Annotated in this window: 59 protein-coding genes (2 of these 59 only partly in view); 17 read left to right on the top strand and 42 right to left on the bottom strand. The window is 33.6% G+C overall.

Annotated features, from left to right (window positions below; all coding sequences use genetic code 11):
* The 21 genes in view from AC1EU5_RS09555 to flxA are tightly spaced (at most 51 nt apart) and all read right to left on the bottom strand, a layout consistent with a single transcriptional unit that may run on beyond the window.
* Window positions 1–790, bottom strand: partial view of a beta-ketoacyl synthase N-terminal-like domain-containing protein gene (locus AC1EU5_RS09555; protein ID WP_480192157.1) — the 5' portion only. Its footprint begins 275 nt before the window's first position; the window shows 790 of its 1065 coding nt (coding positions 1–790); it begins with the start codon at window positions 788–790; its stop codon lies off the left edge, out of view.
* Between the two features lies 1 nt (window position 791).
* Entirely contained in the window at window positions 792–1988 is a 1197-nt protein-coding gene (locus tag AC1EU5_RS09550; RefSeq protein ID WP_480192156.1) for a beta-ketoacyl-[acyl-carrier-protein] synthase family protein, read from the bottom strand.
* The gene (locus tag AC1EU5_RS09545; protein WP_480192155.1) at window positions 1989–2246 is read right to left on the bottom strand and encodes a phosphopantetheine-binding protein; all 258 of its coding nucleotides are present in this window, start codon (window positions 2244–2246) and stop codon (window positions 1989–1991) included.
* Window positions 2247–2810 (bottom strand): 3-oxoacyl-ACP synthase, encoded by a 564-nt coding sequence (locus tag AC1EU5_RS09540; protein ID WP_480192154.1) that lies wholly within the window; start codon window positions 2808–2810, stop codon window positions 2247–2249. It lies immediately after the preceding gene.
* 51 nt (window positions 2811–2861) lie between these two features.
* Window positions 2862–3926: a methyltransferase gene (locus AC1EU5_RS09535; protein ID WP_480192153.1), complete on the bottom strand. Its 1065-nt coding sequence runs from the start codon at window positions 3924–3926 to the stop codon at window positions 2862–2864.
* 6 nt (window positions 3927–3932) lie between these two features.
* Window positions 3933–5078 (bottom strand): beta-ketoacyl synthase N-terminal-like domain-containing protein, encoded by a 1146-nt coding sequence (locus tag AC1EU5_RS09530; protein WP_480192152.1) that lies wholly within the window; start codon window positions 5076–5078, stop codon window positions 3933–3935.
* Between the two features lie 8 nt (window positions 5079–5086).
* Window positions 5087–5506: an acyl-CoA thioesterase gene (locus AC1EU5_RS09525; protein ID WP_480192151.1), complete on the bottom strand. Its 420-nt coding sequence runs from the start codon at window positions 5504–5506 to the stop codon at window positions 5087–5089.
* A gap of 1 nt (window position 5507) precedes the next feature.
* Window positions 5508–6794: an ABC transporter permease gene (locus tag AC1EU5_RS09520; protein WP_480192150.1), complete on the bottom strand. Its 1287-nt coding sequence runs from the start codon at window positions 6792–6794 to the stop codon at window positions 5508–5510.
* A complete protein-coding gene (locus tag AC1EU5_RS09515; RefSeq protein WP_480192149.1) occupies window positions 6787–7542 on the bottom strand; it encodes an ABC transporter ATP-binding protein in 756 nt (251 codons plus the stop codon). The genes AC1EU5_RS09520 and AC1EU5_RS09515 overlap by 8 nt, the downstream gene beginning before the upstream one ends.
* 3 nt (window positions 7543–7545) lie before the next feature.
* The gene (gene darH / locus AC1EU5_RS09510; protein WP_480192148.1) at window positions 7546–8541 is read right to left on the bottom strand and encodes a BtrH-related acyltransferase DarH; all 996 of its coding nucleotides are present in this window, start codon (window positions 8539–8541) and stop codon (window positions 7546–7548) included.
* Window positions 8538–8942 (bottom strand): flexirubin biosynthesis protein DarG, encoded by a 405-nt coding sequence (gene DarG / locus AC1EU5_RS09505; protein ID WP_480192147.1) that lies wholly within the window; start codon window positions 8940–8942, stop codon window positions 8538–8540. Before DarG ends, darH begins: the two co-directional genes overlap by 4 nt.
* A gap of 4 nt (window positions 8943–8946) precedes the next feature.
* Window positions 8947–9402, bottom strand: a complete 456-nt coding sequence (locus AC1EU5_RS09500) for a hotdog family protein (protein ID WP_480192146.1) — start codon at window positions 9400–9402, stop codon at window positions 8947–8949.
* The gene (locus AC1EU5_RS09495; RefSeq protein ID WP_480192145.1) at window positions 9403–9834 is read right to left on the bottom strand and encodes a hotdog family protein; all 432 of its coding nucleotides are present in this window, start codon (window positions 9832–9834) and stop codon (window positions 9403–9405) included.
* 14 nt (window positions 9835–9848) lie between these two features.
* Window positions 9849–10979, bottom strand: a complete 1131-nt coding sequence (gene darB / locus AC1EU5_RS09490) for a dialkylresorcinol biosynthesis protein DarB (protein ID WP_480192144.1) — start codon at window positions 10977–10979, stop codon at window positions 9849–9851.
* A gap of 9 nt (window positions 10980–10988) precedes the next feature.
* Window positions 10989–11912 carry an NADPH-dependent FMN reductase family protein gene (locus tag AC1EU5_RS09485; protein WP_480192143.1) on the bottom strand — a complete coding sequence of 308 codons (924 nt, stop codon included), beginning with the start codon at window positions 11910–11912 and terminating at the stop codon, window positions 10989–10991.
* Window positions 11913–12797, bottom strand: a complete 885-nt coding sequence (locus tag AC1EU5_RS09480; RefSeq protein WP_480192142.1) for an LpxL/LpxP family acyltransferase — start codon at window positions 12795–12797, stop codon at window positions 11913–11915. It lies immediately after the preceding gene.
* Window positions 12798–12812: 15 nt separating this feature from the next.
* Window positions 12813–13055 (bottom strand): acyl carrier protein, encoded by a 243-nt coding sequence (locus AC1EU5_RS09475; RefSeq protein ID WP_480192141.1) that lies wholly within the window; start codon window positions 13053–13055, stop codon window positions 12813–12815.
* A gap of 8 nt (window positions 13056–13063) precedes the next feature.
* On the bottom strand, window positions 13064–14281 hold the full coding sequence (locus tag AC1EU5_RS09470) for a beta-ketoacyl-[acyl-carrier-protein] synthase family protein (protein ID WP_480192140.1): 1218 nt from the start codon (window positions 14279–14281) through the stop codon (window positions 13064–13066).
* A gap of 15 nt (window positions 14282–14296) precedes the next feature.
* Complete coding sequence (flxB, locus tag AC1EU5_RS09465) at window positions 14297–15028, bottom strand: flexirubin biosynthesis SDR family reductase FlxB (protein ID WP_480192139.1); 732 nt, start codon at window positions 15026–15028, stop codon at window positions 14297–14299.
* 3 nt (window positions 15029–15031) lie between these two features.
* The gene (locus AC1EU5_RS09460) at window positions 15032–16165 is read right to left on the bottom strand and encodes a WG repeat-containing protein (protein WP_480192138.1); all 1134 of its coding nucleotides are present in this window, start codon (window positions 16163–16165) and stop codon (window positions 15032–15034) included.
* Between the two features lie 4 nt (window positions 16166–16169).
* Entirely contained in the window at window positions 16170–17702 is a 1533-nt protein-coding gene (gene flxA, locus AC1EU5_RS09455) for a flexirubin biosynthesis tyrosine ammonia-lyase FlxA (protein WP_480192137.1), read from the bottom strand.
* A gap of 102 nt (window positions 17703–17804) precedes the next feature.
* Here flxA and AC1EU5_RS09450 point away from each other — a divergent pair, with 102 nt between their 5' ends.
* Complete coding sequence (locus AC1EU5_RS09450) at window positions 17805–19049, top strand: NAD(P)/FAD-dependent oxidoreductase (protein ID WP_480192136.1); 1245 nt, start codon at window positions 17805–17807, stop codon at window positions 19047–19049.
* A 17-nt stretch (window positions 19050–19066) separates the two neighbouring features.
* Here AC1EU5_RS09450 and AC1EU5_RS09445 read toward each other — a convergent pair whose 3' ends face one another.
* Window positions 19067–19675: a hypothetical protein gene (locus tag AC1EU5_RS09445; RefSeq protein ID WP_480192135.1), complete on the bottom strand. Its 609-nt coding sequence runs from the start codon at window positions 19673–19675 to the stop codon at window positions 19067–19069.
* A gap of 84 nt (window positions 19676–19759) precedes the next feature.
* The gene (locus tag AC1EU5_RS09440) at window positions 19760–20353 is read right to left on the bottom strand and encodes a hypothetical protein (protein WP_480192134.1); all 594 of its coding nucleotides are present in this window, start codon (window positions 20351–20353) and stop codon (window positions 19760–19762) included.
* A 114-nt stretch (window positions 20354–20467) separates the two neighbouring features.
* Between AC1EU5_RS09440 and kynU the strand changes: the two genes are divergently transcribed.
* From kynU to AC1EU5_RS09395, 9 genes are all read left to right on the top strand, one after another.
* Window positions 20468–21751 carry a kynureninase gene (kynU, locus tag AC1EU5_RS09435; RefSeq protein WP_480192133.1) on the top strand — a complete coding sequence of 428 codons (1284 nt, stop codon included), beginning with the start codon at window positions 20468–20470 and terminating at the stop codon, window positions 21749–21751.
* Window positions 21744–23141 carry an FAD-dependent oxidoreductase gene (locus AC1EU5_RS09430; protein ID WP_480192132.1) on the top strand — a complete coding sequence of 466 codons (1398 nt, stop codon included), beginning with the start codon at window positions 21744–21746 and terminating at the stop codon, window positions 23139–23141. Before kynU ends, AC1EU5_RS09430 begins: the two co-directional genes overlap by 8 nt.
* A gap of 117 nt (window positions 23142–23258) precedes the next feature.
* Window positions 23259–23660 (top strand): RidA family protein, encoded by a 402-nt coding sequence (locus tag AC1EU5_RS09425; RefSeq protein ID WP_480192131.1) that lies wholly within the window; start codon window positions 23259–23261, stop codon window positions 23658–23660.
* Window positions 23661–23926: 266 nt separating this feature from the next.
* Entirely contained in the window at window positions 23927–25369 is a 1443-nt protein-coding gene (locus AC1EU5_RS09420; RefSeq protein WP_480192130.1) for an aldehyde dehydrogenase, read from the top strand.
* 3 nt (window positions 25370–25372) lie between these two features.
* The gene (locus AC1EU5_RS09415; RefSeq protein WP_480192129.1) at window positions 25373–25891 is read left to right on the top strand and encodes a PsbP-related protein; all 519 of its coding nucleotides are present in this window, start codon (window positions 25373–25375) and stop codon (window positions 25889–25891) included.
* Entirely contained in the window at window positions 25888–26673 is a 786-nt protein-coding gene (locus AC1EU5_RS09410) for an SDR family oxidoreductase (protein WP_480192128.1), read from the top strand. Before AC1EU5_RS09415 ends, AC1EU5_RS09410 begins: the two co-directional genes overlap by 4 nt.
* 165 nt (window positions 26674–26838) lie before the next feature.
* Window positions 26839–27378, top strand: coding sequence for a 3-hydroxyanthranilate 3,4-dioxygenase (locus AC1EU5_RS09405; RefSeq protein ID WP_480192127.1), 540 nt, complete (start codon window positions 26839–26841; stop codon window positions 27376–27378).
* The gene (locus AC1EU5_RS09400) at window positions 27371–27775 is read left to right on the top strand and encodes a PaaI family thioesterase (RefSeq protein WP_480192126.1); all 405 of its coding nucleotides are present in this window, start codon (window positions 27371–27373) and stop codon (window positions 27773–27775) included. The genes AC1EU5_RS09405 and AC1EU5_RS09400 overlap by 8 nt, the downstream gene beginning before the upstream one ends.
* Before the next feature lie 90 nt (window positions 27776–27865).
* Window positions 27866–28951 (top strand): amidohydrolase family protein, encoded by a 1086-nt coding sequence (locus AC1EU5_RS09395; protein ID WP_480192125.1) that lies wholly within the window; start codon window positions 27866–27868, stop codon window positions 28949–28951.
* 29 nt (window positions 28952–28980) lie between these two features.
* On the opposite strand, the gene AC1EU5_RS09390 is transcribed toward AC1EU5_RS09395, so the two are convergent.
* From AC1EU5_RS09390 to AC1EU5_RS09345, 10 genes are all read right to left on the bottom strand, one after another.
* Window positions 28981–29763: a tetratricopeptide repeat protein gene (locus AC1EU5_RS09390; protein WP_480192124.1), complete on the bottom strand. Its 783-nt coding sequence runs from the start codon at window positions 29761–29763 to the stop codon at window positions 28981–28983.
* 104 nt (window positions 29764–29867) lie between these two features.
* Complete coding sequence (hppD, locus tag AC1EU5_RS09385; protein WP_480192123.1) at window positions 29868–31028, bottom strand: 4-hydroxyphenylpyruvate dioxygenase; 1161 nt, start codon at window positions 31026–31028, stop codon at window positions 29868–29870.
* Between the two features lie 130 nt (window positions 31029–31158).
* Window positions 31159–32325 (bottom strand): homogentisate 1,2-dioxygenase, encoded by a 1167-nt coding sequence (locus AC1EU5_RS09380; protein WP_480192122.1) that lies wholly within the window; start codon window positions 32323–32325, stop codon window positions 31159–31161.
* Window positions 32326–32489: 164 nt separating this feature from the next.
* On the bottom strand, window positions 32490–32819 hold the full coding sequence (locus AC1EU5_RS09375; protein WP_480192121.1) for a 2Fe-2S iron-sulfur cluster-binding family protein: 330 nt from the start codon (window positions 32817–32819) through the stop codon (window positions 32490–32492).
* Window positions 32812–33720: a sterol desaturase family protein gene (locus AC1EU5_RS09370; RefSeq protein WP_480192120.1), complete on the bottom strand. Its 909-nt coding sequence runs from the start codon at window positions 33718–33720 to the stop codon at window positions 32812–32814. Before AC1EU5_RS09370 ends, AC1EU5_RS09375 begins: the two co-directional genes overlap by 8 nt.
* Before the next feature lie 74 nt (window positions 33721–33794).
* On the bottom strand, window positions 33795–34850 hold the full coding sequence (locus AC1EU5_RS09365) for an NAD(P)/FAD-dependent oxidoreductase (protein WP_480192119.1): 1056 nt from the start codon (window positions 34848–34850) through the stop codon (window positions 33795–33797).
* Between the two features lie 62 nt (window positions 34851–34912).
* Window positions 34913–35149, bottom strand: coding sequence for a NifU family protein (locus tag AC1EU5_RS09360; RefSeq protein ID WP_480192118.1), 237 nt, complete (start codon window positions 35147–35149; stop codon window positions 34913–34915).
* A 3-nt stretch (window positions 35150–35152) separates the two neighbouring features.
* Complete coding sequence (locus tag AC1EU5_RS09355; RefSeq protein WP_480192117.1) at window positions 35153–36289, bottom strand: Mrp/NBP35 family ATP-binding protein; 1137 nt, start codon at window positions 36287–36289, stop codon at window positions 35153–35155.
* A 157-nt stretch (window positions 36290–36446) separates the two neighbouring features.
* Entirely contained in the window at window positions 36447–38039 is a 1593-nt protein-coding gene (locus AC1EU5_RS09350; protein ID WP_480192116.1) for an Ig-like domain-containing protein, read from the bottom strand.
* A 34-nt stretch (window positions 38040–38073) separates the two neighbouring features.
* Window positions 38074–38766, bottom strand: a complete 693-nt coding sequence (locus AC1EU5_RS09345; protein ID WP_480192115.1) for a ComF family protein — start codon at window positions 38764–38766, stop codon at window positions 38074–38076.
* A 195-nt stretch (window positions 38767–38961) separates the two neighbouring features.
* On the opposite strand from AC1EU5_RS09345, the gene AC1EU5_RS09340 reads away from it, so the two are divergent.
* Both AC1EU5_RS09340 and AC1EU5_RS09335 read left to right on the top strand, forming a co-directional pair.
* Window positions 38962–39867 carry a hypothetical protein gene (locus AC1EU5_RS09340; protein ID WP_480192114.1) on the top strand — a complete coding sequence of 302 codons (906 nt, stop codon included), beginning with the start codon at window positions 38962–38964 and terminating at the stop codon, window positions 39865–39867.
* A gap of 91 nt (window positions 39868–39958) precedes the next feature.
* A complete protein-coding gene (locus AC1EU5_RS09335) occupies window positions 39959–41500 on the top strand; it encodes a glycine--tRNA ligase (protein ID WP_480192113.1) in 1542 nt (513 codons plus the stop codon).
* 22 nt (window positions 41501–41522) lie between these two features.
* On the opposite strand, the gene AC1EU5_RS09330 is transcribed toward AC1EU5_RS09335, so the two are convergent.
* From AC1EU5_RS09330 to AC1EU5_RS09295, 8 genes are all read right to left on the bottom strand, one after another.
* Window positions 41523–42011 carry an energy transducer TonB gene (locus AC1EU5_RS09330; protein WP_480192112.1) on the bottom strand — a complete coding sequence of 163 codons (489 nt, stop codon included), beginning with the start codon at window positions 42009–42011 and terminating at the stop codon, window positions 41523–41525.
* Between the two features lie 94 nt (window positions 42012–42105).
* On the bottom strand, window positions 42106–42792 hold the full coding sequence (locus AC1EU5_RS09325; protein ID WP_480192111.1) for a basic helix-loop-helix domain-containing protein: 687 nt from the start codon (window positions 42790–42792) through the stop codon (window positions 42106–42108).
* Window positions 42793–42960: 168 nt separating this feature from the next.
* Window positions 42961–43314 (bottom strand): nuclear transport factor 2 family protein, encoded by a 354-nt coding sequence (locus AC1EU5_RS09320; protein WP_480192110.1) that lies wholly within the window; start codon window positions 43312–43314, stop codon window positions 42961–42963.
* Between the two features lie 276 nt (window positions 43315–43590).
* Window positions 43591–45342 (bottom strand): T9SS type A sorting domain-containing protein, encoded by a 1752-nt coding sequence (locus AC1EU5_RS09315; RefSeq protein ID WP_480192109.1) that lies wholly within the window; start codon window positions 45340–45342, stop codon window positions 43591–43593.
* Between the two features lie 339 nt (window positions 45343–45681).
* Complete coding sequence (locus AC1EU5_RS09310; RefSeq protein WP_480192108.1) at window positions 45682–46248, bottom strand: DUF3575 domain-containing protein; 567 nt, start codon at window positions 46246–46248, stop codon at window positions 45682–45684.
* Window positions 46249–46332: 84 nt separating this feature from the next.
* Window positions 46333–49728: a hypothetical protein gene (locus AC1EU5_RS09305; RefSeq protein WP_480192107.1), complete on the bottom strand. Its 3396-nt coding sequence runs from the start codon at window positions 49726–49728 to the stop codon at window positions 46333–46335.
* Window positions 49729–49799: 71 nt separating this feature from the next.
* Window positions 49800–50288, bottom strand: a complete 489-nt coding sequence (locus AC1EU5_RS09300; protein ID WP_480192106.1) for a methylated-DNA--[protein]-cysteine S-methyltransferase — start codon at window positions 50286–50288, stop codon at window positions 49800–49802.
* A complete protein-coding gene (locus AC1EU5_RS09295; protein WP_480192105.1) occupies window positions 50272–51039 on the bottom strand; it encodes a TatD family hydrolase in 768 nt (255 codons plus the stop codon). The genes AC1EU5_RS09300 and AC1EU5_RS09295 overlap by 17 nt, the downstream gene beginning before the upstream one ends.
* Before the next feature lie 76 nt (window positions 51040–51115).
* On the opposite strand from AC1EU5_RS09295, the gene arsC reads away from it, so the two are divergent.
* The gene (arsC, locus tag AC1EU5_RS09290) at window positions 51116–51454 is read left to right on the top strand and encodes an arsenate reductase (glutaredoxin) (protein ID WP_480192104.1); all 339 of its coding nucleotides are present in this window, start codon (window positions 51116–51118) and stop codon (window positions 51452–51454) included.
* 90 nt (window positions 51455–51544) lie between these two features.
* The gene (locus tag AC1EU5_RS09285; protein WP_480192103.1) at window positions 51545–53908 is read left to right on the top strand and encodes a TonB-dependent receptor; all 2364 of its coding nucleotides are present in this window, start codon (window positions 51545–51547) and stop codon (window positions 53906–53908) included.
* A 49-nt stretch (window positions 53909–53957) separates the two neighbouring features.
* On the opposite strand, the gene AC1EU5_RS09280 is transcribed toward AC1EU5_RS09285, so the two are convergent.
* On the bottom strand, window positions 53958–54122 hold the full coding sequence (locus AC1EU5_RS09280; RefSeq protein WP_480192102.1) for a hypothetical protein: 165 nt from the start codon (window positions 54120–54122) through the stop codon (window positions 53958–53960).
* A gap of 212 nt (window positions 54123–54334) precedes the next feature.
* Between AC1EU5_RS09280 and AC1EU5_RS09275 the strand changes: the two genes are divergently transcribed.
* From AC1EU5_RS09275 to AC1EU5_RS09265, 3 genes are all read left to right on the top strand, one after another.
* Window positions 54335–54742, top strand: a complete 408-nt coding sequence (locus AC1EU5_RS09275) for a hypothetical protein (RefSeq protein ID WP_480192101.1) — start codon at window positions 54335–54337, stop codon at window positions 54740–54742.
* Between the two features lie 7 nt (window positions 54743–54749).
* Window positions 54750–55649, top strand: a complete 900-nt coding sequence (locus AC1EU5_RS09270) for a hypothetical protein (protein WP_480192100.1) — start codon at window positions 54750–54752, stop codon at window positions 55647–55649.
* Window positions 55650–55799: 150 nt separating this feature from the next.
* Window positions 55800–57671: the 5' portion of a TonB-dependent receptor gene (locus tag AC1EU5_RS09265; protein ID WP_480192099.1), read on the top strand. Its footprint extends 591 nt past the window's final position; the window shows 1872 of its 2463 coding nt (coding positions 1–1872); it begins with the start codon at window positions 55800–55802; its stop codon lies beyond the right edge, outside the window.

Here is a 57671-nt window from a genome sequence, read left to right as displayed (position 1 = left end):
CTAAAACGATTCCATCAATTTCTTGTGGAGATAAATCTTGTTTTTCTAAAAAATTGATAATTGCAGGCTCTAAGCTATGCTGATCTAAACTATTAAAAGTGATTATATCAACCAATTCAGCATAAGTGCTTTCTTGTTTTTTATCAGATACCACAAAAAAAGAAGCTCCCTCTCCAAAAATACTTCCTTTAGTGTTTGAATTATATAAATCAGAAGTATTTGTCTCCTCCCGCTTTATATGATCAATTAGCTTGTGAATCTTAATTGTATGGTCAGCCAGTTCATCTACGCCTCCAACTAAAATATTATTGGCTTCGCCTTCCTGCAACATCATTTGTGCATCCAATAAACTAGACTCAAAGGAATTTGCAGCATGTACATAGCTAAAGTTGTACGATTTGCATTTTAAACCCAAGGCAATTTGAGCCCCTACCGTATTGTGTGTAGATTGGATAAATGAAGTGGGGGTTAAAAACTCTTCATCATTATCAATAATGGCGCTCAAAAATTTCTCTGAATCAATTAAACAGCCCATGCCTGTTCCGGTAATAATAGCATCAGGGTCTTCTATTTTAGCTTCTTTTAATGCAATAGTCGAAGCAACAATTCCCATTTTTACTCCTTTGGCCATCCTTCTGGCGGAAGCACCTTGCATATACTCTTTATAACTTGGCTTTATAATTTCAATAACATTGGCATTATACTGCTGAACATCTTCCAAGAACTTAGAATTGTCAACGGTTTGTTGAGCAGAAACACATCCAACACTATTAATAAAGCAAGAAGCCATATTAGTTTTTTGAAAAGATTAATGTTGAACAATTACCTCCAAAACCAAAAGAGTTAGACAATATATGGTTGAGGTCTTTTTCTGTTGGTCTAGTTACCGGAACGATATTCGTCTCGGGTATGGCAACATTAAAATTAAGGTTTGGGAAAATCATATTATGTTGCAAAGCTAAAATTGAATATACTGCTTCAATAGCCCCAGCAGCGGCTAAAGTATGCCCTGTATATGCTTTAGTAGAACTGAGCGGTGGTATTTTTTCACCAAAAACTCTTAAAATTGCTTTACTCTCAGATAAGTCGTTATTTGGAGTTGCTGTTCCATGGGCGTTGATATAGTCAATATCATCAATTTCTAATCCACTAATTTTTAGTGCCTTTTGCATTGCCAAAGTCGCTCCATCTCCGTTTTCTGAGGAAGCCGTTTGATGATATGCGTCATTTGCATTGCCATAGCCTGAAAGATAGGCATAGACTTTTTTACCCGATTTTTTTACAGCATCTTCAGATTCTAATACTAAAAAAGCTGCTGCTTCTCCTAAATTTAACCCTTTTCTATCTCTGTCAAAGGGAGTACAATCAGTATCTGATAAGATCATCAAGGTTTTAAAACCATTAATAGTGAACTTTGATAAGCAATCAGACCCACCTACGACTACCCTATCTAATTTTCCTGACTTTATGAGCCTAGCACCTAGCATAATTGCGTTGGCTGACGAAGAGCAGGCTGTACTAATGGTAGTAACATAATCAGTAATACCTAACTGTTCAGCAATCTTTTGTGTAGAATCACCAGCATGATGACCATCAATATATTTACGAGGTACTTCTTCTTCAAGATACTCATAGTAATATTTCTCGGTCATATCCATACCTCCAACACTTGTAGCAGAAATAAGACCTGTAGGCAAACTTTTTATATCTGTTATTTGTGCATCTTCAATTGCCTGCTTTGCAGCAACTACAGCTAATAAAGCTGTTCTAGAATAATTATTAGTTTCAGGTAAGCCCAACTGCTCAATAAGCTCTTCATTATTTGATACTATTTCTCCAACCTTTATAATATCTTTATGTCTAGTCTTTATTTTGGATATCCTTGAAATACCAGGCTTGCTATTTACCAATGCATGAAAATTTTCTTCAACTGTATTTCCAATCGAAGAAATTATACCCATACCTGTAATAGCAACACCTTTAGCCATTTATTTTGTTCTGTTTTCAGAAATATAAGTAGCCATTACCTCTACTGACTCAAATATCTTTTTTCCCTCTTTAGGATCGGTAAGTTTGATACCATAATCTTTATCTAACATCACGATTAGCTCTAAGGCATCTATGGAGTCTAATCCTAATCCGTCACCAAAAAGCGCATCATTGTCACCAATTTCATCTATTTCAACATCTTCTAAATTTAACTGGTCAATGATCTTTTCTTTCAATTCTTGCTTTAACGCTTCCATTTAAACTGTTTTATATGATTTTTGAATTTGTTCTATTGAATGTTTTGAGTTTCCTTTTGAAGAGACCAAATATAAGAAAGCCTCGTAATTATTTTCGTCATAATCAACCCAACCGCAAAGTACGTCATTTGCTTTGTTATTATCAACTAAGACATGGGCATAATTATATAGCAATTCTGCATTAAATGTTTCGGAAACGAAAAATGCATTTTCACTTTTTAATTGATGACGAATACTGATCTCTCCTACAGAAATATTAGGCAAGGTATAGACAAATATGGCCGGACTGGGATAATAATTGTCTTTATTCTGAATAGATTCCTGGTGTTTTCTATCGGTATCTAAGCTTGAAGCTTTATTTGATAATACAATAGCAGTATTACTGTTTATTTCTTTTTCTTTAAAGATTAATTCTGCTCCTAAAAATGCTAGCTTGCACAAATTATCCATCTTAAAGAATTTAGAATACCTTTCTGAATGCTCCTTGTACACTCTTTTAGAAAACTCACTAAATTTTAGATCAGCTTCTTCTTCTAATAATTTTTCTCCGTTAAGGAAAACCATATTGTTTTTAATACTACAAAATGAATGTATATATAAAGTTTTATCCACCAATTAATTATCTTTTTTGCATATAAAAATTGTATGGTATTCGCCAACACTTATATCTTCTTTTATAGTTAGGCCAGCTTTAACGGCTAACTCAACTATTTCTGAACTTTTGTACATTTTACTTTTCCCATTGGCTAATGCTGTAAAATAAAGAGAAGTAGCCTCTAAAATAAATTTTGCATTATCAAATTTTTGCCTGTCCGTATAGGTTTCCATGATGATCAACTCTGTTTTATCGTCCATTGAAGTTACACAAGTTGATAATATTTTTAGAATTTCATTTTTAGAAAAGCAATCTAAAAATTGACTCATCCATATGATATCTGATCCTAAAGGAATTTTTGGGCTATTTTTTAACCAGTCAATTTCATAACCAGATATTCTATGTTGATATTTTGTTTCTTTAACATTGGCAAGAGCTTTACGCAATTGACCTGGTAAATCAATTATTTTTATTGAAACATTAGCATTATGTTCGCAGGCTCTAATTGCAAATTTTCCTGTATTTCCCCCAATATCAAATATTACTTTTGGCTCATTTCTAAAGATTAATTCTAATGCATAATTAAAAGCACCATCAGAGTAATGGTGATCAAATTCAAACCAAGATTTTTGTATTTCTGGTCTCAAATGGGATAAGCCTTCATAGATTGTGGGCCAGTTTCCTATTTCTTTTAGGCCTTCTGGCTTACCAGATTCTATAGCCTCTTTTAAATGAAATAAACCTTTATAACATACATCATGAGTGAAATTCGTATTTACTCGTACAGTTTCATTATTTGCCAAAAAATATCCTGTTTTGGTTAATGTATACTTGTCATCTTCGTTTTTGCTGACTACATTGCTACTCTCGGCAATCTCTAATAAAACACTTATACCATAATTACTTATAGCTAATTCTTCAGAAATTTCTTCTATCATTATCCCACCCTTTTTCCTCTTTTCAAAGATAAGATCAAAAACGCCCAATTTTCTTAAAGCTAAGGTGGCTTGAAAAACAAAAGGTGCAAAAGCAATTTTTTGTGCTTCTTGAATAGCATCTATTGCTCTTAATGATTTATCTGACATAGCTTTTTATTCATATTTTTTAAAAATCACTGCTGTATTGCATCCTCCGAAACCAGAAGCAGTTTTTAAAAAGGTGTTTAATCTTGATTTCTGCTTTTGCTGAATCACATTTATAGGTTGGCTGACTCCCAAAGAATTGAATCCTTTTGAGACATATAATTCATTATTGAATAATGACTGCATACCTATAATTGTTTCTACCAAACCTGATGCACCTAGAGTATGGCCATAAAAGGCTTTCAAGCTATTTACTGGAGTCTTTTCAAGCCCTACTCTATTTAACGCAATGGCTTCCATTTCGTCATTATATAGTGTAGCTGTGCCATGCGCTGATATATAATCTATCTCATCAGCCCGTATTTCTGCTTCTTCTAATGCACTAGAAATGCTATTTACAAGTCCCTCGCCAGTACGCGATGGACCGGAAATATGATTCGCGTCATTTGAAGAACCGTCTCCTACTATTTGTAAGGCATCCTGAGACAGATATTCCTCATTTTTGGTCACCAAAATAGAGGCTGCTGCTTCCCCTATAGTAATTCCATCTCTATCCTGAGAAAATGGTTTACAAGGATTTTCACTAATAGCTTGAAATGAGCTAAAACCAGATAAAATAAATTCGGATACCAGATCACCGCTTACAATAAAAATGTCATCGTAACTACCTGTTTGGATCAATCTTTTGGCAATAGCAACAGCTAGAATTCCAGATACACAAGCATTAGATACTACAATCGGCTCTGTTTTAAAACCAAAGAATTGTTGAATTTGTTTGCCTAATTCATGTAAATAAACTCTATTCTTAGGAAACTTAGAAGTGGCATCTAAAACATCTACATTACCTTTTGTTGTTGAAATAATGAAGCCTGTTCTACTGGTAGCTTCCAATCCAGATTTGTTAACAATATCTTTTAAGGAAAGGATCATCAATTTTTCCAAAAATGTAAAATCTTTGGTATTACCAATTGTACTAAAACGATCATTTAAAAGCCGTTTATCAACTATTGATGAATAAAATGGTTTTGGTAAAATTGCACGGTTTTCATGAAGTTGAATACCAGAAATATCGTTAGCAATATTTTCTGCATTTGATTGCGTGTCAAATCCTAGTGGAGAAGTGATATTATTATATGAAACAAAAACACGTTCCAAAAGTCAGCTTATTTTAACAGTCCAACTCTGCGTTTCCAGGCCTCAAAAAACTCTGGGAACGTAATTGACAGCTCACCATGATCATTTACAAAAGCCTGAATGGTTTCACCAATACACACTATCTTACCATCTGGATTATAGATAGCATACTTAAAGATCATTTTGGCAGCTGGTGAATCAACAAAAGTAGTTTTAATTTTGGCTATTTCGCCGTATTTTAATGGCAGCTTATGCTCGCAAGAAGACTTTACAATTGGAGTGGCATATCCATTTGCTTTTACATCTAAATATGAAATTCCGTGCGCTCTTCCAAAAGCCTCTCTTCCATCTTCAAAATAGGTAATATAGTTTCCGTGCCATACGATCCCTAGAGGATCTGTCTCATTAAAACGCACACGGATTTCTGATTCAAAACTTAATTCATTCATATTAAATGGCCCTTTTCTTTTTATCGTAAAAAATTGAAATTGTCATTGTTACCACAAAGAACAACAATAATAGTGATAACTCCGGTAGAATGTCTAGAAAATTACCTTGCCGCAAAAAGACATCATAAAAGGCATTCAAGCCCCAATTCATAGGAGAAATATTTGATAATAACTGCATAAATTTTGGCATAATAAATACTGGCACCCAAACACCTCCAATTGCGGCTAAAATAACTACAGCAGTTGCCCCAAATGGTGCCGCTTGCTCATGGGTTGAAGCTATTGTACCAATAAGTATACTAAGACCGATAGCTGCCAATCCTGAGAATAGAGCTACGATGAGCGCTAATAAAAATCCGTTCCCTACTTCAAGAGCCGGTAAGCCCAATTTTGGCAAAACAAAAACGCCCACGGTCAGCATCAATAAAAATTGAATTAAGCAAACCAATAAATATGTAATGGTTTTTCCTCCCATTATTGTTGTGTAAGAAACAGGATTTGTTCTTAAACGTACAAAAGTACCCTGAATTTTTTCTTTTACAATGTTTATAGATAATGGAATTGCAATGAAAAAAATAGCAAACAAGCTCCAAGCCGGAACATTATGTTGTGTAGAATTGGGAATTATTTCCTTAGTTTCTTCATTAGGATTAATTTCCTTAAATGTTAGAAAGCCTTTATCCTCAAAAGTGGTATCATCTAAAGCACCTTCCTCATCTAATTCGTTTTTAAAAGCTGAATAAATAGATTTTGATTCAATAGTTGCAACCATTTTTTCAATGCTATTCATTACGGCTGACTTGAAAGCCTTTTGAGAGGCCGGATCAAAATACAATTTGACTTGTTTATTTGGTATCTCCTCTTTTATTTTCAAACTATCCTCTTCAACTCCCAGCTCACTGAGTATATTGGTAACATTTTGAGTTATCTTTCTCTGTAAATCAACAGTTGTATTTTCAGGAATGATCACAGCTAATTGATAATCCCCTTTACCAACAGCAAACTTGGCTTCCTCTTCCAACAATGGTTCATTGTCTATAAAAGTAACAACTTCAAAAACCTCACTTTTTTCGAAATTATTTAGAATTGTTTGTGAAATTTCACCTTTATCATTATCTACTAAAAGGATAGGTATTTTAGCGCTTTTAATTGTTTTAAAAGAGCTATCCTGAACTAATGTAATCGTAATGATGAGCACCAAAGGCATTAAAAATAATATCGCCAAGCCACCTAAGTCTCTTGACAATAACAATAATTCCTTATATGTTGACATCCATAATTTACGCATGATCTCTTAAGGCTGATCCTGTTAATGATATGAAAACATCCTCCAGGTGATGCGCATTTTCTGTTTCATTGATTAAATCTGTAGGTGTGCCTTTTGCTATGATTGTACCATTGTCAATAATAGCAACCCGAGTACAGAATTGCTCTGCTTCCGTAAGATGGTGAGATGTATAGATGATAGTCGTTCCATCAGAATTTAATTGCTTTAAATGATCTATGATCACGTTTTTAGATTGCACATCAACACCAACCGTTGGTTCATCTAAAAATAAAACTTTAGGCTGATGCAAAATTCCTGAAATGAGATTCACTCTACGCTTCATACCCCCAGAAAAAGTTTGAACTTTTTTATGCGCAAATTTTGAAAGCCCTAAATGTTCTAAATTTTGATGAATAGCTTCTTTAAGATCATTTTTATTACTATCATACATACTTCCAAAAAAAAGCAAATTTTCATATGCCGTTAATGTAGGATACAGCGCATATTCTTGAGGAACGACACCAATATTTTCCTTGATTTTCTTACCATTAGAATTAAAAGACTCTTTATCAATTAAAAAAGAACCTGCAGTTGGTTTTAACAGACCACATAAAATAGAAATTAAGGTTGTTTTACCCGCTCCGTTGGGGCCTAGTAATCCAAAAACTTCGCCTTCAGAAATATTTAAGCTTAAATCTTTTAGCGCATAATCACTAGAGCCCTTATATACTTTAGATATACTTTCTATTTCAATAATAAGGTGAGCCATATTTTAAATTGCCTTCTTTAATTCTTTAAAGAAAACCTCTTCCCTATTTGCTAAATCTACAAGCTGATCTGCTACTTTATTATAAGCGTCAACTTCTGGGCTTCTGTTTTTATAAATACGTGACGCATCTACAGCAAAATCTCTCCAAGAATCACCAATAGCGGTAATTTCTTGTGAAAGATCATTCAAATTAGTATTGTTCATTACCTGTGATGCTTCCTGAAGAAAAGCACCGTATATAAATCGGAATCCTCCTCCACCTGTGCCAATTTCTTCCTGCATTCTTACAATTTGTCCAAGATAATGATTTGCCTTTTTCGTTCCATGTTTTTTAGGCCATTTGCGGATCATTTTAGAAACGGAGCGCATACCATTTACTCCTACAATAGGAACCGGAGCTAACATATCTCTACATGTATTTTTTACACCTTTTTTTATAGCCTTTTCAAGGTTTAAATCTTCCGGATAAGAAATAGGATAATACATATGCCCTTTTGGAGCAAAAGCACCTTTGGCGAATCGTACACGTTGTAGTTCTTTTTCAGATAAGGTGGTAACCTGTTCCATAACAGGATCGCTTATCAAATAAGTATCATCTTCTTTTCCATAAACTACCATATTATGTGCATTAAAATGAAAACGATACTCATCAGGAAAATAGGTTAGATGATATACACCTACCTGTAAACCTACTGGGTTGTTCCTTTTTAATTCACTGTCAAGAGCCGATTGCGCTTTCTTTTCATTTCTAAACTTATATCGCTTTATCTTAATACCAGTTCGCTTTGCAAAACGCTTAAATATGAAGCCTGGCATTGGTCTAAAACTAATAGCAGGTGCATGGTTTACTTTTAAAAAAGGTATATAAACAAAGAATAAACCTGAGCCAATGCCAAAGACCATAGGTTCACTAATATTATGTCCATTGTGTTTCATTAAGTTAGAAACAACTCCATTCTCACAATGTGCAGATTGATAATGGGAAAAATCTATCTTCATAAACCTTTTACATTTTTTAGCTGATCAACAGTAATGTCAAAAATAGCTGCATATTTGTTTAATGTCTTTGGGCTCATTTTTTTAAAAACTGACGGCTTAAAATGACGCTTGACTCTCCATTTCCACATACCTACATAACTTGCCAAAATAGGCAAATCCATTTTATGCAACTCCATATAATATTCTATTGGACTAGAAATTCCCTCTATAACTCTTACTCTTGCGGCTTCAACACGCTCATTTATATCTTCTATTGCTTTACTTAATGCAATAGTTTTGGGTTCCCATCCTGTACTTAGTTCAGTTGTATAATTACCTTTTTCATCAACAGCATAACATAATTCTTTAATATTTTTGCTACCAAGCTTACTCTCATCCTGAGGTACTTCTTTCTTTCTCATGACCCTAAATTTCTTGAATAAACAAATTCATAACTCCTTCGGCTATAATATTCTCACCTACCAAAACCTTACACTTTATAGTACTTATGCTATAACTTTCAGCATTGAATTTGGAAATCAGATGAGCCTTTGTGTAAAGAGTTTCACTAACAAAAGGTAATCTTTTGATAGTCATGCTCTTAATAGTACTAATAAACCCAATTATTTTTTTTCTACTACCTTCAAGGTTTAATTCATCAAAGTGTTCTTTACCTAAAATTGTTGAGCAGGTTTGCGCGGCATTCTCTATGATACCACTCTCTTTTAATTTACCATCTTTTACAAAAACACAGTCAGGTTGAATATCAAAAATTGTACTTACGTGTTCACCATCAATAGAAAGTAAACTATCTACCATTAACATGGGAGCTCTATGAGGTAGAAATTTTTTTAAATCTATATGATGTTTAACGCTTTTCAATCAGTCGGCAATAACGGTTTTTATTTGACCTTTGGCTATTTCTTGTGCATTTTTACTTACAACAACTACGTCCACCAATGTAACACCCGTTATTTCATGTAAAATAGACACTGAAGTTTCTATAGAATCTCCTGTTTTAGGTAAAGATATAATTTCAAAATTTTTTACAGCGCCAATATAACCAGTAGGTGCTGGTTTATTTAATAAACGATACTGACAACCCGTATGCAGTGCAACAGTTTGAGCCATATGCTCAATTAAACCTGGCTCAGTAAAAGACCCCTTATTTTCAAAAATGTTTTCAGTAGAAATAGTCAAACCAGCCTTAACAAAATCTTCTTTATAGTCTAATAAGGTATCTATCATTACAAATGGGCTCTTATGTGGAATGAGCTCAATAATAGAAATATCAAACAATATGCTTTTATCCATATTCGTTGACATTTTTAAACGGTAACTAATGCATAAGCATATGAAAAACGAGCACTTTCAGGCACGGAAAGCAATATTTTATCTCCCTTTTTAAGCTTACCTGAATTTACTAATTCTTCTAACATGATATAAATTGAAGCAGAACCAACGTTACCCACTTTATCTAGGTTCATAAACCAATTTTCCCAAGGAATTTCAACACCTTGATTTACCATCTCATTGTATAACTTTTCTTTAAAGTAGTATGATGAAATATGAGGTAAATAATAATCTATATCGGTTGGTTTTAGACCATGTTTAGTGATAGCCTTTTTTAAACTATCAACACCTTTTACCAAAATATGATCATCCAGTATCTTTACATCTTGCTTTATTGCAAATAATGAATTCTTACCCCATTCATCGGCCGGATACTCACTCCAAGGTTTTAACTCGCCATCTTCTTTTTTATCAGCCCCTGCATACATACATGCTTCAAGCTCAAAAGCATACGAAAAGCCTTCCATCCACTCTATTTTTAAAGGATGTTCACCTTTGGGCTCATTTTCTAGTAAGAAAGCACCAGCTCCGTCTGATAGCATCCATCGTAAAAATTCTTTATTAAAAGCAATGATAGGTTGTTCTTCTAATTCTTTAAGCTTGCTAACTTCTTCTTCAAATGTATGCGACTTCATCCATGTTGATACACGTTCAGATCCCGTACAAACTGCATTTTTTACTTGTCCGGAACGTAATGCCATATAACCATATTTTAAAGCATTCATACCTGAACAACAAGCGCCTGAAGGTGAATTTATCTCAAGATTTCCATTCTTTAATGCTCCATGAACCATAGCTGCATGAGAAGGCAATACTTGATCGGGTGTAGAAGTACCACAAGAAAGTAGTTCTATTTTTTCTTTGGTAAAGGAAGTATCACATAAATTTTCAACAGCTTCCTTCACCAGTTCAGCATTGGTATGTGTTACCCTACCATTTCCGTTTAAAGCGTAATATCTATTCTTTATTTGATTATTTCGTAAAACAATTCTACGAGCTTTAGACGTTTTACCATCTACAAGTCCCAATTTCTCTTCCATCTGATCATTAGACACCGGCTCGTTAGGCAAGAACTTAGCAATTCTCGTTATATATACATCATTCATCTGGTCGTACTACTTTTGGCTTACAGATTTGTAATATTCTTTCTGTCTTTCAATTTTCCTAATGGAAAATGGATAAGTCAACAAAAATACGATAAAAACTATTGGGGCGATAACCCAAATAGCAAATAGTAGATAATTTTTAAAAACTTTAATCCATTTTAAACGTTTAGGATCTCCCGCTTTTCCTTTTTTGATGATAAAATTAGCCCATTTACTAAATAAAATATTTGCTCTTTTATCTGCTAAAACCAAAAATGGTTTAATCTTAACAGCTTCTAAATCATTTAATTTTAACTGTAAATCATCAAACTTGCCAAGCTTCAAATTTTCTAAGATGGGCTTACCAAACTTAACGGCTTCATCAATATCTTTATCAGACACACCAGGTTTTGGAAATACACCTAAATACCTTTCTTTTTTACCAGAAAACATCCATTTAGAAATAGTAATAACACTTATATGGTTTAAATGTCTATCTGCCAATACAATATTACCAACCAATCTAGCATTTACATCATCTAAAAGAAGTTTCATTTTTTCCTGCGCCTGTACCCACATATTTCTACATCCAATAAGCGTGATTACGGGTGTAGCATTGAGAAGTTGCTTAGCCTTATCAGAACGCAAAAATGAATTTACAGGAATAGAAGGTGTTAAATACCAAATTTGATAGGCTAATATTATAAGATCATAATCGACATCTAAAATTTCATGCTGCGTTGGTTTTAGCTCACAAGGAATCTGTAAAAAAGATTCGGGAAAGGCATCAAAAAATTGGTCTCTTTGCCAAGGAAAATCATAAGATCTTACAGGCTCAATATTATAGTACGAAACTTCCACATCATCAGAAGTTTGCATATCACTAACAACATTTTTAGCAATATCTAATAGTTGACCCGATTGGGTATAATATACTACTAAAACCTTTTTCATTTATGTTGTTGTATAATCATCCCAGAAGTCATAATAATTGAACCATTGTAATGGATATTTATTCAAAATCCATTCCACGCTTTTAGTATATTCTTTTAAAAGACCTTTAGCATCTCTTTTCTTAAAATCAGCTACTCTAGTATATAAATGATAATGCTTCGTTGTTTCTTTCATAACATATACAAAAGCAACAGGTACTTTTAGCCGCGATGCTAGTTTAAATGGTCCTTCAGGAAAAGTTGCTTCTTTACCTAGCAATTCTTCAGACAATGAACGTACCTGATCAAAATACCTATCACCCGTAAAACATATCAACTCATTTTTACTCAAAGCTGCATTAATTTCAAATATATGTGTAAGATCTTCCTTAATTAAAATAAATTTTGAGTCTGACTTACCTGTGACATTTTCTAAATATTCTTTAATGTCATCGCGCTCACTATCAGTTGTAACAATATTAATTTTTGAATTAATATCAATTTCTTTAAAAAAGAATTCTGCTATTTCAAAATTACCAACATGTGCACTTATAAGAATACCACCATTTCCCTTGTGTAAAAGATCTTTTAAGTGTTCAACACCGTCAAAATCATAGGTAAAAGTATCTCTTGAACCAGAAAGTATGGCAACCTTATCAATAATGGTTTGCCCAAACTTAAAATAACTCTGATAGACCCTCAGAACACTTTTGAGTCTAGAAAACTCATGTCTTTTTCTAAAGTAATAATAAGATGCTTTGGTGCCTTTAGATGAAAATAGTAAAAAATAAAACGCAACAAAATATAAGAGAAGGTAAGCAGCTCTTACACCAACTTTTTGAATTAAGAAAGTAAAAATTCTATATCCAAGAACTGTACCTCTAGACTTCCCTTCCCATTGCGTCATTAAATACCAAAAAAATTAAGCCAATTTTCTTTCTATAAGATCGTAAAAATCTTGAAGTGTTTTTATATTTATAAAGTCTTCACTTACCAGTTTAATACCAAAACTTGAATCAATTGCTACAACTAAGTCTACAAAATCTAAACTGTCTAGCTCGAGTGTTTCCTTTAAGTTTGCTTGCGGAGCTATATCCTCCTCCTCTACTTCAAATTCATCAACTAAAAAATCATTAACTTTTTCAATGATTAATTCTTTCTCCATAACTAATACTATACCTTTTTTATAATCAATGCTGAGTTTGTACCACCAAACCCAAAAGAATTCGACAAAAATACATCAATTTTTTTATCTAGAGTTTTACCTACCAAATTTAATTTTGCTGAACTTTCATCTGGTTTGTTTAAGTTAATATTAGGGGCCACAAAAGAGTTCTGCATCATTAGCATTGAATAGACTATTTCACTTGCTCCCGCCATCCAACACTCATGTCCCGTCATAGATTTTGTTGAGCTAACACATGGATTGTTTTCACCAAAAACATTATAAATAGCTCTTGCTTCATTAGCATCACCAACAGGTGTTGAAGTAGCATGAGCATTTACATAATCAATGGCAGAGGCATCTAATCCTGATTGATCTAGAGCTCTTTGCATAGCAATAGTAGGGCCTTCTACCGTTGGTGTAGAGATATGGGCACCATTTGAAGAAAAACCATAACCCATAACTTCGGCTAAAATAGGCGCACCTCTTTTTACTGCTGATTCATAACTCTCTAATATCAAAGTAGCGGCTCCACCACTAGGCACCAATCCATCTCTATCTTTATCAAAAGGTCTACATGCTTTTTCAGGTTCATTTTCATTTGCTGAGAAAACTCCCAATCCATCAAAACTCGCCATAGCATACTTATTAATCTCTTGAGCTCCTCCACAAATAACCATATCCTGCAATCCTTGTTTAATCAAAAGGTATCCCATACCAATCGTATGAGAACCGCTAGCACATGCTGCACTAATGGTGAAGTTCACACCTCTTAATTTAAACAGGGTTGAAAGATTCATAGTAACGGTAGAGTTCATTGCCTTAAAAATGGCTCCAGAACCTACTAGTGTAGTATCTCCTTTTTCTCTTACTTTATCTACAGACTCTATGGTTGATTTACCAGTACTATCATTTCCGTAAAGGATACCTATTTCTTCACTATCAAGAAAACTTTGGTCAATACCAGCTTCTTTAAAGGCTTCCATAGTAGCAACATAAGCATAGAGTGACTCTTCGCCCATACTCACCCGCTGTCTTCTTGATAATTCTTTTTTGAGATTAGGAGTAGCAACCATGCCTGTTAAGGCTGATCTGTACCCAAAATCTTTTCTATCTGGGTCAAAAATAATTCCAGATTTTCCTTTGTATAGAGATTTCTTGACCTCTTCAAGGTTTAATCCTATACATGAGTAAATGCCCATTCCTGTAATAACAACCCTTCTCATATCAATTTCAAGTTATTACGAATAAATACCTCCGTTTATATTAATAACTTCACCTGTTATATAAGATGCCTTCTTAGATGCTAAAAATGACACAAGGTCAGCGACTTCTTCTGCCTCACCAAATCTATTTAATGGTATCATTTTCTTCAATTCCTTTTCATCTAACTCGCTGGTCATATCTGTTCTAACAAAGCCAGGAGCTACAGCATTTACAGTTATCTTACGCTTAGCTACTTCTTGAGCTAAAGCCTTAGTAGCTGCTACAAGTGCACCTTTGGCCGCGGAATAATTGGTTTGTCCTGGCGTTCCTTTAACACCTGATACTGATACCATATTGATTATTCTACCATAACGCTTGCTCAACATTTTTTGAATCAAGTGATTCGTAACATTGAAAAATCCGTTTAAACTAGTATTAATAACTTTATGCCAGTCATTCTTAGGCATCCACATAAATAAACCGTCTTTTGTAATACCAGCATTATTAACAACTACCTCAATGACAGCATCTTGATTTTTCTTCTCCCATTCATCCAGTACTTTAGCAACCTTATCACCGTCAGAAACATCAAATTGCATAATCTCACCAGAACCACCTTTGTCATTAATAGATTTTAACGTTTCTTCTGCAGCATTCTTATTTGAATGGTAGTTTATTAAAATATGATAGCCTAAGTCTTCGGCTAATTTTTGACAAACTACTTTACCAATCCCTCTGGAACCTCCTGTTACTAAAGCACACTTCATATACTAATCAATATTCACAAATGGTTCTGCATTTTGATACCAAGTATCATTCAATAGCTTGCCTTGTTTATCAATATATCCCCATTTTTTATTTTGCCCCACTCTAGCCAAACCATTTATAAATCCTTTTTGGTTATTCTTTTTAAAGATGCCAAAATTAAAGGCCGTAATTACATATGTATCTTCAATTACTAATTCCCCCTTTTTGTTAATAAAACCCCATAACTTTGAAACTTTTACCGGCGCCATATCTTCACTAAATACTTCAGCATCTCTAAACTTTAAAGGAATAACAACCTCTCCGGTTTCATTCACATAACCCCATTTCTTTCCATCATTAGTAACGGGAGCAAGACCATTAGAGAAAGCTCTTGCTTTTTTAAATTGAGGTTTTATAACCCAATCACCATTTCTGTTGATAAAACCAATTTGTTTATTAGCATTAGATGCATAGGTAAGTTCTTGTCCATTTTTAAAATCCCATATTCTTAGGGCATCTTGAACTTCTTTAAAAACTCCATCTTTTACAATACCAAAAAGGTCATTTTTTTTGGCTCTGGTAACACCATTTGAATAATCACCCAATTGTTGATATTCTACTGGAAGTACTAATTTTCCAGAAGTATCGATCAATCCCCAGCTTTCACCAGACTTCACTTTAGCATGACCATTTCTAAATTTTAATATTTTGGTATAGGTAGGCTCAAGAATTACTTCACCTTTAGCATTTATGAGACCAACTTGTTCTCCTCTTTTTATATATGCCAATCCATCTTCAAAATCAAAAACTTTATCAGAAGCCGGCATATTTACTTCATTACCGCTCTTATCAATGTAGAACCATCTTTTATCTTGTTCAACCACAGCAATACCACTATCAAATCTCTTAGCTCTATTGTATTTAGCTTCAATGACAATTTCGCCGGAAGGGTTAATAAAGCCCCATTTATCACCATTGTAAAATGCTGCTAAACCATTAGAGAAATTTTGTGCTTTTTCATAAGTGGGCTGTATCATCCAATCACCGTTATCTTTTAAATATCCAATTTTTTTGTCTTGGCGCACTAAAGCAACCTGTTGAGCACTTACTAACTGTATCATTAATACAGCTATAATTAAAATAACAATTTTTTTCATCACATTATAGTTTTTGATTCGTATTCATCAAATATTCTTTCACCTTATTTACATAAGGATACATGACTACATCTTCCTTAAATACAGGAACGATTGTTCTTACCGTATTAAATAATGTTCTGGTTTTTGTAGAAACCTTTGTTGTACAACCTAAATACTCAATAGCCTGAACAATTGTAATTAGCTCAATGGCAACTACTTCAAAAGAATTTTCAATTACTCTCTTTGTAATTAATGCCGCATTAGTACCCATGCTCACAATATCTTGGTTATCATTGTTGTTTGGTATACTGTGTACATACATTGGATTTGAAAGCATCTGATTTTCAGCGGTAGTGGATGTAGCAGTAAATTGAACACCTTGCATACCAAAATTTAGTCCTAATTGTCCAAGATTGACAAATGGAGGCAAGATATCATTCAATTTAGAATTTAACAGATAATTTAATTGACGCTCAGCCAACATAGTCATTTTAGTAACTATTATCTTTAATTTATCCATTTCTAAAGATACATAATCTCCATGAAAATTACCACCATGATATACATGCTGTTTTTCAACATCCACAATAGGGTTGTCATTTGCAGAATTGACTTCCTCTATTAAAATCTTATGAATATTATTAAGCGTGTCTAAAACTGGACCTAAAATCTGAGGAACACATCGCAATGAATAATACTCCTGAACTTTTTCCTTAAACACAGGGCTATTGGCATTTGCATTATACAAATACTCTTCTCTGCTTCTTACTAGCGTACTATCTTTAAGATGCTCACGCATCTGTTCTGCTATTTTCTGCTGACCTATATGCTTTTTTGTGCTATTTAGTTCAAACGATAGATGATCATCATAAGCCTGAACAATTTCATTAATAGCCGCTGAACATTGCACTACCCAGTTTAACAAGCGCTTTGTATAAATTGTATTAACAATACCAATACCTGTCATTACCGATGTACCGTTCATTAATGCCAAACCTTCTCTAATCTCAACATTAATAGGTTGTAGGCCTTCAATTTCAAATACCTCTTGTGTTTTATTACGTTCACCTTTATAAAACACTTCACCTTCACCAATTAATACCAAAGCTAAGTGTGCTAGCTGCACCAAATCACCACTTGCACCTACTCCGCCATGTTCATATATCAGCGGGATAATATCCTTATTAATTAACGAAGTCATTAAATCAATAGCTGAGATATGCACTCCAGAATTGCCAAGACTAAGCGTGTTTAGCCTTGCCAGCATGGCAGCTTTTACATACTTTTCTGCTAAAGGATTACCTGTACCAGAAGCATGGCTTCTTATTAAGTTATATTGTAATTGAATTCTATCTTCATCCTTAATCTTATACTGAGCCATTGGTCCGAAACCAGTATTTACACCATAAATAACTTTATCATGTGAAAACTCTTTCAAAAAATTGAAGCTATCTTTTACTCGATCTACAAGATTTGTGCTAAGCTCAATTTCTTCGTTATTAAAAATAACATCGTAAAAATCATTAAGATTTAATTCTCCTTTAATTACAGGCATTATTCCATTTTTTGATAGGATGAAGGCATAATTAATTTCAGAAATTAATTATAAAAAACCCGCAAATTTAATATTTTTACGGGAACTTTAGATAGATATTGTATGATCAATACAAACGTTGATGTTTTAATAATTGGTGCTGGCCCCTCTGGATGTGTTGCGGCATCCTATCTTAACGATAAAGGTATCTCAGTACAGGTAGTTGAAAAATCAAAATTTCCACGATTTGTTATAGGCGAAAGTTTATTACCAAAATCCATGGAGCATTTTGAAGAAGCTGGTTTGTTAGACTGCATTAAAGCTCAAAATTTTGAAAAGAAATATGGCGCCCGATTTATACGGGGCAAGGAGGTCTGTAATTTTGATTTTAGTAAAAAATTTACCGAGGGCTGGAACTGGACATGGCAAGTGCCTCGAGCTGAATTTGATAATGCTTTGGCGCAGGAAATTATAAAAAAAGGTGTCAATGTTGCTTTTGAATGGGAAGTCACTAATGTTGAGTTTGAAGGTAGTACTTCAAAAACGAATATAAAATCAATAGATGGTCAAGAGAAAACAATTCATGCAAGGTTTATTGTTGATTCTAGTGGTTTCGGCAGAGTACTTCCAAGACTTTTAGATTTAGAAAAGCCTTCTTCTATACCTAAGCACTCTTCTATTTTTGCACATGTAAAAGATAAAAGAAGACCTGAAGGTATTGAAGGAACGCTAATCACCTTTGATATCGTAAAACCTCAAGTATGGCTTTGGGTTATTCCGTTTTCAAATGGTAATACAAGTTTGGGTTTTGTAGGCCCAACTGAATTTATTGAGTCTTATAAAGGGAGTAATCAAGAAATACTATCAGAAATGATGCAATTATCAGATCATTACTACGATCGATTTAAAGGTCTAGATTATATCTCTGAACCCAGAAAGATCAAAAACATTTCTAAATCAGTTAAGCAATTGTATGGAGATGGGTATGTATTAACAGGTAACAGTGCAGAATTCTTAGATCCTGTTTTTTCTTCTGGTGTTGCGTTTGCAACAGAATCATCGCTTAAGGCATCAAAATTAATTTGCAAACAATTAAATGGTGAAACCGTTGATTGGAAAAATGATTACAGTAATTATATACTAAAAGGTGTAAATGTATTTAGCACCTATGTAAAAGAATGGTATACTGAAAATTTACAGGAACTGTTTTTCCATCGTCCTGAAAATCCTGATGTAAAACAAAAAATTTGTGCTGTATTAGCTGGTTATGTTTGGGATGAAACCAATCCGTTTGTTAAGAAACATAATCGTGCTGTGAAGTCAATGGCGCATATCATTAGAATGGAAAAAGAAAAAGCCGCTATTTAATAACGGCTTTCTTATTTTTACTTGGCTTTCTTTTTAATTGCTTTGGCAAATTCTTTTGCTAGTTTCGCATAAGCTTCAGATATTCTATAACCAGAATCATAATCATTGCCAAAAGCGCCAGCACCCTGAACATCTTTATAAGAGCCAGAAACTAATACATTTGAGGGGTTGCCAGCTTCATAGATAGTAATAGTAGCGTCAATTTCAGAGTTATGCCTCCAAACACCCACATTATAACCAGGATACAACTTGGTTGTATGTATTTTCATAACATATTTAGCACCACTTTCTTCTCTACCAACCTTAACCTCACCTTCTTTAAATCTTTTATTAAAAGAAGTAATGAACTTTGGCTCATATCTTTCCTCACGATCTCTAAACCAACTCTTTTTAAAGCGTTCACCTGCTCCAGCCTCTTTCTCTTCTCTCTTAGCCATTTTCTCTTCTAAAAAAGCTTCTTCAGAATCAAATTTTGGAACCTGAAGATCTGAATAATCAAATTCTAAATTATAAGCAGAAATACCTTTTAAGTTGGCAACTTTACCTTCTTTTACTTTTAATTTTTGGGAATATGATATCATCGCTATACACAAGAATGCTACCAATAAAATAAAATGCTTTTTCATAAAATAAATGTTTAGTTATTTAAAATTTCTAAAATAAAATTTACAGCTCTTTATTGCTCTATTTAATTATTAAATTTTTTAAAGTTACGTTTTCTTTTTCAAAAACCGTGCTAGGCCCTTTGCTAATATACCATAGCTATTAGCTATTCTAATACCTGAATTATAATCACTCTTACCTAAAATGTTCTTTGCAAAGATTTCAGCTATTATTCGTTCAGGATTTTCTGTTTCATAAATTGTAATTACAGCCCTTAATTTTGATTGTTCCCATGCGGCTACTACATTATAACCAGGATAGATCATTGTACTTTTTATCTTAATTGTATATTTTTCGTTTGGATTCTCTTTACTTACCCTTATATTCCTTTTCATTATAAAATACCCGTTGAAATTATCCACAAAGTAAGGTTCATATATTTTTTTGCGATCATTAAACCATGATTTCTTAAACTTCTCACCTAAACCGATTTCTTTCTTTTCTCTTTTTCTCATTTTATCCTTCAAGAAATCTTCTTCAGATTCATAACCAGGAATTTCAACTCCTTTATAATCAAAAACCACATTATAACTTTCTACTCCTTTCAGTTCAGATAAATCTCCCTCAATTAACTTTAACTTTTGACCAAAAGAGAGTTGAGCTAGAACTATAACAACGGTAAATAGAAATAACTTCCTCATATATCTTGTTTAATAGCCAAATATAATAGTTTAAAGAATTAATAGATTCTTTACTTAAATTGTATTAAGATCATATGTAATTTTTAAATTTGTGAACCTAGTTACCATTTAATTATGACCCAAGTTTTTACTGAGTTCGAATCCAATCTTGCTTTCGCGGAAAAATTAGATACTCAAGATCCCCTAGAAAAATATCGAAATCAGTTTCATATACCAAAAGATAAAAATGATAATGATTGGCTGTATTTTACTGGAAACTCTTTAGGGTTACAACCTAAAATCACACAACAATATATTCAGCAAGAGCTTGATGATTGGGCAAAACTAGGAGTTGAGGGGCACTTTGATGCCAAGAATCCGTGGATGCCTTATCATGAATTCTTAACCGAAAGTATGGCCAATGTTGTAGGTGCTAAACCAATAGAGGTGGTTATTATGAATACATTGACCACCAACCTACATTTATTGATGGTCTCTTTTTATCAACCTACAAAAACAAAATACAAAATTGTCATTGAGAGCGATGCTTTTCCTTCGGATCGCTATGCAGTAGAATCACAATTGCGTTTTCACGGATTTGACCCAAAAGAGGGATTGGTTGAGTGGAAACCTAGACATGGTGAAGAACTGCTTCATATGAGAGACTTAGAAACAATACTAGAACAACAAGGTGATGAAATAGCATTATTACTTATTGGTGGGGTAAACTATTATACAGGGCAGCACTTTGATCTAAAGCAAATAGCCAAACTAGGCCATTCAAAAAAATGTATGGTTGGTATTGACCTTGCCCATGGCGCTGGAAATATCCAACCTAATTTACATGAATCTGGAGTTGATTTTGCCGCTTGGTGTACTTATAAATATTTGAACTCTGGGCCAGGTAGTTTAGCAGGGTTGTTTGTGCATGAAAGACATGCATATAACAAAGACCTACCACGGTTCAACGGTTGGTGGAACCATAACCCCGAAACCCGATTTAATATGCGAAAATCTTTTGAGGTAATGCCTGGTGCAGAAGGTTGGCAATTAAGCAATCCGCCTATTTTGTCAATGGCAGCTATACGAGCATCCTTAGATTTATTTAATGAAGTAGGTATGGATGCTTTGAGAGAAAAATCTGTAAAATTGACTGGGTATTTCGAATTCTTGATCAATCAATTGGATACTGAAAGAATTAAGATTATTACGCCGTCAAGCCCTAAAGAGCGAGGGTGTCAACTATCAATTCAAGTAAAAAATGCTGATAAGTCCCTGCATAATCATTTAATGAAAGCTAATGTTATAACTGATTGGCGTGAACCTGATGTCATTCGTTGTGCGCCAGTGCCTTTTTATAATTCATTTACAGATGTGTATAAAATGGTGGAAATTCTAAAAGGATTGTTGAGTGAATAAAAAAGACAATATACTTATAATTGGCGCGGGTCTTTGTGGTTCATTACTCGCATTACGCCTTGCGCAAAGAGGTTATACTGTGAATGTTTATGAAAGTAGGCCAGATTTGAGAGTTACAGATATATCAGCAGGACGTTCTATCAATCTAGCCTTATCAGATAGAGGATTTAAAGCGTTACGCTTGGCGGGAGTTGAAGATAAGGCTCGTGATATTTGTATACCAATGGTAGGGCGTTTAATACACGACAAAGAAGGAAATACTTTTCCCTCTAACTACTCTGGTAGAAAAGGAGAATATATCAACTCAATTTCAAGAGGCGATCTGAATGGAATGCTTTTAACTGAAGCCGATCATTTTGATAATTTAACTATCCATTTCAATTGTGAATGTAAAGCTGTTGATCTTGATACTAATGCTGTTTCTTTTTACAATCATAAAAACCAAGAAGAATTCAAAGTGGCTGCAGATGTAATTTTTGGAACAGATGGTGCGGGTTCTGCTTTGCGTAAGAGCTATTATTTAGAACGTAAATTTTTATTCAGCTATTCTCAGAATTTTCTAACACATGGTTATAAAGAGTTGGAAATTCCAGCGTCAAAAAATGGCAAACATCTTATAAGCAAAGATCATTTGCATATCTGGCCACGAGGTGATTATATGTTGATTGCATTACCAAATCTTGATGGAAGTTTTACTGTTACGCTGTTCTTAAGTTATGATGAAGGTAAGTACAACTTTAATAATTTAACTTCGAAAGAAAAGATTCGAGAGTTTTTCGAAAACGAATTCTCAGATGCCTTGGCATTAATACCTGATATTGTTTCAGAATTTTCAAATAATCCTACTGGAGCTCTAGGCACTGTGAAGTGTTCTCCTTGGTATTATAAAAATAAAACATTGCTATTAGGTGATGCAGCACATGCTATTGTACCGTTTTACGGACAAGGCATGAATGCCTCTTTTGAAGATGTGACTGCTTTCGATGCTATTCTCGATAAACATGAAGGTGATTGGGAAACTATTTTTAAAACCTTTGAAAAACAGCGGAAGCAGGATACCGATGCCATCGCTGATCTTGCCATTGATAATTATTACGAAATGCGAGATCATGTTGCGAATCCTTTATTTAAAGAAAAGCGTACCTTAGAAATGACTTTTGAAGAAAATTTCCCTAGTGAGTATTTTTCAAAATACTCTATGGTAACCTTTAATGAAGAATTACCCTACCATCAAGCCATGATAAAGGGTAGAGCTCAAGACAAAGCTATCTTAAATATGATTGCTGATGATGAAATTGATTTAGAAGGTGACTTAAGAGAATTATTAAAAAAAGTGAGGAAAGAAACTAATGAACTATTAGAAGAAGATAAAATTGCAAGGTTAAAGTAAAGCCCACCTCAACCCTTTCAAGAGGAGTTAGTAGGTACCAAAATAAAGTATAACAAAAGTATTCTTATTCACCCCAATAAGAATCTCTCCCCTTTGGGGAGATTAAGAGGGGCTTATATGAGTGATAAAGTAACACCAAGAGGCGCGTACCCACATACCAAACGAGTTGGTGATTTTATATTTGTTTCTGGTACAAGTTCTAGAAGAGCTGATAATACCATTGCCGGAGTAGATATTATTGATGAAATGGGTACCAAACGATTAAATATAGAAGTACAAACAAGGGAGGTTCTACAAAACATTGAAAAAAATCTAGCCAAAGAGGGAGCTTCTTTAAAAGATGTGGTAGATGTTACTTCTTTTCTAGTAAACATGAATGACTTTGCAGGTTATAATAAGGCTTATGCTGAGTTTTTTGACAAGGAAACCGGTCCAACGCGAACAACATTAGCTGTACATCAATTACCACACCCTGATCTGGTAGTGGAGATTAAAGTAATGGCTTATGTTGGTAATTAGATAATTTATGAATATGATAATTTGAAAATGATTTATTATTTTGAATCTTATTGTTGAAATGCCAGAATATAAAAATAAGATCGTATAGAATTTTTGAAGCCTTGGAAAAAATTTAGATTTTATTTTTTTGGTTTTCCTGTAAGTTCGAGCGCGGTCGAGAACAAAGGAAAAATTCCTCATTTCAACTTGATTTTTTTAGTTCGTTTTATATCAAGACAAAATGAACAATAAAACAAATGGATTCCTGCTTTCGCAGGAATGACAAAATGAAAAAAATAAAAAACTACATAAATGGTAAGTTTGTGCCTCCCGTCGCTGACGGGTGGATTGATAATTATTGTCCAGCTGATGGTGAAATATATGGTCAGATACCCAATTCATCAAAAGAAGATGTAGAAGTAGCTTATATAGCTGCCAAAACAGCTTTTGAATCTTGGTCTAATACTTCTTTTGAAGAACGAAGTAGAATCATGCTTAAAATTTCTGAACTTATCGAACAAAACCTTGACAGACTTGTTGAAGCAGAGAGCAAAGACAATGGCAAACCAATCTGGTTAGCCAAAGCTGTAGATATACCAAGAGCATCGAGTAACTTTAGATTTTTTGCAAATGCCATCACCCAATTTGCTAGTGAAAGCCATGAAAGTGTAGGACACGATGCCATGAATTATACCTTACGCCAATCCATTGGTGTAGTTGGCTGTATTTCACCATGGAACCTCCCACTCTATCTCTTTACCTGGAAGATAGCTCCTGCAATTGCAGCTGGTAATTGTGTATTGGCAAAGCCCAGTGAAGTCACTCCGATGACGGCCTATCTATTAGGTGAAATTTGTACTAAAGCAGGCCTCCCCAATGGCGTTTTAAATATCGTACATGGTTTAGGAACTACTGCAGGCCAAGCAATAGTTGAGCATCCGGATATTAAAGCTATTTCTTTTACCGGAGGAACAACCACAGGTGCACATATTGCTAAGATAGCTGCGCCTATGTTTAAAAAGTTGTCTCTAGAATTGGGTGGTAAAAATCCTAATATCATTTTTGCAGATTGTGATTATGGAGATATGCTTATTAATACTATACGATCTTCGTTTGGTAATCAAGGGCAAATTTGCTTATGTGGAAGTCGAATTTTTGTTGAAGAATCTATTTACGAACAATTTAAAAAAGATTTTGTAGAAGTAGTCTCAAAACAAAAAGTTGGGCATCCTGCTGCACCTGATACAAAATTCGGTGCGTTAGTTTCTAAGTCTCATTTAGAAAAGGTATTGAACTATGTTGAAATTGCTAAAGAAGAAGGAGGTAAAGTACTGTATGGAGGGAATCAGTTAACCGTAGATGGCTATGAAAATGGCTACTACATGGAGCCTACCATTATTGAAGTTGATACTGATGAATGCTGTATAAATCAAGAAGAAGTTTTTGGCCCAGTTGTAACCATTATGTCTTTTAAAACCGAAGAAGAAGTATTAACTATGGCTAATGGTGTTAAATATGGTCTTTCGGCTACTTTATGGACTAGTGACTTGAAACGTACCATGCGAATGACAAAAAAGCTAGAAGCCGGTATTGTTTGGGTAAATACTTGGTTAATGCGCGATCTACGTACACCTTTTGGTGGTGTAAAAGATTCTGGTGTAGGTCGTGAAGGTGGTTTTGAAGCATTGCGTTTCTTTACAGAACCTAAAAATGTATGTATTAAGTATTAATCAATGTTTAAAACCTGGAGTACTTTTTTTCTTATCATTTTTTATATAAATGTTACTTTTACTCAAACTGAAAGCCAATGGAAATTAATAGAAAATGAAACATATGAAATTAAATATCCTAATGACTGGCAATTAGACACTACGGGAAGAAACAAAACTGAGTTTATAGTATTTTCTAAACGCCTAGAAAATGATCCTTTTAGGGAGAATGTAAACTTGATAATTCAAGATTTATCAAACCATATTATGAATTTGGAGTCTTTTGTAAAACTCTCAGAAAATCAAATAAAAAAAGTACCTTATTCAAAAATAATGGTAAATGAAAGAGTTGAAAATGAGAAGCGCATATATTTTCAGATCATCTGGCAAGGATATGTAAACAAACAATTATTAAAATTTAAGCAATTCTATTTCCTTGAAGATAATAAAGCCTATACGCTTACATTTACATCACAAGAGAAAGTATATGAAGATTATCTTTCAGTTGGAAATAAAATTTTAAATAGTTTTATCATAAAATGAACCTAGATTTATCAAAAAAAAATGCCCTTGTATGTGGAAGCACTCAAGGCATAGGAAAAGCATCAGCAATAGCACTAGCAGATCTTGGTGCGAATGTAACATTGATTGCCCGTAATGAAGAAAAACTAAAAGAAGTGGTGTCTGAGCTTCCTAACAAGTATCAAGATCACAATTATATCGTTGCTGATTTTTCAAACCCTGAAGAAGTAGGTAGCAAGGTTGCTACGGACCTAAAAAGAGTGGGCACCTATCACATTTTAGTAAATAATACAGGTGGGCCAACAGGAGGTGCTATATTTTCGGCTAACCTAAATTCTTTTGAAAAGGCATTTGCACAGCACCTAAAATGTAATCATGTATTAGCACAAACCGTTGTTCCGGGAATGAAAGAAGTGGATTACGGAAGAATAATTAATATTATTTCTACTTCTGTAAAACAGCCCTTAGATGGCCTAGGGGTAAGCAATACTATTAGAGGTGCTGTTGCAAATTGGAGTAAAACGTTGGCCAATGAACTAGGTGAGTTTGGTATTACCGTAAACAATGTACTACCCGGTGCAACTTCAACAGATCGTTTGAGTGAGATCATAAAAAATAAAGCAGAAAAAACTGGAAAGTCAATAGAAGAAATTTCAAGAGCTATGAAAAATGGAATCCCAGCTAAGCGCTTTGCACAGCCAGGTGAAATTGCTAATGCAGTGGCATTTTTGGCCAGCGAAGCAGCAAGTTATATTAATGGAATTAATGTTCCTGTTGATGGCGGAAGAACAAAATCTCTTTAGTGCCGAACTTGATTCGGCATCATATAAATTAAAAAAGTAATCATTAACTTTATAACATAAATTAAGCTGTCATTACGAGGAGTGCTAACGACGTGGTAATCTCATGATATTAGACAGATTGCTTCTCCGCCAAAGGCGGATCGCAATGACATAAAAAATAAAATTATGAGCAATTTAGTATCTCCTATAAATTTTAAAGAGTGGATTGAAGAAAATAGGCATTTACTGAAGCCGCCTGTGGGAAATAAGGTGGTGTGGAAAGATGGTGATTTTATTGTCATGGTAGTAGGTGGGCCAAATAGTAGAAAGGATTATCACTACAATGAAACGCCTGAGTTTTTCTATCAAGTAGAAGGCGATATTGTTTTAAAGGTCATTGATAAGGGTACGCCCAAAGACATTCATATCAGAGAAGGCGAAATATTTCTGTTACCCCCTAAGGTGCCTCATTCCCCACAACGTGCCGCAAATACAGTAGGTTTAGTTATTGAATATCCAAGAGAAAAGGGAGTTCAAGATGCCTTGCTTTGGTTTTGCGAAAACTGTACTACCAAATTATACGAGGAAGATTTCACTTTAGACAATATTGAAACTGACATGCCAAAGATCTTTGATAAATACTATGGAGATCTTGAAAAACGATCTTGTCCGAATTGTAATGCTGTGATGGAACCTCCTAAAAAAGTACAACTGGAGCATGATTGAAGCTTCAAAGAAGAGTTTTTACAAGCAAGGTTTTATGCAGACGTTGGGTGCTAAATTGGTGTCCATTGAAAAAGGATTGGTAAAGATTGAATGTAATTTTGATGAAAAACTAGCACAGCAACATGGTTATTTTCATGCTGGTGTATTGACAAGTCTGGCAGATGTGGCCTGTGGTTATGCGGCACATTCAATGATGCCTGAAGGATCAGATGTATTAAGTGTAGAATTTAAAACTAATTTTATTCGCGCTGCAAAAACTGAAAAAATTATCGCCATTGGCAACGTTGTTAAAAATGGTAAAACATTAACTTTTTGTGAAGCAAAAGTAACCGATGGTGAAGAAAATATTGTTTTTGCAACGATGCAAGCAACTATGATTTGCTTAAAGAAAAAATAATTATCATTCCGTCCCGATAATTATCGGGATTGATGCGAAATCCAGAAATAAAAATAAGATCCTAAATCAAGTTCAGGATGACAATCATATATGAATAAACGTAAACTAAGAATCAACGGTCATTCGCATTTACTTCCTTATCCTGAAGAAATACCACCATACATGAAAGATAAAGGTATTTTTTGGGTGGATAAGGATCGGAAATATATGCTTCAAAAAGACTGGAGTCGCCCTGTAACGGATTCAAGCTTCTTTTTAGACGAAAAGTTGGAATGGATGGATCATTTTAAAATTGATCATGCGGTCGTTCTAAATCTCTCACAGCTCTACGGAAATGGACTTCGATTGGAAGAAATGAAGCAAGCCTTACGTTTTCAAAATGACTTTAATGCGCGTATTCAACATGAAAATCCAAGCAAATTTACTTGCGGATTTGTGGTACACCCTGGTTTTGTTCGTGGTGCCTGTTGGGAAATAGAGCGTTGTGTAGAAGTTCTGGGGATGCGCTTATTATGCTTACCAACGCACTACATGGATACTATTGGCACCTGGCGTTGCATCTTTGATGAGGAGAACGAACCCATTTTTGAATTGGCAAACAAATATAATCTTGCCGTAGAAATACACCCATATGACGGTGAAAAATTTATTAAGCTTGAAAACACCTCATGGCGTTTCCATTTAATATGGATGCTTGCACAATGTGCTGATGCATATCACTTCTTAACTTTAAACGGGTATTATGAAAAATATCCAAACATGCGTATTTGCTTTGCCCATGGAGGCCAATTGGCTCAGATTAACTTAGGAAGACGTATACAGGGCTTTGATGGAAGGCCAGATCTTTTTGAAGGAAAAAGTCACCCCAGAAAAGCTGTAGGTCATAAAAATATTTTCTTTGATACTCTAGTCCATGATACGGGTTCTCTTGACTTGTTGGTGAAAAATCAAGGCTCTAAACAAGTATTAATTGGTTTGGATGATCCATACCCCTTAGGCGAAATGGAAAGTGACCGACAGTCATCATATCCTGGTAAGATTCTAGATTTAGCGATTGACAGAAGTATTATTTCTGAAAAAGAGCGCGACGAAATGTGGGAAGACAATGTTTTGCAATGGTTGTTTGGTGAGGATGAAAAAGCGAAACAAAAGTTGATAGATAAAATATTATTATAGTTTTTTATTTAAGTTATTAAGTGAATAATTTATTTACTAGTTAATGAATCTATCTTAGCTTTAATCTCATTAATCTCTTGAGGAATCCAATCAAAAGTTTTGTCCAATTCATAAGCTTTTTGTTTTAACATCAGTGCTTCTTTATATTTACCAAGCTGTAACATTAAATCAGCTTTGGAATCATATGGATTACCATTTTCTGGCTCACATCTTATAAAGTTATTAAAAGCCTCTTCAGCTTTATCTAGTTCACCATTATTTATATAAGCATATCCAAGAATATTATATCCTGAACCATAGTTTTTATCTAATTCTATAGATTTTTTACCAGCTTTGATAGCTAGACCTGGATTCTTACGAAACAATAAAAAACTAATCGTATGGTATAGAAATTTGTCTTCTGGACACAGTTTTGCTAATTTGAATAGTCTTTCCTCGTATCTATCATCTGGATTATTCAACCGAAATCCCGTTGCTTCAACTAACATTTGCTCTTCCTTAGAAACTAAATGTTTATACTTCTTTGCGAGTTCATGATTAAATCTTTTTATAGAATCATTAGGTGCATAAATTGAAATATAATTGTACATTCTTACAAAACTACTATCTAGTTCAATGGCATTTTCATATTCTTCAACTGGATTTCCATTTATTCCATTTTGAACTAAAAACCGAGCTCTTTCAAAATATTTTTTTGCTTTCTCATTTGATGTTGTAATTGGTACAACTTTAGATTGCCTTTCTTTTTTAACTACTTTATCATTTTTACAAGACATAATTATGAAGATTAGTAATAATATTGTTAATCTCATTCTGCTTAATGTTTACTTCCAGTAAGTTTTTATTTATTAAGAATTTATTGCAAGAATAAAAAAGCCCCAATTATTGAGGCTTATCTATTAGATATTGCATGGTATTACAACGTACCTCTATTCGCTTGTTCTCGTTCTATGGCTTCAAACAAAGCTTTGAAATTACCTACGCCGAAAGATTGTGCTCCTTTGCGTTGAATAATTTCAAAGAACATCGTTGGTCTATCAACAACCGGTTTTGTGAATAATTGTAATAGATACCCTTCTTCATCTCTATCGATTAGTATTCCATGTTTTTTTAACACTTCTACATCTTCATCAATCTTACCAACACGCTCTAATAGATCGTCATAATAAGTTTCAGGCACATATAAGAATTCTACACCTCTATCGCGCATTGCTGAAACCGTAGCAACAATATCATTCGTTGCTACAGCAATATGCTGTACCCCTGCTCCATTGTAGAACTCTAGGTATTCTTCTATTTGTGATTTCTTCTTCCCTTCAGCCGGTTCATTAATTGGGAATTTAATTCTACCATTACCATTACTCATCACTTTACTCATAAGCGCGGTATAGTCTGTAGAAATATCATCATCAGTAAAAGAGATTATTTGTGCAAAACCCATCACTTTTGCATAAAATTCACACCATTCTTTCATTTTACCCCAACCTACATTGCCTACCATATGATCTATGAATTTCAAACCTACTGGCTCAGGATTGTAATGTGATTCCCATTTTTGATAGCCCGGCAAAAAGATTCCGTTATAGTTTTTTCGTTCTACAAAAATATGCACTGTTTCACCATACGTATAAATACCTGACCTTATTACATACCCATGCTCATCCTCTTCTATTGTAGGTTTTATAAAAGGCCTGGCTCCTCTTTTTGTAGTTTCTTCAAATGCTTTTGTTGCATCATCAACCCAAAGCGCAACTACTTTTACGCCATCACCGTGCTCTTCAATATGCCGATTGATCTCGCCTCCTTTTTCTAGTGGTGTAGTTAAAACCAATCGAATTTTATCTTGTTTTAGCACGTATGAAACACGATCTTTTAGACCCGTTTCTAAACCTGCATAGGCTTCAGATTGAAATCCGAATGCAGTTTTGTAGAAGTGTGCTGATTGTTTTGCATTACCAACATATAATTCTACATAATCAGTTCCGTTTAACGGAAGAAAATCTTCGGCTTCATCAAATATTTTCTTTAATCCGTATTCTGTATTTTGTAAATCTGTTAAATTTTTTATTCCTGCCATGTTTTTATATTTTGAATGTCATGTTGAGCGCAGTCGAAACATCTCTTATTTAGATTCTTCACTTTGTTCAGAATGACATTATTTTTTATGGATTCCTGCGTACGCAGGAATGACAATTTTTATTATTTTTTTAATGATTTTCATCTAACCACGAAGTATGATAATCTCCAGTATCAATCTTTAATGCTTCCTCAGTAACCATTAAAGGTTTAAAAGTATCTACCATCACTGCCAATTCTTCGGTCTCAGTTTGACCAATGCTGCGTTCCATAGCTCCAGGATGTGGGCCATGAGGAATACCAGCCGGGTGTAAAGTAATTTGACCAATATCAATATTATTTCTACTCATAAAGTCTCCATCAACATAATACAATACTTCATCAGAATCTATATTACTATGATTATAAGGTGCCGGAATTGCTTTAGGATGATAATCATACAATCTTGGCACAAAAGAACAAATTACAAAGGCACTTGTTTCGAATGTCTGATGCACAGGTGGCGGTTGATGTACTCGCCCTGTAATAGGTTCAAAATCATGAATAGAAAATTTGTAAGGATAGTTATACCCATCCCAGCCAACTACACTAAACGGATGACAGGCATACACATATTCATGAATCATATCCTCTTTTTTCACTTTTAGAACAAAATCACCTTTGTCAGTATATGTTTCCAACGCATTAGGTGGGTGCATATCACGCTCACAGAAAGGGGCATGTTCTAAATGTTGACCAAACCAGTTGCGATAGCGTTTGGGTGTGTAAATAGGATGTTTTGACTCTACTATGAAAAGTCTATTGTCTTCTGAGTCAAAATCTATTTGATAGATCATTCCGCGAGGAATGACCAAATAATCTCCATACTTAAAATCGATATTTCCTAGGAATGTTCTTAGTTTACCAGTTCCTTTATGGATAAAAATAACCTCATCAGAATCAGTATTTTTATAAAAATAATCTCTTAGAGATTTCTTAGGAGCAGCTAAAATAACTTGGCAATCATTGTTTACCAGAATTGCCTTTCTACTTTCTAAAAAATCATTAATTGCTGGTATTTGAAATCCATTCAAGCTCAAAGCTTTCATGTTTTTTTCAACTGCAATCTTAGGTGCTACACTATATGATTTTAAAACCTCCTTAACCTGTGTAGGTCTATGAGTATGATATAATAATGATGACATGCCATCAAAACCTATGGTACCGAACAATTCTTCATAATAGTGATTGCCTTCAGGGCTTTTAAATATGGTATGTCTTTTAGGAGGTATATTACCTAATTTATGATATCTAGGCATACGTTACTTTTTAATGTTAAAACAATACATAATTCGTTGATCAAATAGAAGGTAACCCTCACTCAGGATTCCTCTTGATCAAGAATTTAAGAAGTAACAATAAGTCTTCGAAGTTTGAATGCATCTTTCCTTACTAGTAACTACCCAAAGATACATAATATTTTTTAGGATTCAGGAGCTAATTCTACCTCTAAACCATCAAGTTCAGGTGTCATAGGGATTTGGCATCCCAGGCGGCTGTTGTCTTCCACATAGAAGGCTTCAGCAAGCATTAAGTCTTCATCTGGTGACATTTCAGGTAGCTGATGATCTGATTTTACATAGCATTGGCAGGATGCACACATAGCCATACCACCACAAACACCTATAGTACCTTCTGGAGCCAATTCATAGGAACGAACTACTTCCATAAGATTCATTGCCATATCTGTAGGTGCTTGAATTTCATGAATTATACCTTCTCTATCAGTTATTGTAATTGTAATATCAGACATTTTCTTGTTCTTTCAATTTTTTTCGTAAAACCTTAGCACGTTTATCTTCTCCATCATGACTCCAACCAGGTGCGTAAAAGATATATTTTAATTTATCAGATAATTTGTTCGCTCTTTTAATATCCTTTAGTATTGAAGCGTATTCATGTGTAGCCACTTTAACCGGGTGATAGGTGCCTATATTTGTTGTTAATCCGTATTTAGGATGCTCAATTTCTTTGACCTCTTCAGAAAATGTGCCAAAAATACGATCCCAAATAATAAAAATACCTGCATGGTTACAATCTAAATAACGGATATTGGAAGCATGATGTACGCGATGATGAGAAGGCGTATTAAAAATGAACTCAATAGGTTTAGGTAGTTTATCAACCAATTCTGTATGAATCCAGAACTGATAAATCAAACTAATACCCATCATGGTAAACATCATGAGAGGGTCAAACCCTAGTAATGGAATCCATATCCAAAATAAAAATTTATGGATACGCTCTCCTACTCCTTGCCGCAATGCGGTTCCTAAATTTAAATAAACAGATGAATGATGTGATACATGACCTGCCCAGAATAATCGTACTTCATGATTCATTCTGTGAAACCAGTAGTAGGCAAAATCGTCTGCAAAGATGAGTAATATCCATGCCCACCATTGACGCTGTACTATACCTTTTAGAGGGCTAATTTCATGCAAATAGAAAAAAGCAATAAATGCCAATACTTTAGGAATAAATTCTACAATTCCAGAAAAAACCATCATTAATAACGAGACCCCAGTATCTTTAACATAATACTTTTCTTTAGCAATAAAATACTCTATCACCATAGATATTAAGAATACAGGAACCGCAAAATAAATGAGTTTATCTTGAGAGAGTTGTTGTATGTATTCTAGGAAGGTCATCTTTAAAGTTGATGAGATCCTGAAAACAACCCTTCGACTGCGCTCAGGGTGACATCTTCAGGATGACATTAAGTTTATTCTATTTTTTTGACAACTGCTTTTGGAGCTTCTTTTTTGGTACCATCAAACCCTTCTACACCTCCAACCGTTGTATATTTCATTACATACTTCTTATCAGGATGTATACGTTTATAGGCACTCTGACACATCAACGTAGCTTCATGAAATCCGCAAAGGATTAATTTTAACTTCCCAGGATAGGTATTCACATCACCAATGGCATAAATGCCTTCAATATTTGTTTGGTAATCCAAAGCGTTGTTCACTTTAATGGCATTTTTTTCAATTTCCAGCCCCCAATCAGCAATAGGGCCCAATTTTGGCGATAAGCCAAACAGCGGAATGAAATGATCAGTATTTAAGACAAAAGGATCCTCACCTACTTTGTGAATTTCAACTCCCATAACATGATTATCTCCTAAGATACCTTTAACCTCTGCAGGAGTAATTAAATTGATCTTGCCTTCATTTTTTAATTCCTGAACTTTGTCTACACTATCCAGAGCACCTCTAAACTCATTTCTACGATGCACTAAAGTGACTGATTTTGCAATATCAGTTAAGAAAATAGACCAGTCTAAGGCAGAATCACCGCCACCAGCTATTACAACATCTTTACCTCTGTAAATCTCAGGCTCCCGAATCATATATTCCACACCCTTATCCTCATAATTGGAAATATTGGTAATAGGTGGTTTACGGGGTTCAAAACTTCCTAAACCTCCAGCAATAGCCACAACAGGCGCTTGATGTTTTGTTCCTTTGTTGGTAGTTACTATAAATGTACCGTCCTCTTGTTTGTCAATGGTATCAGCACGTTCTCCAAGTGTAAACCCAGGTTCAAATTGTTTAGACTGTTCTAATAATTTGTCAGTTAATTCTCCTGCCAAAATCTCAGGATAGGCCGGAATATCATAAATAGGTTTTTTAGGGTAGATCTCTGAGCACTGTCCACCTGGCTGAGGTAAAGCGTCTATTAAATGGCACCGCAACTTCAATAGGCCTGCCTCAAAAACAGTAAAGAGCCCAGTAGGGCCCGCTCCAATAATTAATATGTCGGTTTTAATCATCTAGTAAAATACTTTCGCAAAAATATTTTAACTGATCGTCTCTAATAATGATAAAAATCAGTTTACTCTACACTAATTACTTCTTGAATTTGTGGTGCATACTTCTTGATAGTTGCTTCTACTCCATTCTTTAAAGTCATCTGATTGACAGAACAAGATATACAAGCACCTTCTAATTGCACTTTTACAATATCATCATCTACAGACACTAAAGAGATGTTACCTCCATCAGCTTGCAGAAAAGGCCTGATTTCAGTTAAGGCTTTCTCTATATTTTCTTTTAACTCTTTTCTACCCATCTCTCAATTTTTTATGGCACTACAGCCTGCCATTGTTGTTATTTTTACGACTTCAGTAGGAGGTAATTCTTTATTCCGTTTTACCAACTGAGTCACCATATTTTTTGTAATATCAATAAACGCATCTTCAAGTGGCGTATCAGTTTGTAAAGCTACCGGATGTCCCACATCTCCCCCTTCTCGGATACCTTGTACTAGCGGAATTTCCCCTAAAAATGTAGTACTCGTGTCACTAGCTAAATTCTTAGCGCCATCTTTACCAAAGATATAATATTTATTCTCAGGTAACTCAGCAGGTGTAAAATAGCTCATATTTTCTATGAGACCCAATACAGGAACCTGAATACTCTTTTGTTCAAACATAGCAATCCCCTTTTTTGCATCTGCCAATGCTATATTTTGAGGCGTACTTACAATCAATGCACCGGTAATTGGTAACGATTGTACAATAGACAAATGAATATCACCTGTTCCTGGAGGGAGATCAATCAACATAAAATCAAGCTCTCCCCAATCTGCGTCAAAGATCATCTGGTTAAGCGCTTTTGAGGCCATAGGCCCTCTCCATATCACCGCTTGATTTGGTTGTGTAAAAAAACCTAAGGATAATAACTTTACGCCATAGCTTTCAATTGGTTTCATTTTTGAACGACCATCAACATTTACCGATAGTGGTCTTTCTCCTTCTACATCAAACATAATAGGCATTGACGGACCGTATACATCAGCATCTAATACACCTACTTTAAAGCCCATCTTAGACAATGTAATAGCTAAGTTTGCCGTAATAGTAGACTTACCTACACCACCCTTACCTGAGGCAACAGCTATAATATTCTGAATACCTTCTATTTTTTTTCCTTTAATTAAAGGGAGTTCCGGTTTCTTAGGGGCATTTACCTTTACATTCACTTTTACATCTGCTTTTTGGTATACCAGTTGATGGATAGCTTTCATTATTTCAACTTCTACCTTCTTTTTTGCCTGCAAAGATGGATTGGAAATGACCACATCTACAATCACCTCCATACCAAATGTTACCACATTTTGAATGGCTCCACTCTCTACTAAACTCTTACCTTCACCAGCAGCAGTAACAGTCTCTAAAGCCTTATATATATCTTGTTTATTAAACTTCACTGTTTATATTGATTCTAAATTACAAAGGTAGGATTTATACTTCAAATTTTAAAGTAAATGGATAGCTATAATTTATAGTTTAATTAGCTTATGTTATTTACAAGTATTTGTAAATTTTTAATCCCGATAGCTATCAGGAGGAAATAATTGTAAACTGCTATTTTAGAATAAGCGTTTCGGTAACATCCCAATTGGCACGTATTTCAACCTCTTCTGAAAAATAAACTACTGTTTCGGGCTGTAACTTATTCAAAAAACTACCAGTATCCCACTCGCCATTTCTATTCTCGTCATAAATAACCCGTATTTTATATTTAGCAGGTTCAAGGTTTCTAAATTCAAATTCCTGAGCTTGTTCAGCATACACTCTTTCAATCAGATTGGCATTCTCATCTATCAAATCAACTATAATAGGATATGATCTTATATTTTGAAGTGTTAAAAAAGCATTTCCATAATCTGAGGGTTGCTTTGTAGAAAAACCAACAGTAATGGTATCATTTACATTTCCGAAAAAATCAGTAATCGCGTTTGGTAATATTTGAAGCCTGTAGCTATCGTTATATTTTTTCTTAAAATCAATGGTCACCTTATCTAATTGATCAGATAACTTACTAGTATAGCTCACAGGCAATGTATCTTTATCAATTATCTTAATTTTTGAAGTATCAAGAGTAGCAATAGGGGTTATTGAAGTTAGTTTTAAGGTATCTCTTAATTTTAAAATACCACGGATAGTACTAGAAATATTTAAAGAGTCTTGATCTTTTGAACGTAATCTTACAGTTACAGTATCTAAAATTTTTTGATTTGAAACTAAAAATTGAATAGAATCTTGTTTAATTCCTTTAAACCAGTAATTTAAACTATCCTTTCCTTGTTCAAAAATTGACAAGCTTTGTAACGAATCTATTGGTTGAAATGGTTTTACTTTTAGACTATCTGCAATTCCTTGATACGGAAAAATAATATGATTCTTTGATGGCTGTTCTGGTCTTAATAGTTGGTAGGGTAATATTTCTTTGAACAAGGTAATTTCAAAGTTTTCTTCTGTAGGAATTTCAATCTGCTGACTTACAAACCCTATTTTATCCTCCTTGGGTGAATAAATATAATCTCTACTCACATCATTTGAAGCTATTAACAAATACTTACCAGCTTTTAAATTGGTCATTTCCCAAACGGTCGTATCTAAAGAATTAGCCACATAGTATGGTTTCTCCTTAAAAATAACAGAATCTGTATACTGCTCATTGATTTCATAGAGCATTACTGCAATATTTTTATCGGCTTCTTCATTAAAGGCATCTTTTACTATACCAGAAATCTTGAGCGAATCTATAACATCACCAGTAGAAAATACATATTTGAAATTACTTAATATATTACCTTCAGTATTGTCAACTATGCTTTGTCCAAAATTGAACGTATACGTAGTATTTTCTTTCAATGTATCTATAATTTTGATCTTAATAAATTTACTAGGCGTACCTAATGGTGTAATAATGGGATTATACTTTAAAGGTGGAGAAACAACCAATTGTTTATTTAGTTCATTGAGTTTCACAAATTCATCAAAGTAAATTCGTATTTCTTTAGCATCAAAATTTGTAGTTTGTTGAGGGGGTTTTGCCGCTTCCATCACAGGAGGTATTGAATCTTTAGGACCTCCAGTAGGTCTTCCTCTTTTAGCACAGTTAGAGGTAGCAAATATGAGTAGAACTACTATTAAGAGTACTCTATAAATCATCCAAAATTATTTGCTGCAAATAAACAACTATTTTTTAGGCTGTAAAAGCAATTGTAACTACGCTTACTTTACTATTCTTGATTTTATTTAACTGAAGTATACATGCTTCAATGGTTGCGCCAGTGGTAATTACATCATCAACCAATAAAACATGTTTATTTTCAAATATTCTATCGTCAGATATATAAAACTTATCCTTTAAATTTTCAAATCGATCTAGCCTGCCCTTACCTGTTTGCGAGACTGTATCTAATTTTCTTTTCAACACTTCATCGTTATATTGAATTCCTAATCCTTCAGCTATCTTTTGTCCAAACATGGCTACCTGATTATATCCTCTTGATTTGAGTTTCTCTTTATGTAATGGCACAGGTATTACACAATCAAACTGATGAGCTCTCTTATGTTGTTTTAATTCTTCAACCATCCAATTACCAAATAAAACCCCTAATTTTTGTCTATCATAATACTTAAGCTTATGAATTAATGTTTGTGAAAGTCCCTTACTTTCATAAAAAAACAAAGCAGTTCCAAACTCCAAAGTTACTCTTCCTGTAAATGATTGTTCTAAAGCATTCCTTTTCTGATCAGAAAAATCAGTGTACGGTATATCAAATCTACAGTTCAAACAAATAAGTTCTTCTCCATCTTTCAACCCTTCTTCGCAGCCCTCACAAACTTTAGGAAAAAACAAATGAAATGTATCCAATAAAAGTGCTTTCAACATATAGTAAAAATCTAGAATAACTTTAGAATTCCTTTAGAATTAACATCTACATTTGGCACCTTGAAGACGTATATTGTCTTGATAAAATTGTTATTAACTATTAAAAAAACAGAATTCTGAGTGACAATATTTAGTTAATTTCGCGTTAAATTAAGGAATTAAAATTTTAACTCAAGAATAAAAAAACTTAAAGCCATGGGAGAAAATCAATCTTCAAACAACAACAAAATTGCAATAGGTGTTCTTATTGCTTTATTATTAGCTCTTGGTGTGTATACCTTTACTAGCCACAATAAACACAAAGAAGCTGAAGAATTCTTACAAGAAGAAAAAGAGCAGATCTTAGGGAATCTAACTACTATGGAAGAAAAGTATGACAATGCTATTGCACAGAATACTACACTTTCTGAGGAGTTAAAAGTAGAAAGAGATAAGATAGTTGCTTTTAAAGATTCAGTTCAAAACTTAAAGAGTTCTAACTGGAGAGTAATCAGACGTTATAGAGGTAAGATTGCTGAGTTAGAAAAAACAAACGAAAGATTGTTATTTGTAACTGACTCTTTAAAGCTAGTAAACAATCTTCTAGTAATTGAAAAGGATAGTATCACAGGTAAGCTAATTGAGCAAACTAGTGTAAATGATACTTTATTAGCTGAAAACTTAGATTTAGCTAAAAAGGTTGAGATAGGTGGTGCTTTAAAAGTAAGCTCAGTAAATGCTACTGCTATGCGTTTAAGAAGTAATGGTAAGTATGCTGAGACAAATAAATCATCTAAAACTGATGCTTTTAGAGTTGGGTTCAAAATTGACAAAAACGAAATTGCAACTCCTGGTGATAAACAAGCTAATATTACAATTACTACTCCTGGTGGAAAAATCATCAACCAAAAAGGTACTATTACTTTAAAGAATGGTAATGAGGTTGGTTATACAGATCAAGATGTTATTGGTTACGAAAATGCTTCAAAAGACGTTGTAATGTTTGTAGATAATATCAGCCAAGATCTTGATAAAGGTATCTACACTATTAAAGTTTATATTGACGGTATCTTAGTAGGCGCTAGCAATGTTGAATTAAAAGACGCTTTCTTAGGTCTTTAAGAAATCGCTCTAAACTATATTGAAAAAAAGGATGCAAAATTGCATCCTTTTTTTATTTCTCAATCTTTCCAGTTTATTTATTTTTGCGGCTATGGCAAATAAAGACGATCAATTTAAGAAGGTAATTTCCCATGCCAAAGAGTATGGTTATATTTTTCAGAGTAGTGAGATTTATGATGGGCTGAGTGCTGTGTATGACTATGGACAGAACGGTGCTGAACTAAAGAAAAATATCCGTGAGTACTGGTGGAAAGCCATGGTGCAAATGCATGAAAATATTGTGGGTATTGATGCTGCCATTTTTATGCACCCTACCACTTGGAAGGCTTCTGGTCATGTCGATGCCTTTAATGATCCATTGATTGATAACAAAGATTCTAAAAAACGCTACAGAGCAGATGTTCTGATTGAAGATTATTGTGCCAAAATAGAAGCCAAGATTGATAAAGAAGTAACGAAAGCAACAAAACGTTTTGGCGATGCTTTTGACAAAGAACAGTTTTTAAATACAAATCCAAGAGTTTTAGGATATCAAGAAAAGATTAAATCTACGCTTTCGCGGATGGCAAGGTCTTTAGAAAATGAAGATCTAGCTGATGTAAAAGCTTTAATAGAAGAATTAGAAATTGCTGATCCGTTAACAGGAAGTAAAAACTGGACAGATGTTAAGCAATTCAACTTAATGTTTGGCACCAAGTTGGGTGCTTCTGCTGAAAACGCTACAGATCTATATTTACGGCCTGAAACTGCACAAGGAATTTTTGTAAACTTTTTGAATGTTCAAAAGTCAGGGCGTATGAAAATACCTTTCGGTATTGCTCAAACCGGTAAGGCTTTTAGAAATGAAATTGTAGCACGCCAGTTTATCTTTAGAATGCGCGAGTTTGAACAAATGGAAATGCAATTTTTTATCAAACCCGGCACGCAAAAAGAATGGTATGATCACTGGAAAGAAACACGATTAAAATGGCATTTATCATTAGGTATGGGTGCAGAGAATTATCGTTTTCATGACCATGAAAAACTAGCATTTTATGCCGATGCTGCAACAGATATTGAGTTCAAATTCCCATTTGGGTTTAAAGAATTAGAAGGAATTCATTCTAGAACAGACTATGACCTAGGTCAACACGAAAAATATACCGGTAAAAAGTTACAGTACTTTGATCATGAAGAAAACAAAAGTTATGTGCCTTATGTATTAGAGACCTCTATTGGCTTAGACAGAATGTTTTTAGCAGTGTTCTCAAATTCATTACAGGAAGAGCAGCTTGAAAATGGTACTACTCGCACCGTTTTAAAACTACCTGCAGTATTAGCACCCACCAAAGCAGCGGTTTTGCCGTTGATTAAAAGAGATGGATTACCTGAAATTGCCAGGAAGATCATTGATGATCTAAAATGGGATTTTAATGTGATTTATGACGAAAAGGACGCCGTAGGACGTCGTTACCGTCGTCAAGATGCGGCCGGAACACCTTTTTGTATTACTGTAGATCATGATACCTTAGAAGATAATTCAGTGACTATTCGCCACCGAGATACTATGGAACAACAACGTGTAAAAATTGAAGAACTAAAAGACATCATTAAACAGGAAGTAGCTATGCGTTCTTGGTTGATGAGGATGTAGTTTTATGAGTTGGCTTTAGTTTTTATTCTTCCCAAACAAATTTGAATGGTAAAAGAAATTTGGTCTTAACCTTCTTTCCATTTCTCAATTCCGCTGGTTTCCAATTAGGTATTTTTGCAATTACTTTGTAACAAGCTGTATCGTAGTCTTTTCTCAACCTTTCAATAATTTCAATATCAACTACTTTTCCTAATGTGTCAACCACAAAAGTAGATTTAATCTTTCCTTCGATTCCTTCAAAGTGTCCTTGTGAAAATCTAAAATTTTTTTGAATAAAAATGGTCAATGAGTCAAATCCACCTGGAAATTCAGGTAATTCACTTAATCTCGAAAAATTTACTTGCTCATTATTTTCATCTAAAAGTTGGTATTTCAAGTTCAGCGAATTTTTATATTCCACTCTTTTAAATTCCTTTTGAGTGAGTTCTTTTTCAGGTTCAGATTCTTTTCCTGAATTCTTACAAGAAGTCAGAAGTAAAATGGTCAATATAAATCCTATTATTTTATCCAATTGGTGAGTTTTCCTAAATTATACTAGTTGTAGTGCACTGCTTTTATTTTTTTATTCATTCGATCAAATTTCTCTTCTCCTCGTTCATTTTTTATCAGTTAGTTGAGATTACTTTTGTATTAACACCATAGATATTATAAACTACTTTTGATTTATTTAGTGTCCTTTTGTCGTCTGTAATGAAATAGTCGAAGTGAGTAGCATAAAATGAATGGCTACTATCCCAAAGTCTTGCATAATTTGATTTATCATTATACTTGTCTTTCCAATAACCAAGCATATCTAAAAGCTCAAAAATCGCAGCTACTCGATTACTCGTTCCAAAAATTTTTCCGTCAGGATGATGTGAAATTCCAATTTCTATCAGATCAAGGAATTTATAACTTTGTCCAGTTTCGGTTAATTTTTTATTTAAATGCTCAACAACTTCTTCTGGTTTATAATTATTCATTCTCTTTGGATCTAAATTTAATATTTTCCGAGTCTCAAATTTTTGTTCCTCGCTTATCAAATTTGCTAATCCTTTCATCGCATTTTGTGCAAATGAAACATCAGTTATTGTTTGGATAACTTCAAAAGGACTTTCCTTAAATTCGAAAACTTCATTTTGCAAGTTTTCATTTATATAATTTCCCTGAGTTATTTTTTCAATAGTTTCTAACCTTTTATTTATTCTGTCTCGTCGATGTTGTTCACTGTTTCCTTTGATTTCGAGGGTTTCTTGAATATGAGATGCAGAATAGAAAATAGAGTCTATTTTAGAGCCAATAATTCCTTCCAAATCCGATATTGTTAGAGATTCGTTTTCCAAATAAACAAAAATGTTTGTGTCAGGATAGATTCTCATTTAAATATTGAGGAGTTTTAATATTAAAATAAATTCAGCGCAGGTTCCATTTAAAGACTGACAAGCGAAGTTCGATGAAAATAAATTAAGAAGCAAACTAAACTACTTGAGTTGCCTATCTTCACGAATCTCCCCAATATGATAATAGGCAATAATTTCTTCAATGAGTTCATCTTTTATATAATACCATTCACTTACATCTAAAGAGAAGTCTGCGCTTTGTTTGGCTGTATAACGTACACAGGCATTTTCTGTTCCATAAATTTCATCATGAATTATAAATTGATAGCCTAAAAACTTTTCTTTATTCGCTTCCACCAAATCTAAATAGGTCTTTTTACCTTCAATAGTACCAAAAGGGCTGGTATGTTTAAAATTATCAGAAACAGGAATATCTTGAAAATTACCGTTTTGCCAAACTGTAAACCATTTAGTAACTAGATCTCTTGAGCTCATGAAGATATACTTTTATAAACCGAGGTGCATTTTAAACTAATTCTTAAGTCCAAAACCGTCAGTTCGAGTTTTTAAAGAAAAAGTATTGAGAACCTGCCTTTCCGGCAGGCAACGCTTTGTCTATCCTAAAATTCCATTCTCGATACAATTTTTCTTCATCCTTATTCAGAAAAATTACTCGAATTGACGAATTTTTATCAAAATGAACAACGGAATTTTAACACTCAAAATTAAAGAATAAAATGTCATTTAACTACACTGAAGGATGTAGCTATTTTATTCGATTATTAATTTAAGGCTACCTGATCTTGAAAGTGTTGAAATTTTAACAATATAAATACCACTGGCAAAACCAGATACATCAATCATCATTTTAAGATTGTTTGAAGGAAGAATCGCAACCTGATTGCCAAGAGTATCAAAAATAGTGACTGTTTTAATTTGTTCGTTTTTGGAACTAATCGTCAAAACATCTTTTACCGGATTAGGATAAACAATTACTTCGTCTAAGCTTAAGGATTGATCATCATCACTTAAAGTACTTTCTACTTGTTTTATATCATCAAACAGAAACGTTGCATTGGCTGACGCATCGTTAGGTGTTGCGTAACCTAACATCAGTGTTATTACATTATAAATCGGATTATCTTGATTCGTAAAATCCCAGGTATAGGTCTCCCATTCACCTGACACAGTGGTTAATACGTCTCGCTCGTCTGCAAAACCTGCTACATTACTTTCTACTTTAAATTTCAATAAAGTTCCAACAGGCGCATCCGTATATACTTTCATAGAGATTAAGCCATTAGTTGACATATTATTAATAAAATCCGTTAGTGCTAGTTTACTTTTGGCCCACGGCGCGCCACCACTTCTAACAAATTGTCCAACAGTAGCACTAGGATTGTTATCATCAATGTGAGGATTTGGTATGACAGCGCCTATACCTCCGCTTTCATTAATAAAATCAGAAGTTACAACACTTGTTTCAAAGTCTATTGGTAAACTGGTTGGTACTGGTGCTGGTATGGCAGGCCCTGCAAATTGTTGTACATCATCAAATAAAAAAGTAGACGTAGTTGTGCCATCGCCAACATTACCAAAATCAAACATAAATTGTAATCTATCATAATCACTTGCTTGTCCATCAAAATTCCAGCTAGCAGTTTCCCAGGCACCAGAAACTGTAGTCAAGTAGTCTAAATTGGTTCTACCTCCGCTTGCGTTTTCTAATTCTAGTTTAATTCTTGTGCCTATTGGTGCGGTTGTATAGATCTTCATTGATATATGCCACATGGTAGAAAAATCGATAGGGCTTTCAAGAAAAATTTTGCTGCCAGCCCAAAATTCACCTCCGTTACGTACAATTTGGCAAACAGTAGCACTAGTATTATCAGCATCAACATAAGGGTTTGAAATTATACTTGCTGTTGCGCCGTTATAATTAAGAAAATCAGTGTCAACAATTCCTGCTTCAAAATCAATTGGTAATAACGTAGGTACTGGAGCTACTGGTCCCGCTAATTGCTCGATATCATCGAAGTAAAAAGTTGAATTAGAAGTACCGTCTCCTACATTACCAAAATCAAACATAAAAACAATTTCATTAAGATTATTAGGTGTGCCTACAAAAATCCATTCTAAGGTTTCCCAAACACCTGAAACAGTAGTCATGGCATCAACTTCAACTGATGATCCAGCCCCCTCTAATTTGAATTTGACAATAGTTCCCACAGGTGCAGTAGTATATACCTTCATCGTAATTTTTGTTAATACAGAAAAATCTAGATTGTCAGTCAATAGAATTTTACTACCCGCAAAAATAGCTCCGCCATCCCTTATAATACGCCCAACAGAGTTACTCATATTTATACCTGATGACATTGGGTTAGTAGTCACTATAGCTGTTCCTCCATCAAAATCAACAAAATCTGAAGTAGTAACATCTCCTTCAAAATCTATTGGTAAATTTTGAGAAAACACTGTATATGCATTTAGTATAATGAGTAGTAAGTAAAAATTCTTCATAAGCATAATGGTTAGTTTCAATTCTTGTTTCGAATATAATTATTGAATATTAATAGGAGGTAAAACCGACCTATACATAAACCATACATCATAAAAAAATTATTTTTCGAATAGTAATTTTTCCTTTAAAGGAAAACAACCATAACGAATTATCTTTTAATTCATTTAATTTTAGTTATTTAAATACAAAATCTTTAGTTTTTTAATTGTGCAAAACATTAAGTATAGTGCGATTTTAATTCCGCTTATCGATCGTTAAGCTAATTCTGTTGAAAATATCTTAGTCAAATAAAAACCCCAAGCTAAGCTTGGGGTTCATTTATTTTAAATAGGTTGTTATTAAAAGCGATAACCTAAAGAAGCACCTAAACGAGGAACCAATTCAGTACCTACATCATTATTGGAAGTGGATAAATTTCTACCAACACCTCCAAAAAATTCAAAAGCAAAGCCTTTTTTGGTAACAAACTTCCCTCCTACGGCTAGACCTAAAGCAAAATTGTCAGAAGTTTCGCCCGAATCAATATCAACATTATCTACAAAATCATAATCATCAAAATCTTTCTGCCTGTTATACATTGCAAAAGTCTCCAAGAAGAACCCCCATGCATGTTTTCTTGAAAAGAAACGCCTGTAATAAGGAGTGATAGCAAAGGTCTCATTATAGTATATGTCTATCTCGTCATCATTAATATCATCTTCATCTTGAAGGTTTGCCAATACCGACACACCAATTGATGATTCTGAGTCTATTAAATATTCGTATGAAAAATCTAATGATTTAAATACAATTAAGTTAAAGGCATTGGCTTTGAACTCATGGCGCTTAAGCTTAACTTTATCTTGCTCTTGTGCAACAAGAGTAAATGAACTTATAAAAAATAGTAGTATTAAATTTTTTCTCATGGCTCGTTTTTGGTTTTTTAAAATAACTAAGAATATAAGCAAGACTCAAAAATTGCAAAATAGTTGCTTCTAAATCCCTCCTTTTTAAAAACTAGCCCTCAATTGGATGGTTCCAGTATGAATTGCCCTAGATGTTGGTGACTTTCTACCCAAATAATTCACATTAATATCTAAATACGATGTGATCTTTTTCTGAAGATTCAAGGTCCAAGTATAATTTGTCCCAGGCTGAAGACCTTCTAACATTTGAAAAGCCACAGCCGAATTTTGATTTCCGGTAAATTCATTAAAAAAAATAGTAGCATTGGCATTGATGGAGGATTTATCTTTATTGGCAAATAAGAAATTGACACCAATATTATGAGAATCTAAAGTTTCTAATGCCCCAATACTATTTTCTTTATTTTTAAATTCATAAAAGGCCTCTAAGCGCGCATTTTTATTGTAGATGTATGATATTTTAGGAGCAATATTAAAGTTATCTAACTCAAAGTTTCTATTTGAGAATGTCTCTGAAATACTCTCATTAGTACTAATGCTTGTTTTAAAATCAAAGAGCCAAAACTTACCTAACTTGTGTGCAAATTGTAGCTGATGTGATTTTAAGATGTTTTCCTGCGTTCCGGTGGAAAATGCTGTTTTATTTCTGGAGTCTACATAAGTATAAGTAGTAGAGTATTTTTGCTTTCCTCTATTAAAAAACAGACTATTCTTCAAGCTTAAATTCAAAGCCAACAAGTCATCATCTAAATCAAACGGATTTAAATTAAAATCAGTACCAATACGTTCTCTTTTGCCATCTATCAACACAAAAGATTGATTGATAAAATGAGATAAAAACTTTTTAAATCCTTTTTTTGAGCGCCATTGTGATGGATTTAATGTTAAGGACTGGCTAAATCTATTTTGATGTGTTTTGATAAAATTTACACTTGGTAACAATATCCGCACATAGATGGCCTGATCAGGGAATTGAGCAATTTCAAATTCATCTAATTCCTGAATACCGTTTTCATTGTAATCTATCCAGGTATAAAACCCTTGTCCTGGTTCTACTTCTACATAGGCAAATTCCTGCTCAGGTAAGGTTCCTGAATTTGTTTCATAGACTGTACTTAATGATATAGCATTGTTGAATAGTTGTTGTCTATATCGAAGTCTGGCATTTAAAGCTTCTTCATCATCTTTAAAAACCTGATCTACTGTTCTGTAATTAGCATACAAAGATAGATTAGCATTCTTATTTTGAATTAGCTGCGATCTTATAAAATACGTATTAGTACTATTAACACGCTCTAGAATATTTACCTGTACACTATCAGTTAGTCTATGGTTGTAGCCAAACTCTACAAAAACCTTGGTGGTATCTCCAACCCCCGCAAATGCTTCATATTCTATAAACTTATGGCTGATGTTAGAAGTTGTATTGGTTAATAGATCAACCCGCTTATTATTCTCGGTATTGAATCGAGTACCTATCCATTTCTTTTTAAAATTATGCCTAGCAGTTGAATACCAGCGTAAAAATTCAGATTCTGTAATATCCGTTTCATTTTTAAGTAAACTTCCTTGTGCAAAAAAGTTTGTATTTTTCAATTGAAACTGCGAAGCGAAATTATGGCGTGTTCCGTCAAAATTCTCACTATAATTTAGATTTTCAAACCAATACGATGCTTTGTTTATACTATCCTTTTCTAATAGTAAAGAAGCTTTTAGCATGCGCTGATTCCCCATCGGATTTAACAAATCCCAATCACGGTTAAATTCTACATTTCTAAAACGTTCAATAGTCCTGAAATCTTGGTTAATGAATTCCGCACCTGCTTCTCCAAATAATTTCCATTTTTTATCTATAATAGCTTGTTTCCAAGTCACCTTACCTGCAAAACCTTCATTATTTGCATCATCTAAAGAAGAAAATAAGTTTTCATCACTAGCACTATAAGCCAGTTCTGTTGAAAAATTACTTTTTTCATTCAGCTGATACGTAGCATCTAGTATGGCGATCTGTAACCTATTGGGCGCTATCAATTGTACAACAGGCTCATAATCTCCTTGCGGGATACCATTATTGGGTACAACATATTCAAATATTCTACCAGTTGCCACCGTATTTAGAATTCTATAGTTTCCTTGATTTGGTCCTACAAAACTAAACCGCACATTGAACAGTTCATCATTTTCATCATTTGAAAACACAAAAATCTCTTCGACACCAAGAAGTTCTTTCCGATATTGAATTGCGCTTTCTGAGAACGTAGCGGGAACTTCAGAAGGCACCACCATTTGAGACCTATCATCACCAGCCAGTGCTAAAATTTCACGTTGACTATCAGTTAAATCTTGTTGTAACGTTTGATTTTTAGCGTCATTCTCGTTATAGAATTTAAATCCAACTTTTAATTTATCTGATTTGTAGGTAGCTCCATCATAGGTAACAAAGCGCGTATAATTTCTATCAGAAAACTGATATTCTACTATAATTCGCATATTGGCTGTTACCGGAAATGTTGGGTTAAATGTAATCTCAGCTGTATTATAGTCAATAATATAGTCATAGTTTTCCCCGCGTCGCAATGCAATACCATTTACATAGACGGTTTCACTACCAGAAATAATTAGAATAGGATTTTCTATGGTATTTCCAGCAATTCTATACGGGCCTTGATTTGCTTCTTGCCCAGTTAACGTATTTCGAGCAAATTGCCCCCTAACAATAGCTCCAGAAGCAAAGGCTTCTGTTTTTCCTTTTTTATGATTCAATGTAGCGTCAACCGCTACACCTGCTACCTTTTTATTGAATCTTAGAAATGTAGCATCTGTATTTATTAAGTTGACATCTCCCGCTTTTATTCGCCAGGTATCACTAAATAACTCAATAAACACTCTGTCAAACTCATCCAATCGTTGGGTATAGCCTCCGTCCTGCAAAGGAATATTGGTATCTGTGATAGAAGCTCGCAATTGTACTTTGTCAGATAAATAACCCGAAATTTGCAAATCTAAATTAGAGTTTAATACGGCATCTTGATTATTGCCAATGGTAAACCCTCTAGAAATACTACCACTCGTGGTCAATCCATCAAAAGGTTTAAAGAAACTACTCTTTTTTGACTGATTCAAGCTATATAATTTCGAAGTCGTAGTCCGTTTAGGTACAATAATATCTTCGTCAAAAACACGATACTTTCTTGTTAAAAACTCTGGTAAAGCATTGTATTGAATTGTTATTTTAGGAAATTGTTTATGATCAATAATCAATAAGGCTTTAGAAAAATAGATGGAATAGTTAGTTGAATCAATTTGACTATTAATACTATCAAGTACTTTAAAATTATAGGGACTTATACTTACCGAATCAATAAATACTGAATCTTTTTTAACAAGAATGGTCTTTGATCTAAAGTTCTTTGAAGTGGTTTGCGCAAATGAAGAAAATGCCAGTAAAAGCATAAAAATACAGACAATAACGTTCTTCATCAAATACACTATTTGAAAGTAAAAATAACTTAAATTTAGTTTGCGTATTTTTTTATTTCAGATGAGAATAATTAAAAAAGTGATTGTTGTAATGGTGGATTTTCGTGTTCTAATAACCAACGTTTTCTCCACAACCCTCCTGCATAACCGGTTAAAGAACCATCACTACCAATAATACGATGACAAGGTATTACGATCCACAACGGATTTTTAGCATTGGCATGTGCTACAGCTCTAATAGCCTTTACATCACCTAGTTTTTCAGCCTGCTGCATATAAGTGCGCTTTATACCATAGGGAATATGTTGTAGCTCTTCCCACACACCCTTTTGAAATTCAGTACCTTCTGGATTTAATTTCAAACTAAATGATTTCCGATCACCTTTAAAATATTCTTCCAACTGCCTTACACATTCCTGCAATGGTTCAGGGATGACATCTGTAGTTTCCTGCTCTCCATCTAATACCGAAATAGAAGAAATACCGTCCTCATCACCCACAATACGAGCAATACCTATTGGTGTCTTAACATATGCTACTTTGTCAAATTCGAAAAACATCCTTTGAATTTTGTGTAGTAATTTCAGTAATCTGCTGAGGAGTCAATTTATAAATATCTACCAATTTATCCAAAATATTCACAAGATAACTACTCTCATTGCGCTTACCTCGATAAGGAGTTGGTGCTAAATAGGGTGCATCTGTCTCTAAAACTATATTTTGTAAAGGAATTTCATCTAAAAACTTATCAATACCTCCATTTTTAAATGTTACTACGCCTCCTATACCCAGTTTCATATTAAAGGATAACGCCTTATGCGCTTGTTCTAAAGTTCCGGTAAAACAATGAAAAATTCCATGTAGTTTTTCATCATTCTCACTTTCTAACACCTCAAAAATTTCATCAAAAGATTCTCTACAATGAATAACTATAGGTAATTCCTTTTCTTTGGCCCATTGAATTTGTGTTTTAAAAGCATCTTGCTGCTGTTTTAAAAAAGATGTATCCCAATAAAGGTCTATCCCTATCTCACCAACAGCATAAAAATGACGTTTATCTAACCATTCTTTTACCAAAAAAAGTTCTTCCTGATAATTCTCTTTGACTGATGTTGGGTGTAGCCCCATCATTAAATAAACCTGTTTAGGGTAATTTTTTTCCAAACTCAGCATAGCATTTGTATAGGACGAGTCTATGGCCGGAATAAAAAATCGCGAGATACCGGCATCAATTGCACGTTGCATCATAGCTGGCCTGTCTTCGTCAAATTGTTCAGAATATAAATGTGTATGAGTATCTGTCAATATCATAGAGCAGCCAAAGATAACTAACTACAAACGTTTTAAAAAGGCTTCATTATATTTGCTCTTAATATTCATATACTTCATGAAAATTTACCACAATAATAGATGTCGTAAAAGTCGAGAAGGACTCGCGATTCTAGAAAATTCTAAACAAGCTTTTGAGGTCGTTAACTATCTTGAAAATCCCCCATCAAAAGGAGAACTGAAAAATATCTTAAAAATGTTGGGATTGACTCCTCTTGAGCTCGTTCGTAAAAACGAACAAATCTGGAAGGAAAATTATAAAGGCAAGGACTTAAAAGATGATGAAATTATTGAAGCAATGCTACAACATCCAAAACTTATTGAAAGACCTATAGTAGTAAAAGATAATCGGGCTGTACTAGGTCGTCCACCTGAAAATATTCAAAGTTTACTCTAAAATTCATGGTTTTTAGGGAGTAAAATACCCAAAAACCACTATTTTTTGACAAGCTAAAAAGGACTACTTTAGCCAAATTATTTTTTTGGCTTGAAAAAGAGCATCCTACATATAGCCCTTTTTTTTTCTTCGTTAATCACCATTTACGGGCAGGATGCTCTCGTAAAAGTATCAGGAAATGTACTTGACAAGCAAACTAAGCAACCTCTTGAATATGCTACTATTTCATTGAAGCAACAAAGTGATTCATTAGTTCAGGGAACAAGTGCCAACAACAAGGGAGAATTTTCTATCAATATAAAAAAGGGTGTTTATACCATAACTATTGAATTCCTCTCTTATACATCATATAGTACAACAAAAGAGATTAATGAAGATCTTAATTTGGGCATCATTCTTTTAACGGAAGAGAGCAGTCAATTAGAAGAAGTGAATGTTGATGCACAGACAAATCTGGTTGAATTTAAGATCAATAAACGAGTCTATAATGCTTCTAAAGATATTATGAACATAGGAGGCAATGCTTTAGATGTATTAGATAACGCACCTTCAGTACGAGTGGATGGTGAAGGGAATGTAAGTATTAGAGGTGGTAGTCCTACAATTTTGATTGATGGAAAACCTCAAATTAATATTGATAACAACACAGATTTTTTAAAATCAATACCTTCAAGTAGTATTGACAAAGTTGAAATCATTACAAAATCTGCTAAATATAGTGCAGAAGGCACAGGAGCAATTCTAAATATTATAACCAAAAAGAAAAAAGGTTCTGGTTTAAATGGCTCTTTTGAAGTACATACCGGTATTCCTGACAATCATGGTTTTTCAACCTTTTTAAATGAAAATACTGGTTATATTAATTTATATAGCTCCATTAGTTTTAATCATGAAGATAGGGAACGTGATATTGATATCCGTCAACCATTGTTGAGCTTATTTCAAGATACAAATCAAGATAGACAACGCAATAGTACTTTGTTTAATATTGGTAGTGATTTTTACCTTGATTCATTAAATACACTGAGTGCTTCATTTTTAGTAAACACCAATCATAAAAATAATGATTATGCCATCTTATCGAATGATTTTAATCGTTTTTCTGATGAAGACGAGGATCAGTCCAAGTTAGAATTTCAATTGGGGTATGAGATAAAATTGAATGATAATGGGCATACTTTAAAAACTAATTTCAGCTATGACAATACCAACTCTGATGAACTAGTTGATATTTTGGAAAATTCCATACTTATTGATGACATTGTACAAAAATCCGCTAAAGATCAACAGCTTGACAATTTTCTAGCTCAATTAGATTATACATTACCTATTGGGGAAAGCAACACTATAGAACTAGGGTACAAAGGTACTTTTAGACGTTATGAAAATGACTTTGAAGTGGCTCAGTTTAATCCAATTATTAGTGATCTTGAAACAATACCTGGGCTAGATGATACATTTAAATATAATGAAGATGTACATGGTTTTTATGCTCAATATAATTCTACCCTGGGTAAATTCTCTTACTCTTTGGGTTTAAGAACAGAAATTACAGGTATTGGTATCAAGAATAGTAGCAGTAATAAAGATAAAGATTATACTGACCTCTTCCCTTCTGCAAGTATAGGCTTAGAATTAGGTGAAAACTCCTATTTATCAGCTAGCTACAGTCGTTCAATTGATAGGCCATCTGTACCGCAGTTAAATCCATTTATATCGTATACATATCAACGTTTTCAATCAATAGGTAATCAAGATCTTAATCCTTATTATACAGATTACGGAGAACTAATATTTGATACTAGTTTTGGGAAATTTATGTTTACTTCTTCCTTATTTCTAAATTATCAAAAAGATCAGTTTTTATCTATTATTAATAACTCTGGTGAAGTGACAACTAATGGCGATGAAATATTCAATAGAACGTTTATCAATAGTGGAAATAACAATATTATAGGTTTAGATGTTGATCTTACATATACACCTTTTAAAGGTTTGAGAATAAATGGCTATATAAGTCCATACCAACAAGAATTAAAAAATACAATTGGAGGCCAGTACGATTTTAAGAATACCGTTTGGTATGCCGAAGGAAATATTGATCTATCTTTTGCTAAAGGATTCAAAGTTCGTCTGTCTCATAAATATCAGTCTCCTATTGAAACTGGATTAACCAAATTGGAGACTATTCATTTTTCAAATGCAACTGTCAGTAAAAATTTGTTTGATAATAAGGCCACTATTAGTTTTAAAATAATTGACATGTTTAACTCAAAGCGATTTAACTATAGGTCATTAGAATCAGGTACAACGACACAATACAATGTGTTTTATGAAAATCAATACAGCCTGTCTTTTTCATACAGATTTAAACAAAAAAGAAGAAGTAAGAAAGATAGAAGTAGTGAGCTTAGCAAAGACAAGCTAGAAGACAGACAAGATAAAAAGATGTAATAAAAAAGGACGGTTATTAACCGTCCTTTTATTTTTTATGTAGTCCTTACTATTCTTTATTCTTTTTTGCCGCCCTTTTCAATTTCCATTCTTCAAATGCAGCACCAAATATCCAATATGGAATCACAAAGGTTAATAAAAATATCATCATCCAAAAACCCATTGTAAAAACTGTTAAAAACAGTATAAATCCTAAAAAATGTTGAATTTCCATATCAAAAATACTTGCTTTACTATGTAGCAAAAATAGTATTTATTTTTCTATTGAAAAATTTGGCACTCACATTTTTAAAAATATTTTCATTTACTTTGATGAACAATTAAACCTTTTCTTTTTTATACAGTCTTAATACAAGCAAATTGTGTAAAAAAATAGAAACTATGAAAAGTAAAACTATCGTTATATATGTCTTAGTATTCTTGTCAATGATGATAGCAGGTAATCATTTAGAGGCTCAGAATAAAGGTGATAAGCTAAACTATCTTACAGAAAGACAGAAGCAATTGTTAGATGAACAACAAGACTTATTAGATAATATCAGTGCTACCTTAAAAGAGAATTTAACTAAAGAGCAACTTGCTCAACTAAAAGATAAAAATCTAACGAAAGAAGAAAGAACAAAATTACTTCGAAAATCTCTTAACCAACAACAACGAGATATCATTAATCAAAATAGAAGTCTATTAAAAACAAAACGAATAGCCTTTCGCAACTCGTTAACTAAAAGACAAAAATTACGATTAAGAAGATTCTTACGCACTAAGAGCGTAAAAGATAGAAGGAGAATTGTTAGAAGATTAAGAAGATTAATTCGAGACAATCTAGATCGATAAAAGTACTATGAAAAAAATACTCATATTCTTTCTCCCCTTTTCCCTGCTATGCTATTTATCATTTTCACAAGAGAATGATAAACTAGATGAAGAGATTGATGAAATTATTGAAAATGTAATATTGCTTGAGAATAATGAATTGATAGATCTTATAAATGAACTCAATAAATACCAAATATTAATCGCTTCTGTAGATTTTAATGATAGAACATATTTTTTAGGTCGTGACTTGGGTATTGATCAATTCAGTTTTACACCACAACTGCTTTATAAAAATTCTAATGGCATCTTTGCTGGTGTTTCTGGTTATTTTTATAATGAGTTTGATCCAAAATGGGATTTAACAGTTCTGACCGGAGGCTATGGAAAAAGTTTTGGGAAAGAAGATAATTTTACTGTAGAATTGGGCTACAGCCGTTACATTTTTTCAGACTCTAATTCAAATGATTTTGAAAATAGTATAGATCTTGGGTTAGATTTAACTAATAACAAAGCTAATATTGGTTTGAGTGTAAATTCTGCGTATCTCTTTGGTGACCGATCGGGATTTCAATCACTGGCATCAATCTATGGAAACATCAAACTCGTAGACCTTAAAACTAACAAAGGAGGTAGAATATCTATACAACCTGACCTTTCGTTTGTATTTGCCAGTGAAAATATTGATACTTCAAGAATAGATAATTTGGGTATCAATCTTCCATTTATAAATCGTATTGTAGACTCTTTTGAAGAATTTAATCTAAGAAATACACAGCTACAATTACCATTGGTTTTAGAAAATAATGATTTTCAAATAGAAGTTGGTTATAATTTTAACTTCCCTAATGCTTTAGATTTTGAAAATAATATTGAAAATACTTCATTTTTCAACCTCTCATTGAGTTATATGATCACTTTAAGGTAAAATTCCTTTTAACTCATATTTAACTTAATACCCTAAAAGGTTACTTATTTTTACCTTGTCTTAATTTAAAATTAATTGTTAAGACAAGTTTTCTATTGAAAAAGCATCTAAACATAAAGTATTCATTACTATATAGAAATCTAGCTTTATATGAATAAGATGTTATTAGTGATAATTACTTTGTTTAGTATAACAAGTAACCACGCACAACGACCCCAAACAGGTAGGACTCCTCAACAAAAAATTGAAATAACAGGAACGGTAGTTGATAAAAACACCAAACAACCTCTTGAGTACGCTACTATAGTCTTAACTTCTCTTAGAACTAAGAAAGTAACTGGAGGGCTAACAGATAAAAATGGAAATTTCACTATTGAAACCAATAAAGGGGTGTATGATATTTCAGTAGAATTTCTGTCTTTTAAGAATTATAGACTTACCAGTCAGCGTTTATTAGCAAATAAAAACTTAGGCACAATTAGTTTAGAAGCTGATAGTGAAGCATTAGACGAAGTAGAGGTAATTGCTGAAAAATCTACTGTTGAAATACGGCTAGATAAACGCATTTATAATGTTGGAAAAGACATGACTGTTAAAGGAGGTACAGCATCTGATGTTCTTGATAACGTTCCTTCAGTAAACGTTGATGCTGAGGGCGCTGTAAGTCTTCGTGGAAATGAAAATGTTAGAATCCTTATTGATGGAAAACCTTCTGCTTTAGTTGGTTTAAGTGGCACTGACGCACTGCGTAATTTACCAGCAGATGCAATTGAAAAAGTAGAAGTTATAACTTCACCATCTGCACGCTATGATGCAGAAGGTACAGCTGGCATCTTGAATATCATTCTACGCAAAGGAAAAATTACAGGTTTTAATGGTTCACTAAATGTAACAATAGGAAACCCAGACTTACTTAGAGTGGCTCCTAGTTTAAACTATCGTACTAAAAAAATTAATCTATTTTCTAACTTAGGGTATTCATATAGAAATGGCCCAGGAAACTCTCAAAGTTTATTCACAAGCTTAGAAAATGGAGTTATAACTGGTTTTAGAGACGAAGACCGAAAATTTGATAGAGAGAACAAAAATTTTAATGGCTCTATTGGTCTAGAGTATTATCTTAATAAGCAAAGTTCTATTACCGGAACTTTTTTTTATAGAGACTCTGACGGTGATGATATCGCGACAAATTTCACTCAATTTTTTGATACTGACAACAGCATAGATCTTACCCAAAATAGAATTGAAAATGAACTGGAAAAAGAAAAAAATTATCAGTACTCATTAAATTACACAAATAACTTTGATGGCAAAGGGCAAAAACTCACGGTTGACCTACAATATGAAGATAGCAAAGAAACTGAAGACACTAATATTATAGATGATACTGTTTTAGCTGAATTAAACAGCCAAGTAACCACTTCAATAGAAAAGTTGTTTCAAATAGACTATGTGTTGCCTATTGGTGAAAATAGCCAATTCGAAGCTGGACATAAATCAGATTTACAAGATTTAAACTCAGATTTTAGCGTAAATATTCTTGATCCAACCAATACTTTTGATCCGTCAAATGCAATAGATTTTAAGCAGAATATTTATGCCTTTTACGCTCAGTTTGGTAGTAAAATCAATAAATTATCTTATCTGTTAGGCCTCAGAACAGAGATAACAGATATAGATTTAACGGTTTTGACCACTGATCAATTTTCTGATAAGAACTTTACCCAATGGTTTCCAACTATAAACTTAGGATATGAGTTAAATGATAATGATAATTTCACTTTGGGTTACAGTAGACGATTACGCAGACCTCGTCATTGGTTCTTAAATCCATTTGAAAGTAGAAGTTCTGCCACTAATATTTTTAGAGGTATCCCTGATCTAAATCCAACCTATACAAGTTCTTTTGATTTAGGTTATACAACCAAGATCAATAAATTTAATCTGGGTGCCTCTGTTTATTATCAGTTTTCTGAAGATTTAATTCAGGTAGTTTCTATTACAGAGAATAGAAATGGTACA

It is taken from the genome of Maritimimonas sp. 2405UD52-3 (assembly GCF_056591715.1).
The sequence above is the reverse complement of the archived record's forward strand: the minus strand, read 5'-3'. Positions and strand labels throughout refer to the sequence as shown.

Excerpts from the sequence above, each read along its gene's own strand:
- AC1EU5_RS09550 (WP_480192156.1), bottom strand. The coding sequence starts at position 1,988 with ATGGCTAAAGGTGTTGCTATTACAGGTATGGGTATAATTTCTTCGATT.
- AC1EU5_RS09545 (WP_480192155.1), bottom strand. The coding sequence starts at position 2,246 with ATGGAAGCGTTAAAGCAAGAATTGAAAGAAAAGATCATTGACCAGTTA.
- AC1EU5_RS09540 (WP_480192154.1), bottom strand. The coding sequence starts at position 2,810 with ATGGTTTTCCTTAACGGAGAAAAATTATTAGAAGAAGAAGCTGATCTA.
- AC1EU5_RS09535 (WP_480192153.1), bottom strand. The coding sequence starts at position 3,926 with ATGTCAGATAAATCATTAAGAGCAATAGATGCTATTCAAGAAGCACAA.
- AC1EU5_RS09525 (WP_480192151.1), bottom strand. The coding sequence starts at position 5,506 with ATGAATGAATTAAGTTTTGAATCAGAAATCCGTGTGCGTTTTAATGAG.
- AC1EU5_RS09520 (WP_480192150.1), bottom strand. The coding sequence starts at position 6,794 with ATGCGTAAATTATGGATGTCAACATATAAGGAATTATTGTTATTGTCA.
- AC1EU5_RS09515 (WP_480192149.1), bottom strand. The coding sequence starts at position 7,542 with ATGGCTCACCTTATTATTGAAATAGAAAGTATATCTAAAGTATATAAG.
- darH (WP_480192148.1), bottom strand. The coding sequence starts at position 8,541 with ATGAAGATAGATTTTTCCCATTATCAATCTGCACATTGTGAGAATGGA.
- DarG (WP_480192147.1), bottom strand. The coding sequence starts at position 8,942 with ATGAGAAAGAAAGAAGTACCTCAGGATGAGAGTAAGCTTGGTAGCAAA.
- AC1EU5_RS09495 (WP_480192145.1), bottom strand. The coding sequence starts at position 9,834 with ATGGATAAAAGCATATTGTTTGATATTTCTATTATTGAGCTCATTCCA.
- darB (WP_480192144.1), bottom strand. The coding sequence starts at position 10,979 with ATGAATGATGTATATATAACGAGAATTGCTAAGTTCTTGCCTAACGAG.
- AC1EU5_RS09485 (WP_480192143.1), bottom strand. The coding sequence starts at position 11,912 with ATGAAAAAGGTTTTAGTAGTATATTATACCCAATCGGGTCAACTATTA.
- AC1EU5_RS09480 (WP_480192142.1), bottom strand. The coding sequence starts at position 12,797 with ATGACGCAATGGGAAGGGAAGTCTAGAGGTACAGTTCTTGGATATAGA.
- AC1EU5_RS09475 (WP_480192141.1), bottom strand. The coding sequence starts at position 13,055 with ATGGAGAAAGAATTAATCATTGAAAAAGTTAATGATTTTTTAGTTGAT.
- AC1EU5_RS09470 (WP_480192140.1), bottom strand. The coding sequence starts at position 14,281 with ATGAGAAGGGTTGTTATTACAGGAATGGGCATTTACTCATGTATAGGA.
- flxB (WP_480192139.1), bottom strand. The coding sequence starts at position 15,028 with ATGAAGTGTGCTTTAGTAACAGGAGGTTCCAGAGGGATTGGTAAAGTA.
- AC1EU5_RS09460 (WP_480192138.1), bottom strand. The coding sequence starts at position 16,165 with ATGAAAAAAATTGTTATTTTAATTATAGCTGTATTAATGATACAGTTA.
- flxA (WP_480192137.1), bottom strand. The coding sequence starts at position 17,702 with ATGCCTGTAATTAAAGGAGAATTAAATCTTAATGATTTTTACGATGTT.
- AC1EU5_RS09450 (WP_480192136.1), top strand. The coding sequence starts at position 17,805 with ATGATCAATACAAACGTTGATGTTTTAATAATTGGTGCTGGCCCCTCT.
- AC1EU5_RS09445 (WP_480192135.1), bottom strand. The coding sequence starts at position 19,675 with ATGAAAAAGCATTTTATTTTATTGGTAGCATTCTTGTGTATAGCGATG.
- AC1EU5_RS09440 (WP_480192134.1), bottom strand. The coding sequence starts at position 20,353 with ATGAGGAAGTTATTTCTATTTACCGTTGTTATAGTTCTAGCTCAACTC.
- kynU (WP_480192133.1), top strand. The coding sequence starts at position 20,468 with ATGACCCAAGTTTTTACTGAGTTCGAATCCAATCTTGCTTTCGCGGAA.
- AC1EU5_RS09425 (WP_480192131.1), top strand. The coding sequence starts at position 23,259 with ATGAGTGATAAAGTAACACCAAGAGGCGCGTACCCACATACCAAACGA.
- AC1EU5_RS09420 (WP_480192130.1), top strand. The coding sequence starts at position 23,927 with ATGAAAAAAATAAAAAACTACATAAATGGTAAGTTTGTGCCTCCCGTC.
- AC1EU5_RS09415 (WP_480192129.1), top strand. The coding sequence starts at position 25,373 with ATGTTTAAAACCTGGAGTACTTTTTTTCTTATCATTTTTTATATAAAT.
- AC1EU5_RS09410 (WP_480192128.1), top strand. The coding sequence starts at position 25,888 with ATGAACCTAGATTTATCAAAAAAAAATGCCCTTGTATGTGGAAGCACT.
- AC1EU5_RS09405 (WP_480192127.1), top strand. The coding sequence starts at position 26,839 with ATGAGCAATTTAGTATCTCCTATAAATTTTAAAGAGTGGATTGAAGAA.
- AC1EU5_RS09400 (WP_480192126.1), top strand. The coding sequence starts at position 27,371 with ATGATTGAAGCTTCAAAGAAGAGTTTTTACAAGCAAGGTTTTATGCAG.
- AC1EU5_RS09395 (WP_480192125.1), top strand. The coding sequence starts at position 27,866 with ATGAATAAACGTAAACTAAGAATCAACGGTCATTCGCATTTACTTCCT.
- AC1EU5_RS09390 (WP_480192124.1), bottom strand. The coding sequence starts at position 29,763 with ATGAGATTAACAATATTATTACTAATCTTCATAATTATGTCTTGTAAA.
- hppD (WP_480192123.1), bottom strand. The coding sequence starts at position 31,028 with ATGGCAGGAATAAAAAATTTAACAGATTTACAAAATACAGAATACGGA.
- AC1EU5_RS09380 (WP_480192122.1), bottom strand. The coding sequence starts at position 32,325 with ATGCCTAGATATCATAAATTAGGTAATATACCTCCTAAAAGACATACC.
- AC1EU5_RS09375 (WP_480192121.1), bottom strand. The coding sequence starts at position 32,819 with ATGTCTGATATTACAATTACAATAACTGATAGAGAAGGTATAATTCAT.
- AC1EU5_RS09370 (WP_480192120.1), bottom strand. The coding sequence starts at position 33,720 with ATGACCTTCCTAGAATACATACAACAACTCTCTCAAGATAAACTCATT.
- AC1EU5_RS09365 (WP_480192119.1), bottom strand. The coding sequence starts at position 34,850 with ATGATTAAAACCGACATATTAATTATTGGAGCGGGCCCTACTGGGCTC.
- AC1EU5_RS09360 (WP_480192118.1), bottom strand. The coding sequence starts at position 35,149 with ATGGGTAGAAAAGAGTTAAAAGAAAATATAGAGAAAGCCTTAACTGAA.
- AC1EU5_RS09350 (WP_480192116.1), bottom strand. The coding sequence starts at position 38,039 with ATGATTTATAGAGTACTCTTAATAGTAGTTCTACTCATATTTGCTACC.
- AC1EU5_RS09345 (WP_480192115.1), bottom strand. The coding sequence starts at position 38,766 with ATGTTGAAAGCACTTTTATTGGATACATTTCATTTGTTTTTTCCTAAA.
- AC1EU5_RS09340 (WP_480192114.1), top strand. The coding sequence starts at position 38,962 with ATGGGAGAAAATCAATCTTCAAACAACAACAAAATTGCAATAGGTGTT.
- AC1EU5_RS09335 (WP_480192113.1), top strand. The coding sequence starts at position 39,959 with ATGGCAAATAAAGACGATCAATTTAAGAAGGTAATTTCCCATGCCAAA.
- AC1EU5_RS09320 (WP_480192110.1), bottom strand. The coding sequence starts at position 43,314 with ATGAGCTCAAGAGATCTAGTTACTAAATGGTTTACAGTTTGGCAAAAC.
- AC1EU5_RS09315 (WP_480192109.1), bottom strand. The coding sequence starts at position 45,342 with ATGAAGAATTTTTACTTACTACTCATTATACTAAATGCATATACAGTG.
- AC1EU5_RS09310 (WP_480192108.1), bottom strand. The coding sequence starts at position 46,248 with ATGAGAAAAAATTTAATACTACTATTTTTTATAAGTTCATTTACTCTT.
- AC1EU5_RS09305 (WP_480192107.1), bottom strand. The coding sequence starts at position 49,728 with ATGAAGAACGTTATTGTCTGTATTTTTATGCTTTTACTGGCATTTTCT.
- AC1EU5_RS09300 (WP_480192106.1), bottom strand. The coding sequence starts at position 50,288 with ATGTTTTTCGAATTTGACAAAGTAGCATATGTTAAGACACCAATAGGT.
- AC1EU5_RS09295 (WP_480192105.1), bottom strand. The coding sequence starts at position 51,039 with ATGATATTGACAGATACTCATACACATTTATATTCTGAACAATTTGAC.
- arsC (WP_480192104.1), top strand. The coding sequence starts at position 51,116 with ATGAAAATTTACCACAATAATAGATGTCGTAAAAGTCGAGAAGGACTC.
- AC1EU5_RS09280 (WP_480192102.1), bottom strand. The coding sequence starts at position 54,122 with ATGGAAATTCAACATTTTTTAGGATTTATACTGTTTTTAACAGTTTTT.
- AC1EU5_RS09275 (WP_480192101.1), top strand. The coding sequence starts at position 54,335 with ATGATGATAGCAGGTAATCATTTAGAGGCTCAGAATAAAGGTGATAAG.
- AC1EU5_RS09270 (WP_480192100.1), top strand. The coding sequence starts at position 54,750 with ATGAAAAAAATACTCATATTCTTTCTCCCCTTTTCCCTGCTATGCTAT.